General features: G+C 72.0%; 48 protein-coding genes (2 of these 48 only partly in view). 24 read left to right on the top strand and 24 right to left on the bottom strand.

Translation table 11 applies throughout. The annotated features are described in order from the left end of the window. Positions 1-307, bottom strand: the start of a protein-coding gene (locus ACIO1C_RS16135) for a S1 family peptidase (RefSeq protein ID WP_401863514.1). The gene continues 602 nt to the left of window position 1, outside the view; 307 of the gene's 909 nt are visible here — the first part of the coding sequence; it begins with the start codon at positions 305-307; the stop codon falls past the left edge of the window. 827 nt (positions 308-1,134) lie between these two features. On the opposite strand from ACIO1C_RS16135, the gene wrbA reads away from it, so the two are divergent. Continuing rightward, positions 1,135-1,752, top strand: coding sequence for an NAD(P)H:quinone oxidoreductase (wrbA, locus tag ACIO1C_RS16130; RefSeq protein WP_401863512.1), 618 nt, complete (start codon positions 1,135-1,137; stop codon positions 1,750-1,752). Between the two features lie 129 nt (positions 1,753-1,881). Here wrbA and ACIO1C_RS16125 read toward each other — a convergent pair whose 3' ends face one another. Continuing rightward, positions 1,882-2,346, bottom strand: a complete 465-nt coding sequence (locus tag ACIO1C_RS16125) for a MarR family winged helix-turn-helix transcriptional regulator (protein WP_401863509.1) — start codon at positions 2,344-2,346, stop codon at positions 1,882-1,884. Between the two features lie 112 nt (positions 2,347-2,458). On the opposite strand from ACIO1C_RS16125, the gene ACIO1C_RS16120 reads away from it, so the two are divergent. Next, positions 2,459-2,785: a DUF1232 domain-containing protein gene (locus ACIO1C_RS16120; RefSeq protein ID WP_401864133.1), complete on the top strand. Its 327-nt coding sequence runs from the start codon at positions 2,459-2,461 to the stop codon at positions 2,783-2,785. 194 nt (positions 2,786-2,979) lie between these two features. Continuing rightward, positions 2,980-4,710 carry a glycoside hydrolase family 13 protein gene (locus tag ACIO1C_RS16115; protein ID WP_401863507.1) on the top strand — a complete coding sequence of 577 codons (1,731 nt, stop codon included), beginning with the start codon at positions 2,980-2,982 and terminating at the stop codon, positions 4,708-4,710. Positions 4,711-4,800: 90 nt separating this feature from the next. Here ACIO1C_RS16115 and ACIO1C_RS16110 read toward each other — a convergent pair whose 3' ends face one another. Then, entirely contained in the window at positions 4,801-6,858 is a 2,058-nt protein-coding gene (locus ACIO1C_RS16110) for a phosphocholine-specific phospholipase C (protein WP_401863504.1), read from the bottom strand. Positions 6,859-7,263: 405 nt separating this feature from the next. Here ACIO1C_RS16110 and rsgA point away from each other — a divergent pair, with 405 nt between their 5' ends. Beyond that, positions 7,264-8,421, top strand: coding sequence for a ribosome small subunit-dependent GTPase A (rsgA, locus tag ACIO1C_RS16105; protein WP_401863502.1), 1,158 nt, complete (start codon positions 7,264-7,266; stop codon positions 8,419-8,421). Between the two features lie 80 nt (positions 8,422-8,501). Here the strand turns inward: rsgA and ACIO1C_RS16100 are convergent, their stop codons facing one another. From ACIO1C_RS16100 to ACIO1C_RS16090, 3 genes are all read right to left on the bottom strand, one after another. Further along, a complete protein-coding gene (locus tag ACIO1C_RS16100) occupies positions 8,502-8,867 on the bottom strand; it encodes a PPOX class F420-dependent oxidoreductase (protein WP_401863499.1) in 366 nt (121 codons plus the stop codon). Between the two features lie 29 nt (positions 8,868-8,896). Then, positions 8,897-9,379 (bottom strand): DUF456 domain-containing protein, encoded by a 483-nt coding sequence (locus ACIO1C_RS16095; RefSeq protein ID WP_401863498.1) that lies wholly within the window; start codon positions 9,377-9,379, stop codon positions 8,897-8,899. 103 nt (positions 9,380-9,482) lie between these two features. After that, a complete protein-coding gene (locus tag ACIO1C_RS16090) occupies positions 9,483-10,478 on the bottom strand; it encodes a helix-turn-helix domain-containing protein (protein WP_401863496.1) in 996 nt (331 codons plus the stop codon). Between the two features lie 1,602 nt (positions 10,479-12,080). Between ACIO1C_RS16090 and ACIO1C_RS16085 the strand changes: the two genes are divergently transcribed. The 3 genes from ACIO1C_RS16085 to ACIO1C_RS16075 all read left to right on the top strand — a co-directional run bounded on the left by ACIO1C_RS16085 (position 12,081) and on the right by ACIO1C_RS16075 (position 16,019). Beyond that, positions 12,081-13,673 carry a protein phosphatase 2C domain-containing protein gene (locus tag ACIO1C_RS16085; RefSeq protein WP_401864131.1) on the top strand — a complete coding sequence of 531 codons (1,593 nt, stop codon included), beginning with the start codon at positions 12,081-12,083 and terminating at the stop codon, positions 13,671-13,673. A gap of 92 nt (positions 13,674-13,765) precedes the next feature. Beyond that, positions 13,766-15,508, top strand: a complete 1,743-nt coding sequence (locus ACIO1C_RS16080) for a pyruvate dehydrogenase (protein ID WP_401863493.1) — start codon at positions 13,766-13,768, stop codon at positions 15,506-15,508. Between the two features lie 115 nt (positions 15,509-15,623). Then, positions 15,624-16,019 (top strand): ATP-binding protein, encoded by a 396-nt coding sequence (locus tag ACIO1C_RS16075; protein ID WP_327233765.1) that lies wholly within the window; start codon positions 15,624-15,626, stop codon positions 16,017-16,019. 162 nt (positions 16,020-16,181) lie between these two features. Here ACIO1C_RS16075 and ACIO1C_RS16070 read toward each other — a convergent pair whose 3' ends face one another. Beyond that, positions 16,182-17,240, bottom strand: coding sequence for a DUF2637 domain-containing protein (locus ACIO1C_RS16070; RefSeq protein WP_401863490.1), 1,059 nt, complete (start codon positions 17,238-17,240; stop codon positions 16,182-16,184). 249 nt (positions 17,241-17,489) lie between these two features. After that, a complete protein-coding gene (locus ACIO1C_RS16065) occupies positions 17,490-18,338 on the bottom strand; it encodes a (2Fe-2S)-binding protein (protein WP_401863488.1) in 849 nt (282 codons plus the stop codon). A gap of 130 nt (positions 18,339-18,468) precedes the next feature. Between ACIO1C_RS16065 and ACIO1C_RS16060 the strand changes: the two genes are divergently transcribed. Then, positions 18,469-19,227: a GntR family transcriptional regulator gene (locus ACIO1C_RS16060; RefSeq protein ID WP_401864129.1), complete on the top strand. Its 759-nt coding sequence runs from the start codon at positions 18,469-18,471 to the stop codon at positions 19,225-19,227. Positions 19,228-19,263: 36 nt separating this feature from the next. Here the strand turns inward: ACIO1C_RS16060 and ACIO1C_RS16055 are convergent, their stop codons facing one another. From ACIO1C_RS16055 to ACIO1C_RS16025, 7 genes are all read right to left on the bottom strand, one after another. Continuing rightward, on the bottom strand, positions 19,264-20,025 hold the full coding sequence (locus ACIO1C_RS16055; RefSeq protein WP_401864126.1) for an enoyl-CoA hydratase/isomerase family protein: 762 nt from the start codon (positions 20,023-20,025) through the stop codon (positions 19,264-19,266). A 9-nt stretch (positions 20,026-20,034) separates the two neighbouring features. Then, positions 20,035-21,324 carry a cytochrome P450 gene (locus tag ACIO1C_RS16050; protein WP_401863486.1) on the bottom strand — a complete coding sequence of 430 codons (1,290 nt, stop codon included), beginning with the start codon at positions 21,322-21,324 and terminating at the stop codon, positions 20,035-20,037. Positions 21,325-21,409: 85 nt separating this feature from the next. Then, positions 21,410-22,780: a cytochrome P450 gene (locus ACIO1C_RS16045; protein WP_401863483.1), complete on the bottom strand. Its 1,371-nt coding sequence runs from the start codon at positions 22,778-22,780 to the stop codon at positions 21,410-21,412. Between the two features lie 10 nt (positions 22,781-22,790). Continuing rightward, positions 22,791-23,384 carry a GTP-binding protein gene (locus tag ACIO1C_RS16040; protein ID WP_401863480.1) on the bottom strand — a complete coding sequence of 198 codons (594 nt, stop codon included), beginning with the start codon at positions 23,382-23,384 and terminating at the stop codon, positions 22,791-22,793. Beyond that, positions 23,359-23,739, bottom strand: a complete 381-nt coding sequence (locus tag ACIO1C_RS16035; protein WP_401863477.1) for a DUF742 domain-containing protein — start codon at positions 23,737-23,739, stop codon at positions 23,359-23,361. The genes ACIO1C_RS16040 and ACIO1C_RS16035 overlap by 26 nt, the downstream gene beginning before the upstream one ends. Next, positions 23,736-24,137 carry a roadblock/LC7 domain-containing protein gene (locus ACIO1C_RS16030; protein WP_161312193.1) on the bottom strand — a complete coding sequence of 134 codons (402 nt, stop codon included), beginning with the start codon at positions 24,135-24,137 and terminating at the stop codon, positions 23,736-23,738. Before ACIO1C_RS16030 ends, ACIO1C_RS16035 begins: the two co-directional genes overlap by 4 nt. After that, positions 24,134-25,291, bottom strand: coding sequence for an ATP-binding protein (locus ACIO1C_RS16025; protein WP_401864123.1), 1,158 nt, complete (start codon positions 25,289-25,291; stop codon positions 24,134-24,136). Before ACIO1C_RS16025 ends, ACIO1C_RS16030 begins: the two co-directional genes overlap by 4 nt. Positions 25,292-25,618: 327 nt before the next feature. Between ACIO1C_RS16025 and ACIO1C_RS16020 the strand changes: the two genes are divergently transcribed. Beyond that, entirely contained in the window at positions 25,619-27,316 is a 1,698-nt protein-coding gene (locus ACIO1C_RS16020) for an ABC transporter transmembrane domain-containing protein (protein ID WP_401863474.1), read from the top strand. 53 nt (positions 27,317-27,369) lie between these two features. Beyond that, positions 27,370-29,172: an ABC transporter ATP-binding protein gene (locus ACIO1C_RS16015; RefSeq protein ID WP_401863467.1), complete on the top strand. Its 1,803-nt coding sequence runs from the start codon at positions 27,370-27,372 to the stop codon at positions 29,170-29,172. Positions 29,173-29,312: 140 nt separating this feature from the next. Here ACIO1C_RS16015 and ACIO1C_RS16010 read toward each other — a convergent pair whose 3' ends face one another. Continuing rightward, positions 29,313-30,089: a hypothetical protein gene (locus ACIO1C_RS16010; protein WP_327233756.1), complete on the bottom strand. Its 777-nt coding sequence runs from the start codon at positions 30,087-30,089 to the stop codon at positions 29,313-29,315. Positions 30,090-30,528: 439 nt separating this feature from the next. Next, positions 30,529-32,400 (bottom strand): PucR family transcriptional regulator, encoded by a 1,872-nt coding sequence (locus tag ACIO1C_RS16005; RefSeq protein WP_401863464.1) that lies wholly within the window; start codon positions 32,398-32,400, stop codon positions 30,529-30,531. Positions 32,401-32,639: 239 nt separating this feature from the next. Between ACIO1C_RS16005 and ACIO1C_RS16000 the strand changes: the two genes are divergently transcribed. The 6 genes from ACIO1C_RS16000 to ACIO1C_RS15975 all read left to right on the top strand — a co-directional run bounded on the left by ACIO1C_RS16000 (position 32,640) and on the right by ACIO1C_RS15975 (position 41,926). After that, complete coding sequence (locus tag ACIO1C_RS16000) at positions 32,640-33,530, top strand: FAD binding domain-containing protein (RefSeq protein WP_401863462.1); 891 nt, start codon at positions 32,640-32,642, stop codon at positions 33,528-33,530. Between the two features lie 2 nt (positions 33,531-33,532). Further along, the gene (locus tag ACIO1C_RS15995; protein WP_401863460.1) at positions 33,533-34,081 is read left to right on the top strand and encodes a (2Fe-2S)-binding protein; all 549 of its coding nucleotides are present in this window, start codon (positions 33,533-33,535) and stop codon (positions 34,079-34,081) included. Between the two features lie 2 nt (positions 34,082-34,083). Beyond that, positions 34,084-36,549 (top strand): xanthine dehydrogenase family protein molybdopterin-binding subunit, encoded by a 2,466-nt coding sequence (locus tag ACIO1C_RS15990; protein ID WP_401863457.1) that lies wholly within the window; start codon positions 34,084-34,086, stop codon positions 36,547-36,549. A 102-nt stretch (positions 36,550-36,651) separates the two neighbouring features. Then, positions 36,652-38,112, top strand: a complete 1,461-nt coding sequence (locus ACIO1C_RS15985; protein WP_401863455.1) for an NCS2 family permease — start codon at positions 36,652-36,654, stop codon at positions 38,110-38,112. 56 nt (positions 38,113-38,168) lie between these two features. After that, the gene (locus ACIO1C_RS15980; protein ID WP_401863452.1) at positions 38,169-39,332 is read left to right on the top strand and encodes an XdhC family protein; all 1,164 of its coding nucleotides are present in this window, start codon (positions 38,169-38,171) and stop codon (positions 39,330-39,332) included. A gap of 620 nt (positions 39,333-39,952) precedes the next feature. Further along, the gene (locus ACIO1C_RS15975) at positions 39,953-41,926 is read left to right on the top strand and encodes a glycoside hydrolase family 9 protein (RefSeq protein ID WP_401863449.1); all 1,974 of its coding nucleotides are present in this window, start codon (positions 39,953-39,955) and stop codon (positions 41,924-41,926) included. Here ACIO1C_RS15975 and ACIO1C_RS15970 read toward each other — a convergent pair. Beyond that, entirely contained in the window at positions 41,889-43,145 is a 1,257-nt protein-coding gene (locus ACIO1C_RS15970) for a lactonase family protein (protein WP_401863446.1), read from the bottom strand. The two genes, ACIO1C_RS15975 and ACIO1C_RS15970, sit on opposite strands and share 38 nt — an antisense overlap. A gap of 236 nt (positions 43,146-43,381) precedes the next feature. Between ACIO1C_RS15970 and ACIO1C_RS15965 the strand changes: the two genes are divergently transcribed. From ACIO1C_RS15965 to ACIO1C_RS15955, 3 genes are all read left to right on the top strand, one after another. After that, positions 43,382-44,650, top strand: coding sequence for a VWA domain-containing protein (locus ACIO1C_RS15965; protein WP_401863443.1), 1,269 nt, complete (start codon positions 43,382-43,384; stop codon positions 44,648-44,650). Continuing rightward, positions 44,650-45,510, top strand: coding sequence for a hypothetical protein (locus ACIO1C_RS15960; protein ID WP_401863441.1), 861 nt, complete (start codon positions 44,650-44,652; stop codon positions 45,508-45,510). The genes ACIO1C_RS15965 and ACIO1C_RS15960 overlap by 1 nt, the downstream gene beginning before the upstream one ends. 186 nt (positions 45,511-45,696) lie before the next feature. Further along, on the top strand, positions 45,697-46,905 hold the full coding sequence (locus ACIO1C_RS15955; protein ID WP_401863438.1) for a winged helix DNA-binding domain-containing protein: 1,209 nt from the start codon (positions 45,697-45,699) through the stop codon (positions 46,903-46,905). Here ACIO1C_RS15955 and lysA read toward each other — a convergent pair. Together lysA and ACIO1C_RS15945 are read right to left on the bottom strand one after the other, a co-directional pair. Continuing rightward, positions 46,884-48,215, bottom strand: coding sequence for a diaminopimelate decarboxylase (gene lysA / locus ACIO1C_RS15950; protein ID WP_401863435.1), 1,332 nt, complete (start codon positions 48,213-48,215; stop codon positions 46,884-46,886). The two genes, ACIO1C_RS15955 and lysA, sit on opposite strands and share 22 nt — an antisense overlap. A gap of 197 nt (positions 48,216-48,412) precedes the next feature. Continuing rightward, positions 48,413-49,246, bottom strand: coding sequence for a response regulator transcription factor (locus ACIO1C_RS15945; RefSeq protein WP_401863432.1), 834 nt, complete (start codon positions 49,244-49,246; stop codon positions 48,413-48,415). A 111-nt stretch (positions 49,247-49,357) separates the two neighbouring features. Between ACIO1C_RS15945 and ACIO1C_RS15940 the strand changes: the two genes are divergently transcribed. Then, a complete protein-coding gene (locus ACIO1C_RS15940; RefSeq protein WP_401863429.1) occupies positions 49,358-51,070 on the top strand; it encodes an AMP-binding protein in 1,713 nt (570 codons plus the stop codon). Beyond that, complete coding sequence (locus ACIO1C_RS15935) at positions 51,067-52,710, top strand: AMP-binding protein (RefSeq protein WP_401863427.1); 1,644 nt, start codon at positions 51,067-51,069, stop codon at positions 52,708-52,710. Before ACIO1C_RS15940 ends, ACIO1C_RS15935 begins: the two co-directional genes overlap by 4 nt. Positions 52,711-52,800: 90 nt before the next feature. Here the strand turns inward: ACIO1C_RS15935 and ACIO1C_RS15930 are convergent, their stop codons facing one another. After that, positions 52,801-53,361, bottom strand: a complete 561-nt coding sequence (locus ACIO1C_RS15930; RefSeq protein ID WP_401863424.1) for a TetR/AcrR family transcriptional regulator — start codon at positions 53,359-53,361, stop codon at positions 52,801-52,803. A 133-nt stretch (positions 53,362-53,494) separates the two neighbouring features. On the opposite strand from ACIO1C_RS15930, the gene ACIO1C_RS15925 reads away from it, so the two are divergent. Next, positions 53,495-54,409 (top strand): NmrA family NAD(P)-binding protein, encoded by a 915-nt coding sequence (locus ACIO1C_RS15925; RefSeq protein WP_401863422.1) that lies wholly within the window; start codon positions 53,495-53,497, stop codon positions 54,407-54,409. A 64-nt stretch (positions 54,410-54,473) separates the two neighbouring features. Here ACIO1C_RS15925 and ACIO1C_RS15920 read toward each other — a convergent pair whose 3' ends face one another. Next, positions 54,474-54,674, bottom strand: coding sequence for a DUF397 domain-containing protein (locus ACIO1C_RS15920; RefSeq protein WP_401863420.1), 201 nt, complete (start codon positions 54,672-54,674; stop codon positions 54,474-54,476). Further along, positions 54,671-55,522 (bottom strand): helix-turn-helix domain-containing protein, encoded by an 852-nt coding sequence (locus tag ACIO1C_RS15915; protein WP_401766469.1) that lies wholly within the window; start codon positions 55,520-55,522, stop codon positions 54,671-54,673. Before ACIO1C_RS15915 ends, ACIO1C_RS15920 begins: the two co-directional genes overlap by 4 nt. Before the next feature lie 250 nt (positions 55,523-55,772). On the opposite strand from ACIO1C_RS15915, the gene ACIO1C_RS15910 reads away from it, so the two are divergent. Together ACIO1C_RS15910 and ACIO1C_RS15905 are read left to right on the top strand one after the other, a co-directional pair. Further along, positions 55,773-55,952: a hypothetical protein gene (locus ACIO1C_RS15910; protein WP_401863418.1), complete on the top strand. Its 180-nt coding sequence runs from the start codon at positions 55,773-55,775 to the stop codon at positions 55,950-55,952. Next, a complete protein-coding gene (locus ACIO1C_RS15905) occupies positions 55,949-56,158 on the top strand; it encodes a hypothetical protein (RefSeq protein ID WP_401863416.1) in 210 nt (69 codons plus the stop codon). Before ACIO1C_RS15910 ends, ACIO1C_RS15905 begins: the two co-directional genes overlap by 4 nt. A 138-nt stretch (positions 56,159-56,296) precedes the next feature. On the opposite strand, the gene ACIO1C_RS15900 is transcribed toward ACIO1C_RS15905, so the two are convergent. Next, a protein-coding gene (locus ACIO1C_RS15900; protein WP_401863414.1) for a hypothetical protein crosses the window boundary here: on the bottom strand, positions 56,297-56,872 show its 3' portion. 417 nt of this gene lie beyond the right edge of the window; the window shows 576 of its 993 coding nt (coding positions 418-993); its start codon lies off the right edge, out of view; the stop codon is at positions 56,297-56,299.

Raw genomic sequence — 56,872 nt, 5'->3', positions numbered from 1 at the left:
TGAGCTTGGAGTCGTCCGGGACGGAGCCCTTGATCTCCGATATCTCGGCGGCGGAGACCGTGCTGTCCACGGTGACGACGACCTTGCCGGAGGCGGCGTCGGTGTACCAGGCGGAACCGACGACGGCGGCGCTGCGGACACCGGCGTCGGCGGCGGCGAGCTGGGTCGCCTGGGAGGCGACGGGGGCGGGCTGGGCGATGGCAGTCGGGGCCGCAAGCGCGGCGACGGTCACCAGACCGGAGGCGACCGCGAGAACACGGACGCGTCTGGAGATCGAGCCGAGGGGGGAAAGGCGCTTGAAGGTCACAACATCCTCCATTGATGGGGGAAACGCGCGGCCCGTCGGGTAAGCGGACCGCTGGCGTGCGACTGTCCACCGCCATTCGGTTTTGGCCGTGAACCTGTCAATCGCACGGAGTGAATAGTTGACTCCAGTTCCCTTTCTGGACAAGGCCCACTTCTGGACCGCCGGGGCGCGCCGCCGGGTGAGCGGGGGCGGTACGGCCCGGGGCGGGCGGCGGCGGCCGGAAAGATCACGGCCCGGCGGCCGGGAGCGGCGTACACGGGAGGGGCGGACGGGGCGGGAGCGCATTCGTGTCGTGGCCGGGAACGAACCGGGTGCCCGCAGCACGTACCCCCGCCGAGCACCGCAGTTGTCCGGTGACGTCATCCGGCCGTGCGCCGGACCGCCGCGCGGGCGCGTGCCGCGCCGGACGTGACGCGCGTAGCGTCCGGCGGACCCGCCAGGCCTCCTGGGAGGCGGCCGAATGTGAGATCAACTGCCCGGACTCGGGCGCCCGTTGTGACCTGTATCACCGTTATGCCCGCACGGTGATCTTGGCCGGATCTGATCGTATGCGGCCTCCTGGCCCGCCGAACGGCCCCAAGCGGCCCGTGGATTCGACCGGAGGCGCCCTCTTGCGTGCGGGGTGATGCGTGTGCCGTCGGTGGCATGAGTGGCCGGAGTGGGGATGGGCGGGCGGTCGGGGCCGGAGGGGTGTGGCCGCCGTCACAGGGTGGACGCTTGCTTTGTGGTTGAGCATTAAACCAACATGTTGATACGTCACCGACAATGTTGACGCATCACAAAAGCGCCACGGACGCGACGCGTCACCGAGAGAAAAGGGCTCCGCCATGACCGACCCCGTCAAGCTCGCCGTCGTCTACTACTCCGCCACCGGTACGAACACCGAGGTCGCGAAGACGCTGGCCGAAGCGGCCGAGAAGGCCGGCGCCGAGGTGCGCCTGCGGCGCGTCGCCGAGCTGGCTCCCCAGGCGGCCATCGACTCCAATCCGGCGTGGGCGGCCCACCACGCGGCCACCGCTGACCTCGCCGTGGCGACCCCGGACGACATCGAGTGGGCGGACGCCGTGATCTTCGGCGGCCCGACCCGCTTCGGCAATGTCGCCTCGCAGCTCAAGCAGTTCATCGACACGCTCGGCGGCCTCTGGGCCCAGGGCAAGCTCGCCGACAAGGTCTACAGCGGCTTCGTCTCCTCCGCCACGCGCCACGGCGGCCAGGAGTCCACGCTGCTCGCGCTCTACAACTCGGTGCACCACTTCGGCGGCATCGTCGTGGCCCCGGGCTACACCGACCCGTCGAAGTTCGCCGACGGCAACCCGTACGGCACCTCGCACATCGACGCGCAGGGCAACAACCCGGTGGGCGACGAGACGCGCACGGCGGCGCGGGTCCAGGCCGAGCGTGTGGTGCGCATAGCGCGGACGCTCAAGGCCGGCGCCGCGGTCTGATCCTGTGGGTACGGCGGGATCCTGTCGGCAGGGCGGGATGCCGTCCGGTACGGCGGGTGTACGGAGGCGGCGGGCGCCCCGGGGGTCAGGACCCGGGACGCCCGCCCGCGCCCCCGCCGCCCCGTTCGCTCAGCCCCGGTCCTGCGGCAGCCCGTCCAGCACCCGGCGCAACAGGGTGTCCAGCAGCTCGATCTCCTCGCGCGAGAGCGCGTCGAAGAAGTACGTCCGCACCGCCGCGACATGGGCCGGCGCCGCCGCCTCGATGGCGGCCCGGCCCGACGCGGTCAGCCGGACCATCGCGCCACGCGCGTCCGTAGGACACTCCTCGCGGACCACCAGCCCCCGCTTCTCCATCCGGGTGATCTGGTGCGACAGCCGGCTCCGCTCCCAGTCGGCCTTCACGCTCAACTCCCGCGCCCGCAACAGCCCGTCCGGCGCCTCGGAGAGCGGGACGAGCAGTGCGTAGTCCGCCTCCGTCAGCCCGGAGTCCCGGGTCAGCCGGCGGGAGAGCGTCCCGGACAGGTCCCGCCGCACGTCGAGGTAGGCCCGCCACACGCGGGCCTCGGTCTCATCGAGCCACCGCGGTTCCGTCATGGCCGGAATCCTAACGTTCACCGAAGTCCGGTGGGACGGCCCTTCGCGGGGTAACGGTAGGGGAGACTTGCCCAGGACCCCGGCGGAGGAGACCGCAGTGAGCACGGAACTCATGATCCTCGTCGCCGTCGGCGTCGTGCTGGCGCTGATCACCCTCGGCGCCGCGCTCACCCTCGCCGTCCGTCTCGTACGGGCCCGGCGCGCGCTGCGTGCCGCGGGGGTGCCGGAGCGGCGCAAGTGGATGTTCTGGGCCGCGATCGGTTACCTGATCCTCCCCACCGACCTGGTGCCCGACCCGGTGTACCTCGACGACATCGGCGTCCTGCTGCTGGCGCTGCGCTCCCTCCGCTCGGCCGAGGCGAAGGCGCCGTACGCGGTCCAGGCCGCCCGCGCCGCCGCGCGGCTCGGCCGCGCCAAGGACGTACGTACTCCTCGCTGACGCCCCACCACCCCGTGCCGACGCCTCGGCCCCTGCCAACACCACCACCGGCCCGCCGTCCCCGGCCCACCGTCCCCGTGCCGCCGGGCCACGCGCCCGGCTCCCGCGCCGTCCTGCTCTCCTCTTGCGCTCCTGGGGGATGATCGCACCGCACGCCACCCGGGCGTCCCCCGAGCACGGCACGAGAGGTTTCAGTGACACAGCACGCGATCCCGGACGTCAGCGCCGACGGCCAAGACCGCACCGGCTCCGGCCACGCCCCGGCCCGGCGGCCCGCCCCCGGCGGGCCCCGTCCCGACTGGTGGCGCGAGTCCGTCGTCTACCAGGTGTACGTCCCCAGCTTCGCCGACGCCGACGGTGACGGCATGGGCGACCTCCGGGGCATCACCGACCGCCTCGGGCATGTGGCGGACCTGGGCGCGGACGCCGTCTGGCTCACGCCGTTCTACCCCTCCCCGCTGGCCGACGGCGGCTACGACGTCGCCGACTACCGGGGCGTCGACCCCCGCCACGGCACCCTGGACGACTTCCGCGCGCTCCTGGCCGGAGCACGCGAACTGGGCCTCCGCACCATCGTCGACATCGTCCCCAACCACTGCTCCGACCAGCACCCCTGGTTCGCCGAGGCACTGGCGGCCGGGCCGGGCTCGGCCGCCCGCGACCGGTTCATCTTCCGCGAGGGCACCGGCCCCGACGGCGCCGGGCCGCCCGCCGACTGGCAGTCCAAGTTCGGCGGCCCCGCCTGGACCCGCGTCCCGGACGGCCAGTGGTACATGCACATCTTCGCCTCCGAGCAGCCCGACCTGAACTGGGACAACCCGGAGGTCGCCGCCGACTTCGAGGACACCCTGCGCTTCTGGCTCGACCTCGGGGTCGACGGGTTCCGCATCGACGTCGCGCACGGCCTGCGCAAGGACCTCGCCCCGCCCCTGCGCGACACCCACGGCAGCGACACCGCACCCCTCAACTCGCCGCCCGCGGGCCTGAACCACCCCTTCTGGGACCGCGACGAGGTCCACGACATATACCGCGTCTGGCGGAAGATCACCGACGGATACACACCGCCCAGGATCATGGTCGCCGAGGCGGGGGTCAGCGCCGCGAGGCTGCCGCTCTACACCCGGCCCGACGAACTCCACCAGGCCTTCAACTTCTTCCACCTGCGCTGCCCGTGGGAGTCCGGCGCCTTCCGGGAGGTCATCGAGACGTCGCTCGCGGACGCGGCGACCACCGGCTCCCTGCCGACGTGGGTGCTCTCCAACCACGACGTCGTACGCCACCGCACCCGCTACGGCCTGCCCGAGGCCACCGACCTGCGGGCCTGGGTGACCGGCGACGGCCACGAACCGGCCGTCGACGACACCCGTGGCAGGCGGCGCGCGCGGGCCGCCGCGCTGCTGACCCTCGCGCTGCCCGGGACCACGTACCTCTACCAGGGCGAGGAACTGGGCCTGCCCGAGGTGGCCGACCTGCCGGCGGAGGCGCTGCGCGACCCGATGTGGGAGCGCACGGGCCACGGCCAGAAGGGACGCGACGGTTGCCGGGTGCCGCTGCCGTGGACCAGGGAGGGTTCCTCGTACGGCTTCGGCGCGGGCGGCAGCTGGCTGCCGCAGCCCGAGGGGTGGGGCGAGCGGTCCGTCGAGGCCCAGACCGGCCGGGACGGCTCGTTCCTGGAGCTGTACCGTACGGCGCTGGCCCTGCGGCGGGACTTCCTCGGCGACGAGACCTTCACGTGGCTGCCGTCGTCCCCCGGCGAACTGGCCTTCCGGAAGGGCGCGGGCCTGGTGTGCCGGGTCAACCTCTCGGACGAGCCGGTGCCTCTGTCCCCGCCGGACGGGACGCGGCTCCTCCTGGCGAGCGACCCGCTGACGGCCGGCCGGCTTCCCCCGGACACGGCGGTGTGGCTGCGGAGCGAGGCGGGGTAGTTCCCCCGGCCGCCGGGCGGGGGCGATGCGCCCGCCCGACGGCTCCTGGAGGGCTGTCAGCCCGTGATGATCGCCGGGTCGCTCACGCGGTCAACCGGTGATGATCGCCGGGTCGCTCACCCCCGGCTCGCCGGTCTCCACATGGCCGGCGAGGCGCCGCAGGAACGCCGGGTCGGTGTCGGCCGTCACGGACACGTCGTACCACCGCTTGCCGTGCCGTGTGTCGACCGTGTGCACCACGTGCCCGCCCGCGCGCACCTTCACCGTCTCGCTCTTCCCGCCGTACGCGTCGGTGAGCGTCAGCCGGCAGTCGTGCCTGCCCGCGTTCCGCAGGGTCAGTTCGACCCGGCCCCGGCGGTCGTCGTGCCGGGCCGTCACCTCGGGGCCCGCCACCGTGCCCGAGCCCTTGAAGGTGCGCAGGAACCCGTTCGGCCCGAAGACGGACAGGTCGTACGTGCCCTTCGAATACGCCGTGTTCCAGGTGTCGGAGAGCCGCTGGTCCGCGCCGGCCGTGTAGGTCCACGGCCCGTCCGTACGGTTCGCCGACGTGACCGTGAAGGCCGCCCCCGCCTCCTCCCCGCCGCTGAAGGTCAGCGTGAACCGCCCGGTCCCCGGCGTCGCGGAGCCGTCCGCGAACGGGGCGTACGGCAGCGGGCGCGTCGGCCTCGACCCCTTCTCCTGCTTGGGCAGGACGGGACGGTCCGGCGGCACCGGTACGTAACTGGGGTGCCGGTCCTGGTCCGGCGGCTCGTACCCGTCCGTGCCGGGCAGGCGCGCGGGCCGCGTGTTCCTGAGCGAGAAGTCGAAGGCGGACGTCAGGTCGCCGCAGATCGCCCGCCGCCACGGCGAGATGTTCGGCTCGGAGACCCCGAAGCGGCGCTCCATGAACCGGATGACCGATGTGTGGTCGAAGACCTCCGAGCACACGTACCCGCCGGTGCTCCACGGCGACACGACCAGCATCGGCACCCGCTGCCCGAGACCGTAGGGACCGGCGGCGTGGCGGCTGTCGCCCGGGAAGTGGTCGAGCGTGGTGTCGACCGTCGACAGGCCCTGCGCGGCCGAGGCGGGCGGGAACGGCGGGAGGGCGTGGTCGAAGTAGCCGTCGTTCTCGTCGTACGTGATGAAGAGCGCGGTCTTGCTCCACACCTCCGGGTTGGAGGTGAGCGCGTCCAGCACCTGGGAGATGTACCAGGCCCCGTAGTTGGCGGGCCAGTTGGGGTGTTCGGAGAACGCCTCGGGCGCCGCTATCCAGGAGACGCGCGGCAGCCGGTCCGCCTTGACGTCGGCCCGGAGGACGTCGAAGAACCCGTCGCCGGCCTTCGCGTTTGTCCCCGTACGCGCCTTGTCGTACAGCGGGTCGCCGGGCTTGGCGTCGCGGTACTGGTTGAAGTACAGGAGGGAGTTGTCGCCATAGTTGCCCCGGTAGGCGTCGTCGATCCAGCCCCAGCTCCCGGCCGCGTCCAGCCCGTCACCGATGTCCTGGTAGATCTTCCAGGAGATCTTGGCCTTCTCCAGCCGCTCGGGGTACGTCGTCCAGTCGTAGCCCAGCTCGTCGTTGCCGAGCACGGGCCCGCCGCCCTTGCCGTCGTTGCCGACGTGGCCGGTCCACATGTAGTACCGGTTGGGGTCGGTGGCCCCGATGAACGAGCAGTGGTACGCGTCGCAGACCGTGAACGCGTCGGCGAGCCCGTAGTGGAACGGGATGTCCTCACGGGTCAGGTGCGCCATCGTGCCCGGGGACTTGGCGGGGATCCACCGGTCGTACCGGCCCTGGTTCCAGGCCTGGTGACCGCCCGCCCAGTCGTGGTCGAGCCCCTCGATGAACTGCATGCCGAGGTCCTCGGCGTCCGGGTGGTACGGCAGGACCTCCTTCGTTCCGTCGGACTGGTGCCAGACGGACTTCCCGCCGACGGGGGTGACGGGGCGGGGGTCACCGAAGCCGCGGACGCCGCGCAGCGAGCCGAAGTAGTGGTCGAACGAACGGTTCTCCTGCATCAGTACGACGATGTGCTCGACATCCTCGATGGTGCCGGAGCGACGGCTGGCGGGGATGGCCGCGGCCCGGTCGATGCTGTTCGACAGGCCGGAGAAGCCCGCGGTCGCGCCGGCGACCTGGAGGAAGCGACGCCGATTGAGTTCAGGCATGTGTTCAGGGACCTCGTGGGGTGTCTTGGGGGGTGTGGGGCGAACCGGGCGGGGAGAGCGTCTCCAGGCCAGCGAGTCAAAGGGACGGGCCGGTGTCGCCCGTGTGTCCTCGCGATGCGCACCTGGGGAACAAGGCGCCTGGGGGGTGCGGGGGAGCAGCGCGAAAACACTTGGCGCCGCTCCGGGCGCGAGCGTTACGGTGTGTCCGTTCGTTCCCCGAGCCGTGTGTGATCCAGGAGGTGTGACCGATGGCTGTTGTCGCGACGGGCGCTGCCCGCATTCAGCGGAAGTTTGTCACTGACACTCCTGTGGTCCCCGGCTGACCTGTCTCTGCGTCCCTTTGTCCGATCCAGAGCTGCCGCGCCCGAGGCGCGTGCCGGGGTCACCCTTGTGAAGGGTTTCCCCTTGTCTTTCTCCTTTGCCTCTTCCGAGGCCTCTTCGTCGCACCCGCTCGCCCCCTACGGCTGGGACGCGGGCTGGGAGGCGGAGTTCACCCCGTACGCCGAGCGGGGCCTGGTGCCCGGCCGGGTCGTGCGGGTCGACCGCGGCATGTGTGACGTGGTGACGCCGGCCGGCCCGGTCCGGGCGGACACCGAGTACGTCGTACCGCGCGATCCGATGCGCATCGTGTGCACCGGCGACTGGGTCGCCCTCGACGCGGACGGCGACCCCCGGTTCGTACGGACGCTGCTGCCCCGGCGGACCGCGTTCGTACGATCGACCTCGTCGAAGCGTTCCGAGGGCCAGGTCCTCGCCACCAACGTCGACCACATCGTCATCTGTGTGTCGCTCGCGGTGGAGGTGGACCTCGGGCGCGTCGAGCGGTTCCTCGCCCTCGCGATGTCCAGCTCGACCGGCGCGGCGCTGCTGCGGCAGTCCGCGCCCTCCCGGGAGGGCGAGGCCGTGCCGCTGATCGTCCTGACGAAGGCCGATCTGGTGGCGGACCCCGCCGTACTCGCCCATCTCGTCCAGGACGTCGAGTCCGCCGCGCCCGGTGTGCAGGTGCTCGCGGTGAGCGCGGAGACGGGGGAGGGGGTGGAGGTGCTCTCCGCCGTCGTGTCGGACGGTACGAGTGTGCTGCTCGGCGTCTCCGGCGCTGGGAAGTCCACCCTCGCCAACGCGCTCTTCGGCGGCCCGCTGATGGAGGTCCAGGCCATCCGTGACGTCGACGGGAAGGGCCGGCACACCACCACGACCCGCAACCTCATCGTGCTGCCCGCGGGCGGCGTGCTGATCGACACCCCCGGGCTGCGGGGGGTCGGGCTGTGGGACGCGGAGAGCGGGGTCGGGCAGGTGTTCTCGGAGATCGAGTCGCTGGCCGCCGACTGCCGCTTCCACAACTGCGCGCACGGCGCGGAGCCGGGGTGCGCGGTGCTCGCCGCCGTGGAGGACGGTTCGCTCTCCGACCGCCGGCTGGAGAGCTACCGCAAGCTGCTGCGGGAGAACCAGCGGATCGTCGCCAAGACGGACGCGCGGCTCCGGGCCGAGATCCGCCGTGACTGGAAGCGCATGGGCGCGGAGGGGCGGGCGGCGATGGAGGTGAAGCGGGGGAGGTTGCGGTAGGCGGGTGGGGGTGAGGGGGCGCGGCGGTACGCCGGGCCCCCTCACCCCCTGCGGGCCTCAGCCGAGGTCCGGGGGGCGGCTCACTCCAGGCCCCAGCTGTGGATCTTCCGGGGATGGATACGGATCAGCTCCTCGCTGAAGTGCGGCCCGAGGTCGTGCGGTCCGGTCAGCAGCTCGGCCTCACCCCGGATGTCCACCCCGCGCACCTTCCACGGCGTGACGCTCACGATGTCGTCGACGACCAGCGCGACCTTGGGGTTGGTCAGGAGGTTCCGCCACTTCTTGGTGGTGCCGAGGGCGTACCCGCCGATGAGGATCGTCCCGTCGTCCTGCGGGTAGAAGCCGACCGGGTTGGCCTGCGGCTGCCCCTTGGGGTCGACGGTGGCCATGCGCCCCAGCCGCTGGGTCCTGAGGTACGCGCGCTCGGCCTCGTTGAATTCGGTCATGCCCCCAGCCTCACACGCGTGCGGCGTGCTCACTCCCAGATCAGGGCGCCCAGCCAGGCGCCCACCACCAGCAGGCACGCGAACAACTCCACCAGGAGGGGGTATCCGGCGGTACGCATGACCGTACGGGTGGAGGCCCAGCCGTCCCGGTGGCTGCCGAGCCGGATCCGCTCGGCGCCGTAGATGCCCCCCACAAAGCCCAGGATCCCGCCCACGACGGGTACGACGAAGAACGCGACGATCGCGGTGGTGCCGCCCATGAGCAGGGTGCGCCGGGGCGCGCCCGTCCTGGTTCTCCGGCGGGACGGCAGCAGCGGTCTGAGCGCCTGGTTGAGCAGCAGCAGGACGGTGGCGCCGATCAGGACGACCCAGGCCGCGTCGGACGTGTCCGCCAGCGCCCACCACAGGACGGCGGCCCAGACGATGGCCTGGCCCGGTACACCCGGGACCAGCACGCCGAACAGGCCGAGGACCATGACAAGGCCCACCAGCACCAGCTGCCACACGTCCATCTGCCCAGCGTGCCGGAAGGGGGACGGTCCCGCAGGTCGCGGAGGGGGTGTGGCCCGGCGTGATCGCATGGTGCGTCCCTCCAAGGCAACGCACCCGCCCCGCTCAGTCCCGCGCCACCCAGCCCTTCTCGTACGCGTGCCAGCCGAGCTGCAACCGGGTGGTCACCCCGCTCAGCTCCATCAGCCCCTTCACCCGGCGCTGTACGGTCCGCAGCCCGAGGTCCAGCTGTTTCGCGACGCTCGCGTCGGTCATCCCGGCGAGCAGCAGCGACAGCACCTCCAGGTCGGTGGAGTCCGGTCCTGGCAGCGCGTCCTCCAGGATCTCGGCGCCGGCGCCGTCGCCGGACCCGAGCCGCAGGGGCAGGGCATCGCGCCACACCGCCTCGAACAGGCCCAGCAGCGACTCCAGCAGTCCACTCGCGTGGACGACCAGGGCGGCGGGTTCCGCGCCCCGGCCGGTGAGCGGCACCATAGCCAGGTTGCGGTCGGCGACCACGAGCTTGGTGGGGACACGTTCGACGACGCGGACCTGCTCGTCCCTGCCGAGGGCGGCGGAGAGTTCGGTGATGCCGGCGGGCAGGGCCAGCACCTCGCGCTCGATGACGACGCGGTAGGCGACGCCGCGTGTGGCGGCGCGTTCCTCGGCCTCGTTGTCCATGCCCGCCACGGCGACGGGCTTGCCGGTGACCAGGGCGCAGACCTCCGTGGTCGCGCCGAGCTGCAACTGCACGAACCGGTGGGCGACGGCGCTCGCGCCCGTCACGACCTCCACGAGGTCGTGCACGGCGGGCTCCCTGGCCTCGGCGCGGTATTCCTCGGCGAGGATCACGGCGGCCAGCTCGGCCTGTTCCAGCTCGTGGCGGTGCTGGGTGAGGAGCGCTCCCAGCGCGACGGCGGGAGGAGCGGCGACCCAGCGTCCCGTACGGGCGGAGGACTGCGCGGCCAGGCCCTGGCGCTCCAGGCGGCGCAGGGCCCGTTCGGTGTCCGCCTCGGGCAGCGCGAGACGGTGGGCCAGGTCCGACACGTCCGCGGCGCCGATGGCCACGAGTGCGCGGTACGCGGACTCCTGTCTCTCGTCGAGACCTATCGCTCCCAGCACCCTGCACCGTCCCTCACCGCACACCGCCGTACCCCTGGGAACCCCGGGGGATCAACCGCCGGGAGCGTCCTGTTTCCGCCGCGAACCGTGGCGGAAACCAGCCACGGCGTAAACCCGCCGCCCCCATCATCCCCTTTCGGCCGCCCGCTCTGCGAAGGTGGCGCCATCACAGCAGCAACAGACCCCGGTCATATGCCCCTTGGGTAGCCTGACCTGGATTTGCTCGGGGAGGGTGATGCCCCCGGTCTCCGCGCCGGCGCATCTGCCCCGCGCTGACACTGTGAACGTCTGCCGGGCGTCCTTCCCGTGGGGGGTGGGGCCGCCCGGCGGACTTAATTTTTCCGGTCGCCCCGTTTTCTCCTCCCTGTCGCGGTCGAAGATAGGGGCATGAGCGAGCAGGGGGAGCGGCCGGACGCCGACGACTGGTGGAACCGTCTGTACGACGAGTCCGCGCAGGACATGGGCACGGGGGACGCACTCGACGACCACTTCGCCTCGGCGGTGGACGCGGTGGCGTCCCCGGAGACGCAGCGGCCACGGGCGTGGTGGGAGCAACAACCCCCGCCGTACGCCCCGACGGACGCCAGACCCCTCCCACGACCCGCACCCCCGGACCACCGAGCCGCCACCTCACCGGAGCCGGGAGCCCCCTGGCCGTCAGCCCCGGAGGATCCGGACGCGGTTCCGGCAGCACCTGGGCGGTCCAGGCCGTCATCCCCGGAGCCTCCGGACGCGATCCGGCCCGAGTCCGAACCTCTCAGGGCCCCGGCGCAGCGGGGAGAGCCTGGACTGCCTTGGGCCTCGCCCGCGGCGCGGCCCGACGCGGGCCGTGCAGAGTCTGAACCGCCTCGGGCCCCGGCTCCAGGACGGCCGGACGTGGTGGGGGCGGAGCCCGAACCTCCTGGGGCCTCGGCCCCGGCGCAGCCGGGAGAGCCCGGCCTGGCTTGGGCCCCGCCCGCGGCGCGGAGCGATACGGGCCGGGCAGAGCCCGAACCCCCCGGGCCCTCGGCCCGGGAATGGTCCGACGTGGCCCCGGCGGAGCCAGGGCCGGCTCGTGCCTCGGCTCCGGAACGTCCGGGCACCGTTCGGGCGGAGCCCGGGGAACCTTGGGCCTCGTCCCCGGAGCGTTCGGACACCGTTCCGGTGGGGCCGGGCCTGTCCGGGGCCTCGGCCCGGGAGTGGTCGGACGCGGTTCCGGCGGAGCACGGGTCGCCCGAGGCGTCGGCCCCGGAGCGCCGGGACGGGGCCCAGGCGAATCCGGCCTCGCCCGGGGTATCGGCTCCGAAGCCGCCCGGTTCGGCTCCTGCGGAGCCTGGATCTTCTGGGGGCTCGATCCCGGTTGAGCCGGAGGGACCCGGGCTTTCCTGGGCCTCGGCTTCCGAACGGCCGGATGTGGTTCCGGCTGGGCCCGAGCCGTCGCCGGCCGCCGCCGCCGACTCCTCGGACGGGGCGCCTTCCGTGCCTCCGGGCCATCGGCCCGGCGCCGTGGCGGAGTCGGGGGCGCCGACCTCCTTCGGGCCGGTCGGTGCGGATGCGGACACGTCGGACGGTGCGGACCGGGCCGGGCAGGGCCCGGGTGCGGGAGCGTGGGCGTCCGGTGGCCTGCCGTCCGGCAGGAACCCCCAGGCTGTGCCGGGGGCTGCCTGGGGGCCGGCCGCTCCGGCCAGGGAGTCCTTCGGCGACGCCGAAGGCGCGAGTCCGCCCCCACGGCCCTCGGACCCGCCCGTGGCCGACCGTGGGCCCCAGGGGCCGTCCGCGCCGCCGTCGGTTCACCCTGCGTCCCAGGAGCTGCCCGCGCCGCGCGCGACCGGACCCGCGCCCCAGGAACTGCCCGCGCCGCCCGCGACCGGACCCGCGTCCCAGGGACCGCCCGCGCCCTCGGCGCCGCCCGCCCCGCCGTTGGTTCAGCCCGCGCCCTCGGCGCCGCCCGCCCCGCCGTTGGTTCAGCCCGCGCCCTCGGAGCCGCCCGCGCCGCCCGCGCCGCCCGCGATCGGACCCGCGCCCCCGGCCCCGCCCGCGACGACGCCGATCGGGTCCGTGCCCCCCGGGCCCCCCGCCAACGACCCCCGCCTGCCCGCCCTCGACGGGCCCGGGGCGCCCGTGCAGGCCGTCGGGTGGGGGGTCGGGGAGGCCCGTGCCGAAGACGGGCGGTCCGTTGTGGCTCTCGCCGCCGCCGGGCGGGACAGCGCCGAGGACTTTCCCGCCAGTGAGCGACCCGGCGTCGGGCATCTCGGCGGGGGGCCGCCCACCTACGACCCCGAGCCCACCGCCCTGCCCCCCGCCCACGCCGACCGCCTCGGCGAGCTGGTCGCCGACACCGTGCTCGACGGCGCCCGCTACGGGACGTACACCCTGCGCGCCGCGTCCGTACGGGGCGACTCAGGCCGCTACCGGGGCGAGCCCCGCCGCGACACGCTGCTCACCGCGCGCTTCGGGGAAGGCGACGCCGCGCTCATCCTCGTCGCCGTCGCCACCGGCGTCCGCGCCACCGAGGGCGCCCACCTCGCCGCCGCCGACGCCTGTCACTGGATCGGCGGTGCCGTCGGCCGCAGTCACAGCCGGCTCTCCGACGACATAAGAGCCGGCCGCAGGGGCGACCTCAAGGCCGGACTGCAACGGCTCACCGACCGTGGCTACGGCAAGCTCCGCGCCCGCGCCACCGAGCTGGGCCTCGCGTCCGACGCGTACACCGCGAGCCTGCGCTGTCTCCTGCTCTCCGCCGACCCCGACTGCCGTACCCGCGTCTTCTTCGGAGCCGGCGGCGGTGGCGGCCTCTTCCGCCTCAGGGACGGCGCCTGGCGGGACCTGGAACCCTCCGCCCCCGACCCCGCAGCCCTCACCGGCGAACCGGTCGTCGGCTTCGGCTCCCGGCCCGCCGAGACCCCCCGCCGCGACCGGCTGACCGTGGACCTCGGCATCCCGACACCCCCCGCCCCGTACGTCGAGGAGCCGGTGCCGCCGCAGGCCGAACCGTTCCGCTTCCGGGCCTCCGTCGCCCTCCCGGGCGACACCCTCCTCCTGTGCAGCCCCGGCCTCGCCGAACCGCTGCGCGGTGTCCCGGCCCTCGCGGCGGAGCTGGCCGACCGCTGGGGTTCCGCCGAACCGCCAGGTTTGGCCTCCTATCTCGCGGACACCCAACTCAGGGTCAAGGGGTACGCGGACGACCGCACGGCCGTCGCGGTCTGGGAGGCGTAACCGCGCCCGGCATGGGTTGATGGACCCGGGCCCGGTCGCGGGACCGCGCCCGACCCCGCCGGCGACCGGAGATCCAGAGAGGGCACCTTCCCATGGCCAAGCAGAACGTGGCGGAGCAGTTCGTCGACATCCTCGCCAAGGCAGGCGTCCAGCGGCTGTACGGAGTCGTCGGCGACAGCCTCAACCCCGTCGTCGACGCCATCCGCCGCAACTCCGCCATCGAATGGGTGCAGGTCAGGCACGAGGAGACCGCCGCCTTCGCGGCCGGCGCCGAGGCTCAGATCACCGGCAAGCTCGCCGCCTGCGCCGGCTCCTGCGGCCCCGGCAACCTGCACCTCATCAACGGCCTGTACGACGCCCACCGCTCCATGGCCCCCGTCCTCGCCCTCGCCTCGCACATCCCCTCCAGCGAGATCGGCCTCGGCTACTTCCAGGAGACGCACCCCGACCAGCTGTTCCGGGAGTGCAGTCACTACAGCGAAATGATCTCCAACCCGAAGCAGATGCCCCGCCTCCTCCAGACCGCGATCCAGCACGCGATCGGCCAGGGCGGGGTCAGCGTCGTCACCCTCCCGGGCGACATCGCCGACGCGCCCGCCCCCGAACGGGCGGTCGAGCACGCGCTGGTCACCTCCCGCCCCTCCGTACGCCCCGGTGACGCCGAGATCGAGAAGTTCGCCCGCATGATCGACGAGGCGCAGCGCGTCACACTCTTCTGCGGCAGTGGCACGGCCGGCGCCCACGCCGAGGTCATGGAGTTCGCCGAACGCGTCAAGTCCCCGGTCGGCCACGCCCTGCGGGGCAAGGAGTGGATCCAGTACGACAACCCGTACGACGTGGGGATGAGCGGCCTCCTCGGCTACGGCGCCGCCTACGAGGCCACCCACGAGTGCGATCTGCTGATCCTGCTCGGCACGGACTTCCCGTACAACGCCTTCCTCCCCGACGACGTCAAGATCGTCCAGGTCGACGTGCGGCCGGAGCGCCTCGGCCGCCGCTCCAAGCTGGACCTCGCGGTGTGGGGCGACGTGCGGGAGACGCTCAGGTGCCTGACCCCCCGGGTGAAGGCGAAGACGGACCGCAAGTTCCTCGACAAGATGCTGAAGAAGCACTCGGACGCCCTCGAGGGCGTGGTCAAGGCCTACACCCGCAACGTGCAGAAGCACACTCCGATCCACCCCGAGTACGTCGCGTCCGTCCTGGACGAACTCGCCGATGACGACGCCGTCTTCACCGTCGACACCGGTATGAACAACGTGTGGGCCGCCCGCTACCTCACTCCCAACGGCCGCCGCCGTGTGATCGGTTCGTTCAGCCACGGCTCGATGGCCAACGCCCTGCCGCAGGCGATCGGCGCGCAGTTCACCGACCGGGGGCGCCAGGTCGTCGCGATGTCGGGCGACGGCGGATTCTCCATGCTGATGGGCGACTTCCTCACCCTCGTCCAGTACGACCTGCCGGTGAAGATCGTCCTGTTCAACAACTCGGCCCTCGGCATGGTGGAGTTGGAGATGATGGTGGCGGGACTGCCGTCGTACGGCACCACCAACCACAACCCCGACTTCGCGGCGATCGCGCGGGCGGCCGGTGCCTTCGGTGTACGGGTCGAGAAGCCCCGGCAGCTCGGCAGCGCGCTCAAGGAAGCCTTCAAGCACAAGGGGCCCGCGCTGGTCGACGTGGTGACCGACCCGAACGCGCTCTCCATCCCGCCCAAGATCAAGGCGGACATGGTCGCGGGCTTCGCGCTCTCGGCGAGCAAGGTCGTCCTGGACGGCGGAGTGGGGCGCATGGTCCAGATGGCGCGCTCCAACCTCCGTAACGTGCCCCGTCCCTGATTCCGTGCGCCCCCGCGATGCGGACCGGAATGCGTGAGCGGTCCCGTGTCGGGCATGCATCTCCTGTAGATATCGAGACAGGAGTAGAAGCCGGTACGAGCGGGGGGACAGAAGGATGGCTGGACTGCGGCGCCGAATGGGGGGCGCCGATCTCGCGGCCGTCCCGGAGGTGCGTCACGCCTTACGGGAGTTGCTGAGACATTGGCAGGAGAGAGACTGCGCGGAGGTGGCGGAGCTGCTCATCAGTGAGCTGGTCACCAACGCGCTGGTGCACACGGAGAGGGGCGCGGTGGTCACGGCGACCGTCGCGGACTCACGACTGCGCGTGGAGGTACGGGACTTCGCCGCGCCGCCCGCCGGGCCACCCCTGGCGCCGGTGCGGGCCGCCGACGACGCCACGCACGGCAGGGGACTCGCATTGGTGCGCAGTCTCGCGGACGACTGGGGGATACGGACGAGGCCACTGGGAAAGGTGGTCTGGTTCGAGATGAACGGCGAGGCCGCCGCCTGAGCCTGCGGGGGGCGCGGGCGCACCGAGCCGTACAGGAAGCGGAAGCAGTTTGGCCGCAAACGCCGGACCGGCGTGACGGTTGTTCCGCCACACCGGTCCGATGGGTGCGAATCTCCCGCGCGAGCCGCGCGTGGTGAGCCGCGAGTCACGCTCACGGGGACCTCAGCCGAACTGCTGCTCCAGGTCCTTGAGCTTGCGCTCCAGGGAGTCGAGCCGTGGCAATGCCTGGGTGTCGTCCTCGGCGGTGAGGTCGACGGTACGGGAAGCTTCACTGCCCGTCGCGGGCTGAAGGGAGAGCCGGGAGCGATAGGGCAGTTGTCCCGGCTCGGGTATGGCAGGCTCCGCGGCGGCCTCGACGGCCGGCACGGACCCTCCTGGCGCGGACCCGGCGGGCAGCGGAATCTGGCGGCCGCCGCCGCGTCCCCGGCCCCAGGCGCGGTGCTGCCGGTTGAGCGCCTTGATCTGCGCCCGGTCCAGCTTCTGCTGCTCCCGCCTGCGGTGCCGGTTCTGCTCCTTCGTCCGCTTGTCCTCACGGACCTCCTCGACCGCCTCGTCCAGGGTGCGGACGCCTTCGAGCAGCATCAGCGACCAGGCGCCGAAGGTCTCGCGGGGCGCGCGCAGCCACCGTACGATCCGGATCTGCGGCAGCGGGCGGGGCACCAGGCCCTGCTCGCGGAGCGCCGCCCGGCGGGTCTGCTTCAGCGCGCGGTCGAAGAGCACCGCGGCCGAGAGGGACATGCCGGCGAAGAACTGCGGCGCGCCCGCGTGGCCGAAGCCCCGGGGCGCGTGGACCCAGTTGAACCACGCGGCGGCGCCGGCGAACAGCCACACCAGCAGCCGTGAACCGAGAGCCGCGTCGCCGTGGCTGGCCTCGCGCACGGCGAGCACGGAGCAGAACATCGCCGCGCCGTCGAGGCCGAACGGGACGAGGTACTCCCAGCCGCCGGTCAGGCTGAGGTTCTCCTGGCCGAAGCCGACCAGGCCGTGGAAGGAGAGCGCCGCGGCGACCGCGGCGCAGCAGAAGAGCAGGGCGTACGAAGCGGTTCCGTAGATCGCTTCCTTGCGCCTGCGGCGCTCCTCGGTGCGTTCCCAGGAGTCCTCGGTCGCGGTTTTCTCACCGGCGCGCTTGCCGCGCGCGAGGATCGCCACCGCCACCAGGATTCCGACGAGCAGCACGCCGCCGGGGAGCAGCCAGTCCAGCGATATGTCGGTCAGTCGCATGCGGTGTTCCTTGCATCGCAGTAGGGCGTATCGGGCGCCATATTGGCGGAAGTGCGGTGTCGCTCAGGGGGTTTTGGGCCAAGACAACGCCAACGAGGCGGAGAGGCGCACAAATAGGCACGCTCGGCTCGAACTGCCGTGCGCAAAGCGGCTGTCATGTCCGATTAATATCACCCCTGCGGGTGGCGTGGAGCCGCCGGGTGACGGGCAGTCAGGCGCGGACGACCGGAGTGCGAGGTCAGAGCCGGATCAGACGTTCGCGGTCAATTTACCGACACGGTCGGCATCACACGTACGCGGGCAGGTGACACACGTGTCGTCGGGACGCAGTGTGTAGTAGAGGCAGCAGCTCGCCCGGTCGCGGGTTGCGAGGGCCGCGCCGTCGGGTCCTGTCAGCTCGCGGAAGCCCGCGGCGCCCACGTACGGCCCCGTCGTGCCCGGCAGCAGCAGCTCCAGCTCGGCCATCGCCCGGTGCTCCTCGCCCAGCAGGTGGGCGACGTACCAGAGGCCCTCGACGATCTCGTCGGTCGCCATGCCCCACAGCGCCCGCCGGCCCCGCCGCATCCGGGGCGCGAAGCCCTCCAGCACCGGCCCGAGGTGCTCCGCGACGGCCGCGCGCACCTCGCCGCGCAGCGCCTCCTCGTCCGGCACGACCCGGGCGTCCGGGTGACCGGCGGCGGGGTCGTCCGGCAGGCAGGCGAAGGACCCGGTCCGTACGGCCATCCTCCCCAGCACCCGCTGGAAGGCGACGTCCGCCACGGGCACGCGCGGCACCCGGCGGTGCAGGAACCACGGCAGGGTGACCAGCAGGCAGGCGGGCCACGCGTAGCGGTGCAGCGCGAAGCTCGCCACCACGTCGGGGCGGGCCGGCCGCCCGTAGTCCCGCAGGATCTGCGCCTCGTCCCAGCCGAGGAACGTGTCGAGGGCCGGGCCCCCGGCGGCGAGGCCGGCGGCGCGCACCCAGCCACCGTCGTGCGGCAGCGCCCCGCCGGCCGCGACCTCGTCGACGCGCAGCGCGGGGAAGACCTCGGTCAGCCGGGCGTAGGCGTCCGTGACCGGCGAGGCCGGGAAGCGGGGCAGCAGGGCGGGAAGGGTCATGCAGGGGACCACCGAATCGCGATCGTTTGCAGGTAAGCCTTACCTTACCCGACACTTTCGCTCTTTGAACTGCGGCCCCGCCCGCCTATCGTGCAGGGAGGAGCGGAGGTGGAACCGGGTGGAGCGAAGTCTGGAACAGGACGGCGGGTGGGAGAGGACCGAGCCCCCGCCGTACGCCTCCGCGCGCCCCGACCGGGTGCCGAAGCAGGCGCGTACGTCACCGGATCACCGGGAACACACCTACAGCGGTCCTGAGCCGTCCGTGCCCCGGCCGGTACGGCGCCATTCCGTACGCGGCCAGATCCTCGACGCCCTGCGCTCCGCGCTCGTCAGCGGCGATCTGGTCCCCGGCGAGGTCTACTCGGCCCCCGCCCTCGGCGAGCGGTACGGCGTGTCCGCGACCCCCGTCCGCGAGGCCATGCAGCAGCTGGCGCGGGAGGGCGCGGTCGAGGTCGTCCTGAACCGCGGCTTCCGGGTCGCCGAGCGCGGCGCCGCCGAACTCGCCGAACTGGCCGAGGTACGGGCCCTGATCGAGGTGCCGGTGATGCTCCGGCTGGCCCGTACCGTACCGGCCGAGCGCTGGGCCGAGCTGCGGTCCCTGGCCGAGGCGACGGGTGCGGCCGCCGCCGTCGGCGACCGCGCCGCCTACGCGGACCGCGACCGCGCCTTCCACCGGGCGGTGCTCTCCCTCTCGGGCAACCAGCAGCTGGTGGCGGTCGCGGACGACCTGCACCGCCGCTCCCAGTGGCCCCTGGTCAGCGCCCCGGAGGTGCGCCGCGCCGACCTCGTCGCCGACGCGGCGGAACACACCGCGCTCCTCGACGCCCTGAGCGCCAGGGACCTGACCGTGGTGCAGTCACTCGTACGGGAACACTTCAGGGGCGCGTAGAGGGCGCGCTCCTCACCGGCACCACACCTCGACCACTCAACGCCGCCCCGCCCGCCCCGCCGCCACCGAGGCGGTCAGCAGCTCCGCGTCGAACAGCGAGGCGTCCGCGAGCCGGCTGGCGGACGCGTACGCGTTCATCATGACCTTGGTGGTCCGCAGCGCCGTCGCGGACCTGCGCACCAGCGGCTTGGTCCACGCGCTGATGGCGTCGTCCAGCCCCTCCTCGGGAACGACCTTGTGGAGCAGGGACAGTTCGGCGGCCCTGGCGGCGTCGAAGTTCTGGCCGGTCATGATGAGTTCACGGATCCGGGCGGCGCCGGACTCCTGGATGAGCCGGGGCAGCGAGCCGCCCCACGCGGGGGGCATGCCGAGTGCCAGCTCGGGCAGCCGGAAACGGCAGTTGTCCGCGCCGGCCCGCAGATCGCAGAACACCGCGAGCGCCACCCCCGCGCCGATCACCGAGCCGTGCAGCCGGGCGACGGTGACCGCGTCGGACGTCGCGAGGGCGTCGCAGACCTGGCGGGCCTTGGTGCCGAGCGCGCGGAGCCGGCCGCCCGTGGCGTCGGTCGCGCTGATGTGGGCGAACTCCGCGCGGTCGGCGCCCAGGCAGAAATGGTCCCCGGCGCCGGAGAGGATCAGTACCCGGACATCGGGCCGGTCCGGCAACGCGCCCAGGACGGCGAGCAGTTCGTCGAGCATCGGTCCCGATACCGCGTTACCGGTTTCCGGACTGTTCAACTCCACTCTCAGCACGGGCCCTTCATGGAGGACACGAAGGGTCTTGAAGTCATTCATCAGGATCAACTCTCATGACTCGACCACGTGCAGGGCGGTGAGCCGCCGGAATGCCACCCGGGGCGCCCACTCCGGCTCCCGGCTGACGCGCAGATGCGGAATGCGCCTGAGCAGACCCGTCAGCAGGGCGGTGGCCTCCAGCCGGGCCAGGGGCGCGCCGAGGCAGTAGTGGATTCCGCCGCTGAAACTGAGGTGGGTGGCCTTGCGGCGGATGTCGAAGATATCGGGGTCCGCGTGCTGGGCGGGGTCGTGGTTGGCCGCGCCGACCATGAGGTGGACCATCTCGTCCTTGGCGACCGGCACCCCCGCGAGGGTGAGATCCTCGCCGGCGATCCTGCTCACCACATGGGTCGGAGAGTCGTAGCGCAGCACCTCCTCGACGGCCCCCGTGACGTGCTGGGGGTGCGCGCGCAGCCACTCCATCTGGAGTGGGTGCTCGGAGAGGAGCCACACCATGGTGGACAGCAGGCTGGAGGTGGTCTCCAGCGCGGCCAGGACCACGAAGAGGGCGAGGAAGTAGACGGCCTCGTCGGCGGCCTCGCGGTCGGGCTCCAGGGCGTCCCAGGTCCGGATCCAGCCGGAGACCGGGTCGTCGCCGGGACTCTCACGGCGCCGCTTCACGAGCGCCACGAAGTACTCCCGCAGCCCGGCGGTCGCGGCGTCGGAGAGCGCGAGCTGGCTGGCCGAGGGAAGCAATTCCTGCGCGAACACCTGGTCGTGGGTGAATTCCCGCAGCAGTGCGAAGTCGCCGGGCGGAATGCCCAGCCACCCGCCGATCGTCATGACGGGAAGTTCTTCACTCACCAGCGCGCTGAAATCGGCCTCGCCGCCGTTCCGCAATTCACGCGAGAGACGGTCGAGCAGTTCATCGGTGGCCTGCTCGACCATCACCTTGATGGATTCCATGGACTTCCGGTCGAACATGTTGCCCGCCGACCGTCGCACCTTTGTGTGGTGCGGGGGATTGAGCCCCGGAAGGGTCTTGCTCATTTCACGGGAGGATGCCGCGTTCCAGCGGGTCCCGGCCCCCTGCCGGGCCCGCCAGTCGCCGTCGGGCACCAGCCAGGCCCTATTGCGCAACACCTGGTCGCAGAGTTCGTAGGAGGTCAGAAGTTGCCCGCCCCAGGGCGCCGGAATGATGTTTCCCATCGACCGGAGTTCCGCATATAGAGGTAGGGGGTTGGATTGTCCCCCCGGTTTACGCAATCGTGAGAAGAGCGAAACAACGGAACGCCGGTCGAAGGGCGGGCTAACGGCGCGCGGGGCAGCCACAGCTGGCTCCACAATGACTCCTGCTTTCATCAGGTCAGGGGAGAATCGCCAGTCCTGTCTACCCGTGTCGCCGAACGTTTATACGAACCTAAAACTATGCTGATTGTTGTCAATGTCACACCTTCCACCAACCGAGGAACCCGCTCCACCAGCTACCCTTCTCCGGCCCGTGATGAGGGGGACGAGGCGGGGCGTTTCCGGCCGAACGGCCCACCGGCGCGGCCGGAGCCGTGGGCCTCTTCTTCTCGGTCCGTACGGGCGTGAAGCGGGCGGGGAGCGAGCTGAGCGCGCGGTGGAAGGGGCCGGGACGCCAGGTGAGGTGATCGGCCGGCACGGACAGATCGATGTCCGGCAGGGTGTTGAGGAGCTTCTCGATCGCCAGGACGGCGATCAGCAGCGCCGGGTCCTTGGCCGGGCAGGCGTGCGGCCCGGCTCCCCACGCGAGGTGGGCCCGCTTGCTGAGCGTCTGGCGGCTCATGGACAGGTTCGGGTCGGTGTTGGCGGCCGCGAAGCTGATGAGCACCGGGCTGCCGGCGTCCAGGGCGCTCCCGGAGAGGTCCACGTCGTACACGGGGTAGTGCACGGCGTAGTTGGCCAGCGGCGGCCCGTTCCACAGGACGTCGTTGATGGCGTCCTCGACCAGCATGCCGGCGGCGTGCTGGTCGCCCGAGTACTTCGCGTCGGACAGCATCAGGCGCAGCGCGCTCGCGATGACGTTCTGCATCGGCTGCGTGCCGGCGGCGATGAGGGTGACCAGCTGGTGGATCATCTCCTCGTCGGTGAGGTTCGCCTGATGCTGCATCATCCACGACGTGACGTCGTCGCCCGGGGTGGTCCGCTTGAGGGTGACCAGCTCGATCAGAGCCTCCGTCAGCACCTCGTTCGCGTTCTCGGCGTCGACACCGTCGAATATCCCGGAGGTGCCGAAGACGAGGCGGTCGCCGATCTCGGCGGGGCAGCCGAACAGGTCGTTGATGACCAGCAGCGGCAGCATCTGCGCGTAGTCACTGACCAGGTCGACCCGGCCGCGGGCGCTGAACTGGTCGATGAGGTACGTCGCCACCCGCTCGGTGTGGCGGCTCAGCCGGTGGGTGTCCACCCGCGCCATGCTGTGGGTGACCGCCTGACGGAGCCTCAGGTGGTCGGCGCCGTCCGAGAACAGGCAGTTGGGCCGGTACGCCATCATCGGCACGACCGGGCTGTCCGCGGGGACCAGTCCCTCGTTGAGGGCGCGCCAGCGGCGCGAGTCGCGCGCGAACACGTCCGGGTTCTGGAGGACGTGGAGGGCGGCGGCGTAGTCCGTGACGAGTGTGGCCTCCACCCCGGGGGCCAACTCGACCGGGGCGGCCGGTCCGAACTGCCGCAGATAGTTGTAGAAGCCGTCCGGGTCCGCGGCGAACTCCGGCCCGTGCAGCGGCACGCTCTTGCCGCTGTTGTGCGCCGGGCAGCCGGGCGGCGGAGCAAGGAATTCCGAATGAGATTGCATGCCTGGACTCCTAGTTGAGGCGCGACTGGAGATAACGGACCAGTACGATGAGGGAATTGGCGGACGACCGCTGGTCGCGCGCGTCGCAGGTGACGAGCGGGGTCTCCGGGAGCAGGTCGAGCGCCTCCCGGATCTCGTCGTCGGAGTGGCCCGGCGTGCCGTCGTCGAACCGGTTGACGGCGATGGCGTACGGAATTCCGTACTTTTCGACCAGGTCCATCACCGGGAAGGACTCCTCGAGCCGGTTCGGGTCGACCAGGACCAGGGCGCCGAGGGCGCCGCGCGACATGTCCTCCCAGACCTGGACGAACCGCTGCTGTCCGGGGGTGCCGAACAGGTACAGCACCAGCTTCTCGCTGAGCGTGAGCCGGCCGAAGTCCATGGCCACGGTCGTCGTGGTCTTGCCCGGCGTGCCCTTGAGGTCGTCGATCCCCTCGCCGGCCTGCGTCATGACCTCTTCGGTCCGCAGCGGCGGGATCTCGGACATGGTCCCGATGAAGGTCGTCTTTCCCACCGCGAAATGACCCACTACCAGGATCTTGGCCGCGGTCTGCACCGAATCGCGCAGGTAGACGCCGTCATCCAAAGCGAGCTTGGAGCCCATTCAGCACCTCCTCGAGGATTTGCCTGTCGACGCGTTTTGCCGGAGGTATGGGCGCACGGGTGTAGAGATAGCCGTCCGCCGTGAGATCGTGCAGGAGGATTTTGACGACACCCACGGGCAGGTGGGTGTGCCCGGCTATCTCGGCGACCGAGAGAAAGCCGCCGGAACACAGCTCCATGAGACGCCGCTTTTCGGGATCGAGAAACCCGTTCAGTGGGGCGTTCTCGGACACCGTGATCAGTGTGATCAGCGAGAAATCGTTGTCGTCGAGCAGCTCGCGACCGTTTGTGATCACATACGGTCGCACTAATGGAGTGGTTTCTTGTTCCAGCTCGGGCTCGTCCGGTGTTGTCATGCTTTCACATCCTCCCGAGGGGGACTGGTGAGCGCCTTGCCGAGCTGGCCGACCAGCTGCTGCATACGGAAGGTGATCTCAGCCATGTCGACTTCGGGCGAGGCGGAGACGGCGAGATAGGCGCCCTCTCCGGCCGATATCAGAAAGACCCAGCCGTGGTCGAACTCGACGAGAGTCTGACGCCACTGGGGCCGCTGATCGGGGCCGCCGCAGAAATCGGCGACCGTACGGCTGAGCGACTGCATTCCGCTCATCGCGGCGGCGACGGTGTCGGCGTGGTCCTTTCCGACATCCTTGGAACGGGCCATGAGAAGGCCGTCCGCGGAGACCAGAATGGCATGGCGTGCTTCGGGCACTTCCAGAGCACTGTCAAGCATCCACGAGAGATCGTAGTTCACTGCGCCTCATGCCCTTCACTGCTTGTGTTGGTGGAACGACGGCCCGATTGCGTGCCCCGCTGGAACGCGCCCATGACGGACGCGGCCTTCTCGCTGTCGCGGGCCGGCGCCTCCGCCGACTCGCCCGCCGTCGGCACGATGGAGATCGCGCCGCGCCGGCGGCGCTTGGGCAGCCCGCCGAACGTGGTGGAGGGAGCCGGGGCGGCCGCGGGGGAACTCACGTCGCCCGTCGCGTCCTCGTCGGACGGCAGCGGGGAGGAGGTGGCCACGGCTGGAATCTCCTCGGGCTCGGGCATGGACGTGAGCAGGTCGTCGGGCAGCAGCACCACCGCGCGCACCCCGCCGTACGGGGACGTGGAGTCGACGGAGACACTGAAGCCGTACCGGGCGGCGAGCACACCGATCACCGTGAAGCCGAACTGCGGCGGGTTGCCGAGTCCGGAGACACCGGGCGCGCGGTCGCTCGACAAGAGCTTGGCGGCCCTCGCCTTCTCCTCCTCGTTCATGCCGACACCGGCGTCGTCGACGACGATGCAGACGCCCTTGGGAACGGGCCGGATATTGATCTCGATCATCGTTTCCGGCGCCGAATAACTGGTCGCGTTGTCCAGCAGTTCGGCCAGGGTGAGCGCGACCGGTTCGACGGCGCGGCTGACGATGGCGAAATTACTCTGGGCCCGGATTTCCACACGGGTGAAGTGGCGGATACGCCCCTTCGCGCTGCGGACCACGTCGTACAGGGACGCCGCGGCGCGCTGCCGACCGAGCCATCCGTCGCAGAGCACGGCGATCGACTGGGCACGCCGGGCGAACTGCGAATTCATGTGGTCGATGTCGAGGAGATCCTGAAGAATCTGGAGTTCGCCGTACTTGTCCTGAATCTTCGTGATCGCGAGCTGCTGCTCGCTCGCCAGACCCTGAAGGGTCCGCATGGCAGACTTGAGAGCCGTTTTGGTGGCTTCCTCCGCGCGGTCCTTGGCCTCTTCCACGGCTTCTGCGTAGTGCTCCTCCAGATTCGCGTAGTGCCGCTTGAGTTCTTCCTTCTCTTTCCGCAGCTCAAGGACTGACTTGCGTCCGCGAATGATCGCGGTCGCGGCCACGGGGGTTCCAGCGATAAGTCCCCAAAGCGCTGGATCCTGAAAGTATTGCGTCATAGGGCTCTCTTCGGGCGAATGGGCAACCAGGTGCGGACATGAATGCACGGTCGGCCGCGCGTGCTCGCCTGCCGGACAGCCGTGAAAGGCCCGGCTAATGGCATAGGTCTCCCCCGGATGTGGCGGATTTCTGGGCCGGTGCGCGGAATATCTTTTATGCCTTAGCAGGTTTTCCTACCGCTTGGCAAGCGTGGCGATCTTAGCACCACGTCAGGGCAGGTCGTCCATGGCGTTCTGTGCCCCCTTTTACCCATCTGACGGATTTTCAGCAACGGTCCGCATTTGCGGCCATTGGGCTCCTGGGTGGCGGCGGTTAGGGTGCTGCACATGCCTGACACGCCCATGGATCCCGGCTCCCCCGACCGGCGCGGTCCGGTCCGCTATCTGTGGTGGCTGGTGCGCGCCCAGCCCTGGCGCGCCGTCGCGGGCGCCTCGTACGGGACGCTCTGGATGCTGTGCCTGGCCCTGTCGCCCTACCTCCTCTCCCGCGCCGTCGACGACGGACTGCGGGCGGGCGACCGGACGGCGCTCGCCGGCTGGACCGGCGCGCTGTTCGCCCTGGGCGCGGCCAACGCCTGGGTGGGCATGATGCGGCACCGGACCATGACGCGGGTCCGGATGGACGCCACGTTCCGTACCGTACGGGTCGTCGTGGCGCAGGCCACCCGGCTCGGCGCCGCACTGCCCCGCCGGGTGACGGCGGGGGAGGTCGTCACCATCGGGATCGGTGATGTCGCGGCGATCTCCTGGGCGTTGACCGTCACCGGACCGGGGGTGGGCGCGGTCCTCGCGTACGTCACCGTGGCCGGGCTCCTCCTCGCCGTCTCCCCGCTCCTCGCCCTGGTCGTCCTCCTCGGGGTGCCGCTGCTCGCGGTCGCCGTGGGCCCGCTGCTGGGACGGTTGCAGAGCGCGGAGAGCGTGTACCGCGAACAACAGGGCGCCCTGGCCGGGCGGTTCGTCGACATCGTCGGCGGGCTGCGGGTCCTGAGCGGGCTGGGCGGCAAGGACGTCCACGCCGACCGCTACCGGCGCGACTCCGGCCGGCTGCGGGAGGAGGGCTACCGGGTCGGGGCGGTCACCAGCTGGATCGACGCCCTCGGACCCGGCCTGCCGGCCCTCTTCCTCGCCGCCGTGACCTGGCTCGCGGCGAGGATGGCCGCACAAGGGACCATCTCCGTGGGGGAGTTGGTGGCGGTGTACGGGTATGTCGCCGTCCTGGCCGTGCCGGTGGCGTTCTTCGTCGAAGGCGGCTATCAGGTCACCCGGGGTGTGGTGGCCGCCCGTCGCGTCATACGGTTCCTCGGCCTGGAGCGCGACATCGTGGACGCGACGGCGGCCGTGGACGCGCCCCCGGCGCCCGCCGTGCTCCACGATCCCGCCTCGGGGGTCGAGGTGGCGCCCGGCACCCTGACCGTCCTGGCGGGCGCCCGCCCCGAGGACTGCGCCGCCGTGGTCGACCGGCTGGGCCGCTTCGCCACCTCGGCGGCCACCTGGGACGGCACCCGGCTGGACGCCACGTCACTGCCGCGGATCCGCGAACGGATCCTCGTCGCGGACAACGAGGCCGACCTCTTCGCCGGGACCCTGCGCGACGTCCTCGCGGGCCGCGAACAACGCGACGAACAGGCCCTCACCCGGGCGCTGTTCGCCGCCGCCGCGCAGGACGTCGTCCGCGGGCTGCCGGACGGCGCGGACTCGGTGATCGACGCCGGGGGCCGTAACCTCTCGGGCGGCCAGCGCCAACGCCTGCGGCTGGCCCGCGCGTTGCTCGCCGACCCCGAGGTCCTGCTCGCCGTCGAACCGACCTCGGCCGTCGACACCCACACCGAGGCCGCCGTCGCCGCCCGGCTGCGCGCCGCCAGGGAGGGGCGTACGACCCTGGTCACCAGCACCTCACCCCTGCTGCTCGCCCAGGCCGACACCGTCTGCTTCCTGACCGACGGCCGGGTGGCCGCCGTCGGCACCCACGAGGAACTGCTGCGCGGCGACAGCGGATACCGCGACGTCGTCTCCCGGGGCTCGTAGGGAGTGCACCGCGCGCACCCGCCCCAGGACGAGCCCGTCGAGAGGAACATCCCGTGACCACCCGGCAGCTGCCCGTCGCCTCGCCCCGCCAAGTCCGGCGCGCGGCGGCCGGGTTGATCCGCCAGGACGCACTCGCCTTCACCACCCTCATCGTCCTCAACGCGCTCGCGGCGGCGGCCGGGCTCGTCAGCCCGTGGCTGCTCGGCCGCATCGTCAACGCCGTCGGGGCGGGGGAGGGGACGCGGACCGTCGACCGCTACGCACTGGTCATCGTGGTCTGCGCGCTCGCGCAGTTCCTCCTCACTCGCCAGGCCCGGTTCGTCGGCCACCGCTTCGGCGAACGCACCTCCGCCAGGATCCGGGAGCAACTGGTCGACCGGGCGCTCACCCTGCCCGCCTCGGCGGTCGAGCGCGCGGGCACCGGAGACCTGGCGGCACGCGGCACGGCCGACGTCCCCGCGGTCAGCACGACCCTGCGGGACGCCGGACCCGACGTGTTCATCGCGAGCGTCCAGATCGTGTTTGTCCTCGGCGCCGTCTTCGCCCTCGACGTACGGCTCGGCCTGTGCGGGGTGCTCGGCCTGACCGGCATCGGGTTCGCCACCCGCTGGTACCTGCGCCGCGCCCACGGGGACTACCTCACCGAGGGCGCCGCCAACTCCGCGATGGCCGAGGTGCTGTCCGCGACCGCCTCCGGCGCCCGTACGGTCGAGGCGTTCGGCCTCCAGGAGCGGCGGATCGCGGCCTGCGACGAGGCCGTCGAGCACTGCCGGCGCACCCGCACCCGCACGCTCTTCCTGCGCAGTGTGCTCTTCCCGGCCGTGGACCTCTCGTACGTCGTGCCGGTCGTCGCCGTCCTGCTGGTCGGCGGGGCGCTGATCGACCGGGGCGCCGTCTCCCTCGGTACGGTCGTCGCCTGCGCCCTGTATCTGCGCCAGTTGGACACCCCGCTGGACTCGATCCTGCGGTGGATGGACCAACTCCAAAGCAGCGGGGCCTCGTTCGCCAGGGTCGAGGGACTGGGCCAGGAACCACCGGCGGACCCGGCGCCGGGACGCGCTCCCGCCGGCGACCTGATCGAGGTGACCGGAGCGCGGTACGCGTACGACGGCGGACGCGACGTCCTGCACGGCGTCGACCTGACCGTCCGGCCCGGCGAACGGCTCGCCCTGGTCGGTCCGTCGGGCGCCGGCAAGTCCACCCTCGGCCGGCTGCTGGCGGGCATCGACCGGCCGCACACCGGCGCCGTGACGGTCGGCGGGGTGCCGATCGCCGCCCTCGGCCCGGACGAACTGCGCCGTCAGGTCGTCCTCGTCACCCAGGAGCACCACGTCTTCGCCGACACGGTCAGGGACAACCTGCGGATCGCCGCCCCGGCCGCCACCGACGACGAGCTGCGCGCGGCGCTCGCGGCCGTCGGCGCGGAGTGGGTGGACGAGCTGCCCGAGGGCCTCGACACCGAGCTGGGCGGGGGTGCGGGCGCGACGCGCGCCGACGGCGCGCGATCCCAGCAGTTGGCCCTGGCCCGGGTTGTCCTGGCCGACCCGCACACCCTGATCCTGGACGAGGCGACCGCGCTGCTGGACCCGGCCACCGCGCGTCACACCGAACGCGCGCTGGCCGCCGTCCTGGAAGGCCGTACGGTCATCGCCATCGCGCACCGGCTGCACACGGCCCGCGACGCGGACCGGGTGGCGGTGCTGGACGACGGCCGGCTGACCGAACTGGGCACGCACGACGAGCTGGTGGCGCGAGGCGGGGCGTACGCGGGCCTCTGGCGCTCGTGGCACGGCGGCGGAGCGCCGGCGCCGCATCCCCGGCGGCCGGGTGACCAGGCGGATTCGATCACTCTGTGATCACAAAGCGCCGGGTCACCTTGTGCCGGGTGTCGGCGGCCGTGTACGAAGATCATCAACGATGATCGTCTTCGAGCGGGAGAGAAGCACCACGTCGCGATGTCCGCAGCGCCGCCCCGGCCTCCCGCCCGCCCGCCCGCTCAGACCGGCGCCGGTGGCGTCAACTGGTCGGCCAGCCAGGTCGGTACGCCGCCCAGCAGACGGAAGAGACGCCCGGCCTCGGCGCGCAGCCTGGTCGCCTCCGGTTCCGGCTCGGCGTCGGCGAGCGCGGCGAGGGCCGGGGCCGTACCGACGAGATAGCCCAACTCCTCGCGGATCCGCAGCGACTCGCCGAAGCCATGTCTCGCCTCCGCCAACTCGCCCTCGCGCAGGGCGAGTCCGGCGAGGTGGCGCCAGGTGAAGGAGAGCAGCAGGGTCTCCTCGTGCGCCGTGGCGGCGGCATGGGCCCTGCGGTACGCGGCTCGGGCGGACTGGGGGGAGTCGGCGACGTGTTCGGCGAACAGCCCGCGCCGGAAGTCGAGCAGGGCGCGGCCCGGGGCGCTGGGGTGGATCAGCGCCGCCGCGCGGCTGAGCGCGGCGCGCGCCTCGTCGGCGCGGTCGCGCACGTGGAGGACGGTCGAGGCGTAGGCGAGATGGCCGCGTTCACAGGCGGCGGCGCCGCGCTCGTCGTCCTCGCGGGCCGTGGCCTCGGCGACCCGCAGCGCGTCCTCGGCCTCCGCCCAGCCCTTCGCGGTGAACAGACATCGCTCGACGAGCAGCGACGCGCGCTGGAGCGCGGGGGCCGGGTCGGCGGCGTGCGGTGCGAGCAGGGCCGCTGCGTCGGTCCAGCAACCGCGCGAGCGCAGCCGCCATACCGCGGTCTGGAGTGGATCGTCACCGGCAGTGGTTCCGGAACCAGACATGGCGGTATGCGCCACATTGCCCTCCCCGAGCGCGCCATTGTGCTGTTGGGTGTGGACGCATCTCAGCACGGATCGGCATGCTGGGCCAAGAGGACAGGTGAAAAAATTCACAATGCCTTGGTCATCGACGGGTCCTGGGAGGCGCCTGAGACAAGGGCGTTACGGCGGTCGCGTCGAGGGCGCCGACACCCCACGCAAGGCTGTCACCTGGGCAGACGGCGGGGAAACGGCAGATGTCGGGCACTGTGGAACCCCCGCTTCCGTCCGTTCGCGTGAAGGAGTTGGATCTCCGGACGACCTTGACGACCGTGACGTCCTCGACGGGTGACGGCGGTCAACACGGCACACGGGGAGGCGTCACGTTTCCATTCTCGTTCTTCCCCACGCCGCTGAACGCCCCGGCCCGCGGCCGGCGGAGGCCTCCCGCGCGCCGGTCGCGTCCGCGTCCTCGCCGTCAGCTCATCCGCAGCGCGAGGAAGAAGTCCAGCTTGTCCTCCAGGCGGGACAGGTCGCGGCCGGTCAACTGCTCGATGCGGCCCACCCGGTAGCGCAGGGTGTTGACGTGCAGATGGAGCCTGGCCGCGCAGCGGGTCCAGGAGCCGTCGCAGTCGAGGAACGCCTCCAGGGTGGGGATCAGCTCCGCGCGGTGGCGCTTGTCGTACTCCCGCAGCGGGTCCAGCAGCCGGGCCGTGAACGCCCGCCGGACGTCGTCGGGGACGAAGGGCAGCAGCAGGACGTGCGAGGCCAGTTCGTGGTGCCCGGCCGCGCAGACCCGCCCGGGCCGCGCCGCCGCGACACGACGGGCGTGCCGGGCCTCTTCCAGGGCCCCGCGCAACCCCTCGGCGGAGTGCACGACGGCACTCACCCCGAGCGTCAGCCGCCCGTCCTCCGCGAGCCCGGCGCTCAACGTCCCCCGCACGGCGTCCAACAGGGCGTCGGCATGCAGCCCCTGACCGGGCGTACCAGTCCCGCCGCCGGTGCCGGCCCCGCTCCCGGCCTGACCTCCGGCGTCCGCCGCGGTCCCGGCGCCGGGGCCGGGGTGGAGTCCGGGCACGTTGCCGGCCGCCGGGCCGGGGTCAGTGCCGGCCGCACCCCCGGCCCCGCTTCTAGCACCGGCCCCCGCCCCGTCGGTGGCCTCCGGGCCGGGCTCGTCCGCCGGCGTCGCCTCCAAGGCGACCGGTACCAGTGCGATCGCCTCGCCGTCCGCGTGTGCCACCGCGATGCGGTCCGACAGGTCCGTTCCCGGTGCGGCGTGGGCGGCCAGGACCTCCTCCAGGGCCGCCCGGGCCGCAGGGCCCACCGTCGTCGCCCTACCCGCGCCGTCGGCCGACCATTCCAGTCGCGCCACCACCACCTGCCAGTGCGGCGCCGCGCCCACCCCGGGGAGCAGCACCGGCGCGGCCACCCGCAGTCGCGCCGCGATGTCCGCCGGGGGTGCCCCCTCCTGGACCAGGTCCACGACCTCCTGGGCGAGCCGGCGCCGTACCGTACGTGACGCGTCCCGCCGGTCCCGTTCCACCGAGATCAGCTGGGTCACCCCCTGGAGCAGGTCCAGCCGCGCCGCCGGCCACTCGCCCGCGTCCGCCTCGACCGCCAGGAGCCAGTCCGAGAGCACTGTCTCCCGTACGTCCCGTACCGCGCCGGGTGCCGTACCGCGCCCCGGCTCGTGAATCGGGAACAGGGAGTACGCCGTCCCCGCGACCGTCACCCGAAAGGGCGACCTCCGTCCCGAACGAGTGGCCGCCAGATGCTCCGTCGCCAGCGCCGCCGCCCGGGACGCCGGCAGTCGCCCGCCGCCGCCCGCGATCTGCCGGCCGGTGGGCGTGAGCACCCACGCCCGCAGGTCGAGGTCGGAGGTGAGCAGGTCCAGCACCACCTCGGGGCCCCCGCCCGCCGGACCCGACGTCATCAGCCTGCGGTGCCGGTCCACCACGGCCGCCAGATCCCCGGCCCGCTCCCCGGACACCTGCCGGACGACGTGCTCGGTGATCGTCGCGAACGCCACGTCCTCCCGCACCGCGAACAGCGGCAGCCGGTGCCGGACGCACGCCGTGACCAGGTCCTCCGGGATGTGCCCCAGCTCCGCCTCACCCGCCGCGAGCCCCGCGACCCCGGCCGCGTTGAGGATCCGTACGAACGGTTCCGAGTCCTCGGCGGAGTGCCGCCACGCGAGGCCCGTCAGTACCAGTTCGCCGCCCGAGAGATAGCGGCTCGGGTCCCGCAGATCGGTGGTCATCACGCCACGGACACCGCGGTCCAGTTCCCCCGCCCCGCCCAGCAGCCGCAGGCCCAGCGCGTCGGTCTCCAGCAGTGCGCGCAGCCGCATCTCTTCGCCGCCGATCTTTCTCGTCGATTCCGGGGTGGAGGAAGCGAGGCTCGCTTTTGTTCGAATCTACAAGACACCGCGCACGCCCCGCCCACGCCTTCATGCTTTCCGTGACTGCCCCGGGCGGCGCACTCCTTGTGTACTTGTGTCACACCGCGTGAACAGTTCATGACGAGGGCCGGCCGTCCCCGCCCGATCACGGAACGCCCGACGGCGAAAGATCGAGAGGAGAGCCATTCATGGACTTCCTTCGCCCCGCCACCTGGCAGGACGCGCTCGCCGCCAAGGCCGAGCACCCCTCCGCCGTCCCCATCGCGGGCGGTACGGACGTCATGGTCGAGATCAACTTCGACCACCGCCGCCCCGAGCACCTGCTGGACCTGAACCGCATCGGCGAGCTGACCACCTGGACGGTCTCCGACGACCACGTCCGGCTCGGCGCCTCCGTCCCGTACACCGCCATCATGAGGAACCTGCGGACCGAGCTGCCCGGCCTCGCGCTCGCCTCCCACACCGTCGCCTCGCCCCAGATCCGCAACCGCGGTGGCGTCGGCGGCAACCTCGGCACCGCCTCCCCGGCCGGCGACGCGCACCCCGCGCTCCTCGCCGCGGGCGCCGAGGTGGAGGCGGAGTCGGTGCGCGGCACCCGCCTCATCCCCATCGACGCGTTCTACACCGGCGTGAAGCGCAACGCCCTCGCGCCCGACGAGCTGATCAGGGCCGTACGCGTCAAGAAGGCGGAAGGACCGCAGCAGTACTCGAAGGTCGGCACTCGCAACGCGATGGTCATCGCCGTCTGCGCGTTCGGCCTGGCCCTGCACCCCCGCACCCGTACGGTACGGACCGGAATCGGCTCGGCCGCCCCCACACCCGTCCGGGCCAGGGCGGCGGAGGAATTCCTCGGCGCGGCGCTCGAGGAGGGCGGCTTCTGGGACAACGGAAAGATCATCACCCCGTCGGTCGCGAAGCGGTTCGCGGACCTCGCCGCCGGCGCCTGCAACCCCATCGACGACGTGCGCGGCACCGCGAGGTACCGCAGGCACGCGGTCGGCGTCATGGCTCGCCGCCAGCTCGGCTGGACGTGGGAGCAGTACCGCGGCACCGGCCGTACCCTCCGAGGAGCTGCCTGATCATGCGCGTGAACTTCACGGTCAACGGACGCCGGCAGGAAGCCGATGACGTCTGGGAGGGCGAGAGCCTTCTGTACGTCCTGCGGGAGCGGCTGGGCCTGCCCGGCTCCAAGAACGCCTGTGAGCAGGGCGAATGCGGTTCTTGTACGGTACGGCTCGACGGCGTGCCGGTCTGCGCGTGCCTGGTCGCGGCCGGGCAGGTGGAGGGCCGCGAGGTGCTGACGGTCGAGGGCCTGGCGGAGTACGCGGGACAGCGCGACCGCGACCGCGAGCGTGGCCGCGATCGGGCCGGGGAGGGCGTCCGGGAGGGCGTCCGCGAGGGCGAACTGTCCCACGTCCAGCAGGCGTTCATGGACGCCGGGGCCGTGCAGTGCGGTTTCTGCACCCCGGGGCTGCTGGTCGCCGCCGACGAGATGCTGGAGCGCAACCCGTCCCCGACCGACGCGGACATCCGCGAGGCGCTGTCCGGCAACCTCTGCCGCTGTACGGGATACGAGGCGATCCTCGACGCCGTACGGCTGGCGGCGGCGCGACAGGAAGAGGCGATCTGACGATGGCGTCCTCGACACCCCGTACCCCCGCGAGCCGTACCCCGGCCGCCCGCCCGCCCCGTACCCCGGCGAGCCCCACACCCCGTACCCCCAACGGCACCCCCACCAGCCTCACCCAGCGCTCCCGCACCAAAGGCGGCATCGGCGAGTCGACTCTCCGCCCGGACGGCACCCTCAAGGTCACCGGCGAGTTCGCCTACTCCTCCGACATGTGGCACGAGGACATGCTGTGGGGCCACACCCTCCGCTCCACCGTCGCCCACGCCGGGATCCGCTCGATCGACATCTCCGAGGCCCTCGCCGTCCCCGGCGTGTACGCCGTCCTGACTCACGACGACCTCCCCACCGCCGTGAAGCACTACGGCCTGGAGATCCAGGACACCCCCGTCCTTGCCCACGGCAAGGTCCGCCACCACGGCGAGCCCGTCGCGCTCGTCGCCGCCGACCACCCCGAGACCGCGCGCCGCGCCGCCGCCAAGATCCGGATCGAGTACGCCGAACTCCCCGTCGTCACCGACGAGTTGTCCGCCACCGCGCCCGGCGCGCCACTCGTCCACGAGGGCCGCGACGATCACCACGTCGGCCACGTCCCCCACCCGAACATCGTCCACCGCCAGCCCATCGTCCGCGGCGACACCGACGCGGCGGCGGCGCGCGCGGACGTGATCGTCACCGGCGACTACGTCTTCGGCATGCAGGACCAGGCCTTCCTCGGCCCCGAGTCGGGACTCGCCGTCCCCGCCGAGGACGGCGGCGTCGACCTGTACGTGGCCACCCAGTGGCTCCACTCCGACCTGCGCCAGATGGCCCCCGTGCTCGGCCTGCCCGAGAACAAGGTCCGGATGACCCTGTCCGGTGTCGGCGGTGCCTTCGGCGGGCGCGAGGACCTGTCGATGCAGATCCACGCCTGCCTGCTGGCCCTGCGCACCGGCAAACCGGTCAAGATGGTCTACAACCGCTTCGAGTCGTTCTTCGGCCATGTCCACCGCCACCCCGCGAAGTTGCACTACGAGCACGGCGCGACGCGCGACGGGAAGCTCACGCACATGCGGTGCCGGATCGTGCTCGACGGCGGTGCGTACGCCTCCGCGTCCCCGGCCGTCGTCGGCAACGCCGCCTCCCTCTCCGTCGGCCCGTACGTCGTCGAGGACGTCGACATCGAGGCGATCGCGCTCTACACCAACAACCCGCCCTGCGGGGCGATGCGCGGCTTCGGCGCCGTCCAGGCGTGTTTCGCGTACGAGGCGCAGATGGACAAGCTGGCCGCCGAACTGGGCCTGGATCCCGTGGAGTTCCGGCAGCTCAACGCCATGGAACAGGGCACGCTCCTGCCGACGGGACAGCGGGTCGACTCGCCCGCGCCCGTCGCCGAGCTGCTCCGCCGCGTCAAGGCCAGGCCGCTGCCGCCCGAGCGGCAGTGGCTCACGGCGGGCGAGGCGGCGGACGTACGGGCCCTGCCGGGCGGCCTGTCCAACACCACCCACGGCGAAGGGGTCGTACGGGGTGTCGGGTACGCGGTCGGCATCAAGAACGTCGGCTTCTCCGAGGGCTTCGACGACTACTCCACCGCCCGGGTCCGCCTGGAGGTCATCGCGGGGGAGCCGGTCGCCGTCGTGCACACCGCGATGGCCGAGGTCGGCCAGGGCGGGGTGACCGTCCACGCGCAGATCGCCCGCAGCGAACTGGGCGTCACCCAAGTCACCATCCAGCCCGCCGACACCCGGGTCGGCTCGGCGGGATCCACCTCCGCCTCCCGCCAGACCTATGTCACGGGCGGCGCGGTCAAGAACGCCTGCGAGCATGTGCGCGAGCGGGTGCTGGAGCTGGGGCGGCGCAAGTTCGGTACGTACCATCCCGCTTGGGCCACCGCCGAACTGCTCCTCGAAAGCGGCAAGGTCGTCACGGACGGCGGCGAGGTGCTCGCCAACCTCGCGGACGTACTGGAGGACGAGGTGGTGGACCTGGAGCTGGAGTGGCGCCACCGCCCGACCGAGGCCTTCGACCTCCGTACGGGACAGGGCAACGGCCATGTCCAGTACTCGTTCGCCGCCCACCGCGCGGTGGTCGAGGTCGACACGGAACTGGGTCTCGTCAAGGTCATCGAACTGGCCGTGGCGCAGGACGTCGGCAAGGCGCTCAACCCGCTCTCCGTCGTCGGCCAGATCCAGGGCGGCAGCCTCCAGGGCCTCGGGGTGGCCGTGATGGAGGAGATTCTCGTCGACCCCGTGACCGCGAAGGTACGCAACCCGTCCTTCACGGACTACCTGATCCCCACCCTCCTCGACACCCCGGCGATCCCCGTCGACATGCTCGAACTCGCCGACGAGCACGCGCCGTACGGGCTGCGGGGCGTCGGCGAGGCACCGACCCTGTCGTCCACGCCCGCGATCCTGGCGGCCATCAGGAACGCGACGGGGCTGGAGCTGAACAGGACGCCCGTACGACCGGAACACCTGACGGGCATGTGAGGCCCGCGCACCACCCCTCCACCACACCAACTCTTCGTCCGTCTCGGGCCGTCCCCCGGGTCGTGCAGCCCACGCATCCATCCCCCATCCGGAGCAGGCAACATGACCCAGTCGTCAGTGGAACCCAGGACCACCACCGCCGAGGACGCCGGCACCGACGCGCGTCCTCCGGGCGGACGGTCCCGGCTCGACCGGTACTTCGAGATCTCCCACCGGGGATCGACCCTCGCCCGCGAGATCCGGGGCGGCGTCACGACCTTCATGGCCATGGCGTACATCCTCCTGCTCAACCCCCTCATCCTGTCCGGCGAGGACATCGCGGGCGACACCCTCGCCCGGTCCGCCCTGATCACCGCGACCGCCCTCGCCGCCGCGCTCACCACCCTCCTGATGGGCTTCGTCGGGAAGGTGCCGCTGGCCCTCGCCGCCGGGCTCTCCGTCTCGGGGGTGCTCGCCGGCCAGGTCGTGCCCGTGATGACCTGGCCGCAGGCCATGGCGATGTGCGTGCTGTACGGGGTGGTGATCTGCCTCCTGGTCGTCACCGGCCTCCGCGAGATGATCATGAACGCGATCCCGCTCGCCCTGAAACACGCGATCACCATCGGTATCGGCATGTTCGTCGCCCTGATCGGCCTGGTGAAGGCCGGGTTCGTCCACGCCTCGCAGGGCGGCGGCCCGGTCACCCTCGGCCCGGCCGGCCAGCTCGCCGGGTGGCCCGTCCTGCTCTTCTGCGTGACCCTGCTGCTGATCCTCATGCTCCAGGCGCGCGAGGTGCCGGGCGCGATCCTGATCGGCATCGTCCTCGGCTCGGTCGTCGCGGCGGTCCTCAACAACACGGGTGTCATAGGCGTCGGGGCGTGGGGCAGCGGCCCGCCCGAACTGGCGGGGAGCGCCGTCTCGTTGCCCGACTTCTCGCTCTTCGGGAAGGTCGACTTCGGCGGCTGGGGGGACGTCGGCGCGATGACGGTCGGGATGATCGTCTTCACTCTGGTGCTGGCGGGCTTCTTCGACGCGATGGCCACCATCATCGGGGTCGGTACGGAGGCCGAACTCGCCGACGACCGGGGCCGGATGCCGGGCCTCTCCAAGGCGCTGTTCATCGACGGCGCCGGTGGTGCCGTCGGCGGGGTGGCGGGCGGCTCGGGCCAGACCGTCTTCGTCGAGTCCGCGACGGGCGTCGGCGAAGGGGCACGTACCGGCCTGGCCTCCGTCGTCACCGGCCTGCTCTTCGCGGCGTGCCTCTTCTTCACCCCGCTCACCCGGCTCGTACCGGGCGAGGTGGCCGCCGCGGCCCTGGTGGTGATCGGCGCGATGATGGCGCAGAACGCCCGGCACGTGGACTGGGGCGACCGCGCCGTCGCGGTCCCGGTCTTCCTGACCGTGGTCCTGATGCCGTTCACGTACTCCATCACCGCCGGGGTCGCGGCGGGGGTCATCTCGTACACGGCCCTCAGGGTGGCGCAGGGCAAGGCCCGCGAGATCGGGGCCTTCATGTGGGGACTCACGGCGGTCTTCGTCCTTTTCTACGCCCTCCACCCGATCGAATCCTGGCTGGGCGTCTGATTCCCGACTCACCACCAACACCACCCCCTCCCCCTCCGAGACGCGAGGAGATCCGAATGCTGGACATCGCGGAAGAACTGGCCCGATGGGTCGAGCAGGGACGGGACTTCGCCGTGGCCACCGTCGTGGCGGTCGGCGGCAGCGCGCCCCGGCTGCCGGGAGCCGCGCTCGCCGTCGACAGCGAGGGCACGGCGATCGGCTCGGTCTCCGGCGGCTGCGTGGAGGGGGCGGTGTACGAACTCTGCGCCCAGGCGCTCCTGGACGGCGTCACCGTCCTGGAGCGGTTCGGCTACGACGACGAGGACGCGTTCGCCGTCGGGCTGACCTGTGGCGGAGTCATCGACATTCTGGTGACGCCGGTACGGGCCACCTCCGCCGGGCGGCGGGTGTACGCGGCCGCCCTGGCCGCCGCCGCGCGGGGGGAGGCGACGGCCCTCGCGCGTGTCACGGAGGGGCCGGCGGAACTGCTGGGACGGGCCCTGCTGGTACGCCCCGACGGTTCGTACGAGGGCGGCCTCGGCGGCCACCCGGAGCTGGACCGTACGGCGGCGGGCGAGGCGCGCGCCCTGCTGGACGCGGGCCGTACCGCCACGCTGGTGGTCGGCGAGGGCGGCTCCCGGTGCGGCCGGCCCGTGACGGTCCTGGTGGAGTCGAGTGTGCCGCCGCCGCGCATGATCGTCTTCGGTGCGATCGACTTCGCGTCGGCGCTGGTGAGGGTGGGCAAGTTCCTGGGCTACCACGTGACGGTGTGCGACGCGCGCCCCGTCTTCGCCACGGCCGCGCGCTTTCCCGACGCGGACGAGGTGGTGGTCGCGTGGCCCCACCGCTACCTGGAGTCGGCGGAGGTCGACCCGCGGACGGTCCTCTGCGTCCTCACGCATGACGCGAAGTTCGATGTCCCCCTGCTGGAACGGGCGTTGCGGCTGCCGGTCGCCTTCGTCGGCGCGATGGGCTCACGCCGTACGCACGAGGACCGTAACGCGCGGCTGCGCGAGGTGGGCGTCTCGGAGCTCGAACTGGCCCGCCTCCATTCCCCGATCGGCCTCGACCTCGGCGCGCGTACCCCCGAGGAGACGGCGCTGTCGATCATGGCGGAGGTGGTGGCGACGCGGCGCGGCGGCTCGGGCGTCTCCCTGACGGGCGCGCACACCCCCATCCACCATGACGTCCCAACGGACGGCCACGGAACGTCGACACGACGGATCGGCTCGGTGGCTTGACCGTTGTCCGTTGCGCTTACTGCTTGTCCTCAATCGTCGGACGGGCTTGGTTTGTCGTGGTGGCGGGGGGTGGGGCCTCCGGAGGCAGGGGTGTCCGGACTGCTATCCTCACCGCGCTTCGCGCGAGCTGCGACGCTTTACGTCCGGACACCCCTGCCTCCTCCGACCCCACCCCCCTCACGCCGCCGGGAACGTGAACGACCCCCCGCACCGGGGTGGGCCGGGTTGTGACGCGGGCCTGGGAGGGGGACGGGCAGGGGTCGTGTCCGGAACGTAGAGCGTGTTTTGTGTCGCGTGGCGATCGTCACGTAATTCGGAGTTGCTGAACGCGACGTAAAACATGCAGTGCAGGACACGACCCCTGACCGGCCCCCGGCCACAACCCGCACCGGGCCACCGGCCGGCAGCGGCAAAATCAAGCCCGTCCGGCGATTGAGGACAACACGAACCGCAACCCGGTCACCGAGAACGCGCGGCCCCCCGGCCCCAGACCGCCCGTCCGGCGATTGAGGACAATCAGTAACCGCACCCGCCCACGAGGACACCGTGTCGGTTCTCGGGACATGTGATCGTTTTGTTCTACTATGTGCCCTCGCCGGTCCGTACGAGGGAGCCGCCGCATGCCGTCCCCGTCCCGCCTCCGCACCGCCTTGGCCGCGCCCGCCGCGCTCGGCGCCCTCGCGGTCGCCGCCGTGCTGCCGCCCGCCCCGGCCCAGGGCCACGCCGGCGCCCAAGGCAATGCCGCCGCCCAAGGCAACGCCCACCCCGACCTCAGCCCCGTACGCGTCAATCAGATCGGCTACCTCGGAGGCGCCTACAAGATCGCCACCGTCGTGTCCGTCCACACCTCGCCGCTGGTCTGGCGGCTCACCGACACGACCAGTTCGAAGGCCGTGGCCACCGGCACCACCAAGATCCACGGTACGGACCGGGCCTCCGGCGACCACGTCCACCGGGCCGACTTCTCCGACGTGACCGCCCCGGGGACGTACCGCCTCACCGTCGGCGAACCCGTCGGCGACCCGGTCGGCGACCCGGTCGGGGACCCCGATGGCGACCCCGTCGGAGACACCGGCAGTGTCCCCTTCACCATCGGCGACACCCCCCTCTACCCGCACCTGGCCCGCGAGGCCATGCAGTACTTCTACTTCCACCGCCTCGGCACCCCCGTCTCCGCCCGCCACCTCCAGAGCCCCGCCCACGCCCACGACGCGCTGCACCCCGGTGACAGCTCCGTCCCCTGCTACCAGGACTGGTGCGGGAAGGAGCGGCTGAACGTCGCCCAATCCTGGGCCGACGCGGGGGACTTCGGGATCTACCCCGTCAACCACGCCATCGCCGCGTGGACCCTGATGAACCTCTACGAGCGCCGGCCCGCCGTCCACGGCGACTCCACCCTCCGGATCCCCGAACGGGGCAACGGCCGCCCCGACCTCCTCGACGAGGTGGAGTACGGTTCACGCTTCCTGTCCGGGATGCTGCCCGCGTCCGGGCTCGCCTCGCACAAGGTGCACAATCACCGGTGGAGCGCCTTTCCCGTCGAGGACGTCGCCGCCGAGAACGCCCTGCCCCGCTCGGCGATGGGCCCGTCCACGAACGCGACCTACGCCGTGGCCCGTACCAACGCCCAACTCGCCCGTGTGCTGAGGGCGTTCGACGCGGCACACGCCGACCGGCTGTGGTCCTCGGCCCAGGAGGCGTGGAAGCGTGCCGAGGCCGCCCCCGACGTCGACTACACCGACGCGGCCCCCGACGCCGAGGGCGGCGGCGACTACGCGGACACCGGGAACGACGACGACCGTTACGCGGCGGCGGCCGAACTGTTCCTCACCGCCCAGCGCCGAGCGGAAAGCGCGGAGCCGTACCGTACGGCCGTCACCGGCTCCCCGCACTACGGGCGCGTCACCGACTTCAGCTGGGCCGACGTCGCCACCCTCGGGACGCTCTCCCTGCTCGCGGCCGACAGCGACCTGCCCGCCGCCGACCTCTCGGCGATGCGCGGTCGCCTGCGGGCGTTCTGCGACGAGGTCATCGCGGTGCAGGACGCCGAGGGCTACCCGGCGCCGATCTCGGGGAGCGGACCGTACCCCTGGGGCTCCAACTCCTCCGTCGTCAACCGGATGTTGCTGCTCGGCACCGACTACGACCTCACCGCCGACCCGCGCGCGCTCAAGGCCATGCACCGCTCCATGGACTACCTGATGGGCGCCAACGCCATGCGCCTGTCGTACGTCACCGGATACGGCGCCTACCACGAGACCGATCTGCACGACCGGCTCGCCTGGGGGAGCTACCCCGCGACGCCGTACCCCCGGGGCTGGCTGTCCGGCGGCCCGAACAGCACGCTCATCAACGACACCGCGACCCCCACCGGCCGCCCTGCCGCCAAGTCGTACGCGGGTCCCGGCACCGCGCCAGCCGCCTGGGGGTCCAAGGAGAACACCGTCAACTGGAACGCGCCGCTGGTCTGGGCCGCCACCTATCTGGAGCTGACCACACCGGACCTGGCGGCGGGCCGGGTGCCACGGGCAACGGGGCCCGTGGCACCCGGACCGGTCACAGCGGCAGGACACACACCGCGACCGGCGCGGTGAACGGGGCGCCCGCGGACCGCAGTTCACCGGTCACCTGGTCGACGTCGAAGACCGTCACCGAGTTCGACCGCTGGTTCGCCGCGAACAGCAGCTCCCCGCCCGGCGAGAGGGCGATCTGCCGCGGATAGTCGCCGCCGACGGGCACGGTGTCCAGCAGCCGCAGCTCCGCGCCGTCGGCCTCGATCGCGTACCGGGCCAGGCTGTTGTGACCGCGGTTGGCGAGGTAAGCGAAGGCGCCGTTGTCCGTGACCGCCAACTCCGCCGGATAGCTCCGAGTGTTGCCGGTGGTGCCCGTCGACTGCGGCTCTCCGGGGGTGAGTTGACCCGTCGCCGGGTCGTACGCGCAGACGACCACGGTGTTGTCCAGCTCGTTGGCGAGGTAGGCGAAGGCGCCCGACGGGTGGAAGGTGAGATGCCGGGGGCCCGCGCCGGGCCGCAGCCGCGCGTACGAGACGCGGGTCAGCGCACCGGTCGCCACGTCGAGGCGGTACGTGTACACGGTGTCGTTGCCCAGGTCGACGGCGAGCACATGGCCGCCGTCCGGCGAGGTGACGATCTGGTGCGCGTGCGGCCCGCCCTGGCCCGGTCCTGGCGGCGGGGTGGAGTGCGTGACCAGCGCCGTACGCTCGCCCAGCGCACCCGACGCCTGGATGGGCAGCACGGCCACGCTGCCGGACGTGTAGTTGGCGGTCAGGAGCCACTGGCCGCTCGGGTGCACCGAGAGATGGGCGGGCCCGGCGCCCCCGGTGGAGCGGCTGCCGAGGACCGTGTGCCGGCCGTCGTCCGCCAGGCCGATCGCCGTGACCTTGCCGGCCTGCTGCTCGTCCACGGCGAACAGGGTCCGGCCGTCGGGGTGGATCGCGAGGTACGAGGGGTCGGCGACGCCCAAGAGGGTCCCGGTGCCCGTGATGGAACCGGTCGCCGAGTCGTAGGTCGCCAGGCCGACACCGGTGCCGCCGCCCGGGGACGAGGTGTACGTCCCGAGGAAGAGCCGGCGGGTGGCGGCGCGCAGGGCGGCGGGGGTGGGGGTGGGGGCCGGGGTGGCGACGGGGACGGAGGGCGCACCGGGGGAGGGGGCCGTGACCGGCGCGGCCGCTCCGGCCGTCGCGGGCACCACCGCCACCGCCGAGGTCGCGGCGAGCACACCGACGAAGCGGCGGCGGCTCAGGCCGCCCCCGCCTCCGGAGTCCGTTGCCGATCCCGTGCTTCTGCTGCTCATACCGGTCACCTCGGGTGTCAGGAGTGGGGGGATGTGGAGATGTGAGGTTGTGACGTCGGGTTGTGACGTCGGGTTGTGATGGGGGGATGTGACGTATGGGGCGTCTGTGACTCATACAGTGACCCGCTCGGGCCCCTGCGGCAAGAGAACCCTCCCCACATCGACGTCCGAGATGTCAATTGACGGGATGTCAGTTCCCGTTTGGCTCCCTGGGTTATTCTCACTATCATCCGGCGATGATCATAAGTAAACGGTCGGCAGCCGCCTTGTGCGGTCTGGTGGCCACCCTGGCCGTAGGGCTCTTCCCTCCCGCCGCCTCCGCGGACGAACCCAGTGGAAAACCGGCCCCCAAAGTCGACCTCGTCCTCGATGTGAGTGGCTCGATGCGGGCCCGGGACATCGACGGACAGTCCCGGATGGCGGCCGCGAAACAGGCCTTCAACGAAGTCCTGGACGCGGTGCCCCAGGAGGTCGAACTGGGCATCCGCACCCTCGGCGCCAACTATCCGGGGAAGGACAAGAAGGTCGGCTGCGAGGACACCGCGCAGCTCTACCCCGTCGGCCCGCTCGACCGCACCGAGGCGAAGACCGCGGTCGCCACCCTCGCCCCCACCGGCTGGACACCGATCGGCCCCGCCCTCCTCGGCGCGGCCAAGGATCTCGAAGGCGGTGACGCGACCCGCCGGATCGTCCTCATCACCGACGGCGAGGACACCTGCGCCCCCCTCGACCCCTGTGAGGTGGCCCGCGACATCGCCGCCAAGGGCATCCACCTCGTCATCGACACGCTGGGCCTGGTGCCCGACGCGAAGACCAGGCGGCAGCTCACCTGCATCGCCGAGGCCACCGGCGGTACGTACACCTCGGTGCAGCACACCGACGAACTCTCCGGCCGCGTCACGCAGTTGGTGGACCGTGCCGCCGACCCCGTGGTCACCCCCGTGGCCACCGACGGCGCCGCGCGCTGCGCCGACGCGCCGGTCCTGAAGGCGGGTCTCTACAGCGACCGCGAGAAGTTCTCCGAGCACCGCTGGTACCGCGTGAACGTCCTGCCCGGACAGGAGCTGCGCGCCTCGGTGAGTGTCGCCGCCGACCGCGCCGTCGACCGGGACTACGGCGTGCTCCTGCGCGCGGTGACCGTCCACGGCAGGGAGATCGTCCGCGGCTCCGAGGCGGGGGACGGCCGTACGGACGTGATCTCGACCGGGCTGCGGTACCCCAAGCCGGAGGCCGACGACGATGACGCCTCCGCCGCCGAGGAGGGCGTCTGCCTCCAGGTCAGCAACTCCTTCTCGGCGCCCGACTCCGTGAAGACCACGCCGGGCCTGCCCGTCGAACTGACCATCCAGGTCGTGGACTCGCCCGACGAGCCGTCCGACGTCGCCGCGTTCGGTCTCGGCCGCGGCTGGTGGCTGCTCGGCCTGCTCGTGCTCACCGGACTGGTGGCCGGGCTGCTGTGGGGCTGGGTCTCGCGCTGGCGTGTCGCCGTATGGAGGACCAACTGATGCGAAGCACGATGCGTAGCACCCGCAAGACGTCCGCGCGCGCCGGATCACTGCTGGCCGGTTCGCTGCTGGGGGCGGTGGCGCTGCTCACCACCGCGGGGCCGGCCCTCGCCGACGACACGCCCAGCCCGTCCCCGTCGTCCTCGGACGGCTCGGGAGACGGCCCTACGGAGGCCGGTACGTCGTTCCGTACCGCCACCGCGTTCCGGCCCGGCCAGGAGGCCACCGCCGACGCCTCCACGGGCGACTACCTCTACTGGGTCTTCCCGGTCGACACGGGACAGCGCGCCACCGTCACCGCGAAGGTCACGTTGCCCGAGTCGGCCGCCAGGAAGGGCTCCGCGACCTGGCAGGTCGATGTGTACGACGGGCTGCGCCGCCACCAGCCGTGCGTCTACGGCGCCAGGACCCGGGCGGTCGCGGCCGACGCGGACACGCTGGAGCTGCGCTGCACCCTGCGGACGGTACGGGCCTGGGCGGAGCCGTGGGCCAACGATCCGCTGCCGGGGAGCTACTACGTACGCCTGACCGTCGTGAACGCGCAGGAGGAGGACCTGGGGCTGCCGGTACGGGCCTCGGTCGGCGCGGCCCTGTCGGACAAGGGCGGGTCTGCGGCCGTGGGCGGCGGGCTCGCCGTGCCGCTGACCGCGAGTGCGGTGCTCGCTGACGCGGACGGGGACGGGTCGGACGACGAGCCGTCGTCGGCGGCGGTCGCGAGTGAGCCGGAGGACGGGTGGTCCTCGGGCTGGTGGTCGGACCGCTGGATCTGGACGGCGGCCGGGGGTGTGCTGGGGGCGCTGGCGGGTATCGGGGGTTATTCGCTGACGCGGCCGTCGCGGGTGTCGCGGCGGGTGAGCTAGGGGCGGTGGCCTGCGCGGGTCGTGACCGTCGCGGTCACTGTTGTCCTCAATCGCCGGACGGGCTTGGTTTGTGCGCCCGGTGGGCCCGCGCGGGCCGTGACCCGTGCGGGTCACCGATGTCCCAATCGCCGGACGGGCTGGTATCGCGGACCGGAATCGTCCGCAAGGGTCGGTAGCTTGGCGGGCATGGCTCTGAAGGCGAACCACCCCCTGCTCGGCACCCGCGCGCTCAATCGCGCCACCCTGGAGCGGCAGTTCCTGCTTCGGCGTGCCACCGGGGTGTCCGCCAAGGACGCCGTCGGGCACCTCCTCGGGCTTCAGGCCCAGAACGTCAAGCCGCCCTACTTCCAGCTCGCCGCCCGGCTCGCGGACTTCGGGCCCGAGGACCTGTCCGCCCTCATGGCGTCCCGCGAGGTCGCCCGGCTGGTCACGATGCGTTCGACCATCCACACCCACACCGCCGACGACTGCCTGACCCTGCGCCCGCTCCTCCAGGACGCGCGCGAGAAGGAGCTGCGGCTGTTCCGCGCCGGGCTGGCCGGAGTGGACCTGGACGTGCTCACCGCCTTCAGCCGCGACCTGGTCGAGGAGCGGCCACGGCCCGTGAAGGAGCTGCGGGACGCACTGGCCGCGCGCTGGCCCGACGCCGACCCGTTCGCCCTGGCCGTCGCCGCGCGCGGGCTGCTGCCGCTGGTGCAGACCACCCCGCGCGGGCTGTGGGGCCGCGCCGGGCAGGTCACGCTGACCACCGCCGAGAAGTGGTTCGGCCGGCCCTCGGAGCCCGCGCCGGCGCTCGACGACACCGTCCTGCGCTATCTCGGCGCCTTCGGCCCTGCCTCCGTCAAGGACATGCAGGTCTGGTCGGGCCTCACCCGGCTCAGGGACGTCTTCGAGCGGCTGCGGCCCCGCCTGCTCACCTTCCAGGACGAGTACGGCGCCGAGCTGTTCGACCTGCCCGACGCCCCGAGGCCCGCCGGGGACACCCCGGCGCCGCCGCGCTTCCTGCCCGAGTTCGACAACCTGCTGTTGTCGCACGCGGACCGGAGACGGGTTGTCCCGCCCGCGTACAAGGGGCGCGCCTCGCACGGGAACACCGCCCACCGGGCGCTGCTGATGGACGGATTCCTCGCCGGGATCTGGCGGGTGGAGGAAAGGGGCGCGGCGGGTACGTCAAGGACGTCCGCGTCCCGTACGACACTCACCGTCCAGCTCTTCGCGCGCCCCACCCGCCGGCAGCGCGCCGAGGTGGCCGAGGAGGGGGAGCGGCTGCTCACCACGATGGCCCCCGCCGACACGTACGACGTCCGATTCGCCGACCTCACGGACGCACCGGCGACGGACACACTGACGACGGACGCACCGGCCACGACGGCTCAGAGCCCCACGTCCCGCTGACGCAGATCCTCGAAGGTCTCCCGGCGCACCAGCAGCCGCGACCGCCCCGAGGACACCGCGATCACCGGAGGCCGGCCGGTCATGTTGTAGCCCGACGCCATCGACACCTGGTACGCCCCCGAGGCCGGGACCGCCAGGACGTCCCCCGCGCGGATGTCCTCCGGCAGCTCCACCGCCTCCGCGAGCACGTCACCCGCCTCGCAGTGCCGGCCCACGACCGTCGCCGTACGCATCGGGGCCGCCGAGGCGCGCCCCACCCTGCGGACCGTGTAGCGCGCGCCGTACAGCGCGGGCCGGGGGTTGTCGCTCATCCCGCCGTCCACCGCCACGAACACCCGGCCACCGGTGCGTTTGACCGCCAGGACCCGGTAGAGCGCGACCCCGGCCTGCGCCATGATCGAGCGGCCGGGCTCGACGGTCAGGCGGGGGACCGGCAGACCGTACCGGGCGCAGGCCTCCGCCAGCGTGTCGGTGATCAACCGCCCGTACACGCCGGGCGCGGGGGCCGGATCACCCGGCAGGTACGCGACCGCGAAACCGCCGCCCAGGTCCAGCTCGGGCAGGGTCACGCCGTGCCGGTCCCTGAGGTCGGCGAGGAAGGCCACGACCCGCCGTACCGCCTCCGCGTACGGCTCAGGCTCGGTGATCTGGGAGCCCAGGTGGCAGTGCAGGCCGGCCAGTTCGAGGGAGGACTGGCCGAGGATACGGGCGACCGCGTCGGCGGCGTCACCGTCGGCGATGGACAGGCCGAACTTCTGCCCCTCGGCTCCCGTACGGACCTTCGGGTGCGCGCCCGCCTCGATGCCGGGCAGCACCCGGACCAGCACCCGCTGCGGACCGGGGCCCGGCACCCGCGCGGCGATCCTGGCGATCTCGCAGGCCGAGTCCACGACGATACGGCCGACGCCCAGGCGCAGCGCCGTCCGCAGGTCCTGCGGGGACTTGGCGTTGCCGTGCAGGACGATCCGGTCGGCCGGGAAGCCCCGGGTGGCGGCCAGCTCCAGCTCACCGGCGGAGCAGACGTCGAGCCCGAGGCCCTCCTCCTCGATCCAGTCCACGACGGCCCGGCAGAGGAAGGCCTTGGCGGCGTAGACGACCTCGGCGCCCGGCAGGGCCCGGCGCCAGGCTCCGGCCCGGGCGCGCACCTCGTCCTCGTCCAGGACGTAGGTGGGGGTGCCGTAGCGCTCGGCCAGCTCCGCGAGGGAGACCCCGGCGACGGCGATGTCACCGCCGGGGGCGACGACGGCGGACGCGGGCCACACCGTGGCCGCGCTCAACTCGCTGATGCCCAAGAGGGGTTCGGTGGTCATCGCGACCTCGCCCCGGCCGCGTCGCCCACTGCTGTGGCCTGCTCCATGGTGTGCCTCCCGGACGGTCCGATCACTCCGACACCTGGAAGGTAGATCCGGCGGAACCGGAGGGGGTACGGCCCTGACGCGGCATTGACCGGTGGCGCCGGAATCTTGACGCTTCCCTGGCGGTCGGCCCCGGGGGCCCAAGCCACCCCCTACGGCAGCAGCCCCTCCCGCCGTGCCGCCACCACCGCCTCCAGCCGGGTGTGCGCCCCCAGCTTCCGCATCGAGGAGCGCAGATAGCCCTTCACGGTCTCCGGCCGCAGCCCGAGCAGCTCCGCCGCCGCCGCGTTCGTCGCGCCGGAGGCGACGCACGTCAGGACGTCCAGCTCGCGCGGGGCGAGGCTCACCGGCAGGTTCCGTTCGGCGGGCGGCGCGCCCGTCGCGCCCGCCAGCCGGGCGCACACCGCCAGCAGATGCTCACGCGTCTCCGCGTCGGCGATCCGGGGCGCGAGGGCCCGCAACTCGCCGTGCGCGGCCCGGACCTCCTCCCAGGCGGCGGGTCCGGTCGCCCGCTCCCGGGTCACCGCCAGCAGCCGGCGCACCTCGTCCCGTACGACCAAGGCCTGTTCCACGTCCCGCGCGGCGGACGCCGCCGCGTCGAACGTACGGTCACCTATGGGCAGCGCGGTGCGCAGCGCGCCGTACAGCACGCCCCGCACCCGGCGCTGGACGACGACGGGCACCGCGAGCACGGACCGCAGCCCCTCCGCCGCGACCGCCGCGTCGTACTCATGGCTGATGTGCCGCGCCTGGCGGTAGTCGGTCACCGCGAACGGCCGGGCCAGGGCGATGGACTTGCCGCCCAGACCGTTGCCCGACGAGATCGCCAGGCCGCGCAGCGCGCCGGTCGCCGTGCCGGTCAGTTCCGCGATCCGCAGCCGGCCCGTTTCGTGCAGCAGCCCGCCGAACGCCACCGGCAGACCGGTCGTCCGGCGCAGCCGCAGCAGCGCCGCGCGCAACTCCACCGACTCCACCACTTCGGTCACGTCGCCGCCCTTCCGTCGCCGGCCGCACCCCCACCACCCCCGTCCGGGGGTGGTGAGACCCACGTCACTGATTACACGATGTCATTGAACGGTCCGCAATGAGGAGGACATATGACGGCAGGGACGCCGAACAGTCCGGCCGGCCCGAACGGCAGGCTCACCCCGACGGAGGAATTCCGGTCGGCCCGGGACTTCCTCCTGGCGCACCGGGAGGACTACCGGACGGCGTACGCGGGGTTCGAGTGGCCGCGCCCCGAGCGGTTCAACTGGGCGCTGGACTGGTTCGACCGGATCGCGGAGGGCAACCACCGCGAGGCCCTGCACATCGTCGAGGAGGACGGCAGCCGTACCCGTGTCACCTTCGCGGAGATGTCCGCGCGCTCCGACCGGGTCGCGAACTGGCTGCGCGCGCGGGGGGTACGGCCCGAGCAGCGCGTCGTGGTCATGCTCGGCAACCAGGTCGAGCTGTGGGAGATCGCGCTCGCCGCGATGAAACTGCGTGCTGTCGTCATCCCCGCCACCCCCCTCCTCGGCCCCGACGACCTGCGCGACCGTGTCGAGCGCGGCCGGGCGTCCCATGTGATCGTCCGCTCGGACGGCACCGCGAAGTTCGACGGGATCCCGGGGCGGTTCACCCGGATCGCGGTGGGCGCCGAGGTGCCGGGCTGGCTGTCGTACGGCGACGCGGACGACGCGCCCGCGCGCTTCGAGCCCGACGGGCCCACCCACGCCGACGACCCGCTGATGCTCTACTTCACCTCAGGCACGACCGCCCGCCCCAAGCTGGTGGAGCACACCCATGCCTCGTACCCGATCGGGCACTTGGCCACGATGTACTGGATCGGGCTGCGGCCCGGCGACGTCCACCTCAACATCGCCTCGCCCGGCTGGGCCAAGCACGCGTGGTCGAACCTCTTCGCGCCCTGGAACGCCGAGGCGACCGTCTTCATCCACAACTACACCCGCTTCGACGCGGGCCGGCTGATGGCCGAGATGGACGGCGCGGGGGTCACCAGCTTCTGCGCGCCGCCGACCGTGTGGCGGATGCTGATCCAGTCCGACCTGTCGAAGCTGCGCACCCCGCCGCGTGAGGCCGTCGCGGCCGGTGAACCGCTCAATCCGGAGGTGATCGAGAAGGTCCGCTGCGCGTGGGGGGTGACGGTCCGCGACGGCTTCGGCCAGACCGAGACCGCCGTCCAGGTCGCCAACTCGCCGGGCCAACTGCTCAAGGCCGGCTCCATGGGCCGGCCGACCCCCGGCTTCAAAGTCGAGCTGCTCGATCCGGTGAGCGGGGCGCCCGGGGTGGACGAGGGAGAGATCGCGTTGGTTCTCAGCGCGCACCCGGTCGGCCTGATGACCGGCTACCACGGGGCTCCGGATCTCACCACCGCCGCGATGGCGGGGGGTTACTACCGCACCGGCGACATCGGCGCGCGTGACGCCGACGGTTACATCACGTACATCGGCAGGTCCGACGACGTCTTCAAGGCCTCCGACTACAAGATCTCGCCGTTCGAGCTGGAGAGCGCGCTGCTGGAGCACGAGGCGGTGGCGGAGGCGGCGGTCGTCCCGGCGCCCGATCCGGTGCGCCTGGCCGTCCCCAAGGCGTACATCGTGCTCGCCGAGGGCTGGGAGCCTGGGCCGGACACCGCGAAGGTGCTCTTCGCGCACTCGCGTTCGGTGCTCGCCCCGTACCAGCGGATCCGCCGCCTCGAATTCGGGGAGCTGCCCAAGACGGTGTCCGGGAAGATCCGCAGGATCGAGTTGCGTGAGCGTACGGCCGAGGGCTCCACCGCCGAGTACGACGAGGGGGATCTGCGATGACCACGCTGACCACCCGTTCCGGCCCGGTGGCGGCCCCGGCCGCCTCGTACCTCCACGGCACGGCCACGGTCCCGCTGCTCGGCGACACGGTGGGCGGGAACCTCGACCGGGCGATCGCCGCCCACCCGGACCGGGAGGCGCTGGTCGACGTACCGTCAGGAAGGCGCTGGACGTACGGCGAATTCGGTTCCTCGGTCGACGAGTTGGCGCGGGCGCTGCTCGGGCTCGGGGTGGCGAAGGGCGACCGGGTCGGGATCTGGGCGGTCAACTGCCCCGAGTGGATGCTGGCGCAGTACGCCACGGCCCGCATCGGCGCGATCATGGTGAACATCAACCCGGCCTACCGGGCGCACGAGCTGGAGTTCGTGCTCAACCAGTCCGGGGTCGCCGTCCTGCTCGCCTCCCTCGGCCACCGGACCAGCGACTACCGCGCGCTGGTGGACGAGGTGCGGGGCCGCTGTCCCGACCTGCGGGCCGTGCACTACATCGGCGACCCGAGCTGGGCCGAACTGCTCACGTACGGGCGGGAGGTGACGGCGGATCAGATAGCGGCGCGCGAGGCCGAGTTGTCCTGCGACGACCCGATCAACATCCAGTACACCTCAGGAACCACCGGCTTCCCGAAGGGGGCCACGCTCTCCCACCACAACATCCTCAACAACGGTTACTTCGTGGGGGAGACGGTCGCGTACACGGAACACGACAGGATCTGTGTCCCCGTGCCCTTTTACCACTGCTTCGGCATGGTGATGGGCAATCTCGCCGCCACCTCGCACGGCGCGTGTGTGGTCATCCCCGCGCCCTCGTTCGACGCAGGGGCGACCCTGCGTGCCGTCGAGCAGGAGCGCTGTACGTCGCTGTACGGCGTCCCCACCATGTTCATTGCCGAGTTGGACCTCCCCGGCTTCGCGTCGTACGACCTCTCCTCCCTGCGCACCGGCATCATGGCGGGTTCGCCCTGCCCGGCCGAGGTGATGAAGCGGGTCGTCGCCGAGATGAACATGGCCGAGGTGTCGATCTGTTACGGCATGACCGAGACCTCGCCGGTCTCGACGCAGACCCGACGCGACGACAACCTGGAGCGCCGCACCGGCACGGTCGGCCGGGCGCTGCCGCACATCGAGGTCAAGGTCGTGGACCCGGTCACCGGTGTCACGCTGCCGCGCGGGGTGGCGGGCGAACTGTGCACCCGGGGCTACAGCGTGATGCTCGGCTACTGGAACGAACCGGAACGCACCGCCGAGGTCATCGACCCCGGGCGCTGGATGCACACCGGCGATCTCGCCGTGATCCGCGAGGACGGCTACGCGCAGATCGTCGGCCGGATCAAGGACATGATCATCAGGGGCGGCGAGAACATCTATCCCCGGGAGATAGAGGAGTTCCTGTACGGCCACCCGAAGGTCGCCGACGTCCAGGTGATAGGCGTGCCCGACGCGCGGTACGGCGAGGAGATCGTGGCGTGCGTGATCCCGCGCGACCCGGCGGACCCGCCGTCGGCGGACGAGGTGGCCGCGTACTGCCGTGAACGGCTGGCGCACTACAAGGTGCCGCGCCGGGTGGAGATCGTGGACGCGTTCCCGATGACGGTGAGCGGCAAGGTCAGGAAGATCGAACTGCGCGAGCGCTTCGCGGCGTAGCGCTGCGGCGAGGGCGGGGCGGTGTACGGGTTGCCACCTGTACGGGCGGCTCCTGTACGGGCCGGTCCGCGCACTTAGGCGTACCCGCCGCTACGCGCGCGGGCTGATGCCCGCCACAGCGAGGGTGAGCAGCCGGTCCGTCCGCGCCGCCGCGTCCGGGTCGTGTTCCGTGGCCAGGGCGATGCCCGAGATCAGCGTGACGAGGTCGGCTGTGGTCACGTCGGGGGCCACCGCGCCCGCCCGGGCGGCGCGTTCCAGCAGTGGGTCGTACGCGTCGGAGAGCTTCGCCGCGCAGGCGTTCACGTGCTCGTGGCCGGCGCCCCCGTCCTGGGTCAGCGCGGTGGCCAGCCCCCGCGCGGAGGTGGCGTACGCGGCGAGCGCGTGCAGCGACTCCAGCAGCGCGGCCCGCGCGTCCGGCGCGTCGGCCAGCTCGCGGGCGCGGGCGCACAGGACCTCGATCCGCTCGTGGAAGACCGCCTCCAGCAGGGCGCGGCGACCGGGGAAGTGGCGGCGCACGGTGGCGGATCCGACCCCCGCCGTGCGGGCGATCTGCTCCAGGGAGGCGTCGGCGCCGTGCGCGGCGACCTCCTTCTCGGCCTCGGCGAGGATCCGCTCGTAGTTGCGGCGGGCGTCAGCGCGCTGAACGGCCATGGCGTCTCCTTCCTTGGGTTGCCCCGGTGGTCCCGGTTGCCTCGGTTGCTAAGTGGCGAGGCCCTCCGTATCGTACCGACCCAGAAACGGCGGGGCCCGCCGTTTAGTCGCCACCCCCTGCCCGAGGAGTCCCATGCCCACCTCTCCCGCACCTGTCCTGGTCACCGGCGCCACCGGAAAGCAGGGCGGTGCGACCGCACGTGCCCTGCTCGCGGCGGGTGTTCCGGTACGGGCCCTGGTCCGCGACCCGTCGACCGACCGGGCCCAGGCGGTCGAGGCGCGCGGCGCCGAGCTGGTCACGGGCGACCTCAACGACCTCGACTCCGTGCGGCGGGCCGCCGAGGGCGTCAGGGCCGTCTTCTCGATCCAGATGCCCGACATGAACGACCTCCAGGGCGACTCCGAGTGGGTCCAGGGGCGCAACCTGATCGACGGCGCGCGGGACGCGGGGGTGGCGCAGTTCGTGCACACGTCCGTCTCCGGAGCCGGGCAGCACCGCACCGAGCCCGGCTGGGCGGAGGGCCGGTGGGCGTCGATGGAGCACTACTACGAGACCAAGTCCGGGCTCCAGGACCGGGTCCGCGAGGCGGGCTTCGCGCACTGGACGCTTATCAAGCCGGCCTTCTTCATGGAGAACTTCCTCCCGCCGTCCTTCCTGTTCCCGAACGGCACGAAGGGCGGTCTGGTGACCGTCATCAAGCCCGCGACCCAGCTCTCCCTCGTCGCGGTCACCGACATCGGCGTGGCCGCGGCGGCGGCCTTCGCCGACCCGGAGCGGTTCCACGGCGTGGAGCTGGAACTGGCCAGTGACCGGATGCCGATGACCCGGATCGCGGAGATCCTCTCCGACGGGCTGGGCCTGGAGCTGACGGCCCCGTCGATGACGGCGGAGGAGGCGCTGGCGGCGGGCGGGCCGGCGTTCGGCGCGAGCCACGAGCGCATGAACGTGGTGGGCCACCCGGCCCGCCCCGAGTTCGCCCAAGCCCTGGGCATCCCGCTCACCAGCTTCACCGACTGGGCGGCCGAACACCTGCGTCCGGGCATCTGAACGAAGAACTGCCGCGAGCCCCCGCCGACTTGCCGACGGGGGCTCCTTGCGTGGCGTATCGCCGTCAGGCGAGGTCGCCGGTCTTCAGGCCGGTGATGAACGCGGTCCAGGCGGGGGCGGGTACGGCGAGTGCGGGGCCGGTGGGGCGCTTGGAGTCGCGTACGGGCATGGTGTTGAGGAGCCCGTGGGCCACCTCCACGCAGTCGCTGTTGCCCCCGCTGTAGGAGGACTTGGTCCAGATCGGATCAGGTGTGGTGTCGGTCATGTGAGTGAGTCCTTCGTTCTGGCGATGAGGTCGGCTGAATCGGCGAACGGAAGTGCCGCTGCACGAAGTCTCTCGAATGCGGCGCTGTAGCTCGACACTTCTGCGGGCTCCTCGATGTAGAGCGCGCTGGTCAGCGACTCCACGTGGACGACGTCGAGGTCCGCCGTCTCGGGGAAACCCACCAGGGCGAAGCTGCCGGCCAGGCCCGGATGGGGCGGGGCGTCCAGCGGAAGGACCTGGATGGACACGTGTGGAAGCTCGGCGAGGTCGATCAGCCGTTGAAGCTGGTCCCGCATAACCTGGACGGGCGCGATCCGTGGCCGCAGCGCGGCCTCATGAATGATGGCCCAGAACTCCAGCGGCTCCGGGCGGGTGAGGACCGACTGCCGAGCCACCCGCACCTCCACCAGTGCGTTGACGCGGTCCTGCGGCGAGGTCATGTTGATGGCGTCGATCGTGGCGCGGGCGTAGGCAGCAGTCTGGAGCAGCCCAGGGATCAACGTCGTCTGATACGAGCGCATGTTGCGGGCGTCGGCCTCCAACGAGATCAGGTCGGCGTACGCAGGGGAGATCGCGTCGCGATACGTCTGCCACCAGCCCCGCTTGCCGCCGTCCTTGGCCAGGCCGTGCAGCGCCGCGCGCTTCGCCTCGTCCTCAAGGCCGTAGAGGTCCAGGAGGGCGGTCAGGTCGTCGGGTTTGACCCCGATGCGCGCGGTCTCGATACGACTTGTCTTCGCCGCGTTGAGGCTGGTGCGTTCTGCCACGTCGTCCAGCTTTAACCCGGCAGCCTCGCGCATGCGACGGAGTTCCGAGCCAAGTCGACGCTTGCGAACGGTCGGATCGCTCATGCGCCCCTCCTTCTAACAGATGACACGTCAGTTCGTTGCGCTTGTGGAGCGCGGGGCAACAGCTTTTCACAGCAGCGGCCCGTCACCCTTTCGTGTGTGCAATTTTGCAGATTCGTGCGATGGGCTTGCGCTCTACCCTTCGTGGTCGCCACACTGAGGGTGTCAGATCGAGCGCAGCGCGTGATCGCGTGCGGGGCATCGGAGGCGATGGGTCATGTCCTATGAACGGCTTACCGGCGGAGCGGGCGGCTTGGCCGAACTCGTGGAGACGGTTCAGCACTGGGGCTTCTGGCGCTTACCGTCCGGCTGGCCGGATCCGCCCGACCTGCCTGACCTGTCCAACTGGCCCGGCGTGCCTGCCAGTACGTACGCGCCCATGACAACCGACCTGCTGGAGCGGGTACTTCGCGGTCTGGAGGAGCTGTCATGACGGCGGGGAGCGAGGGGCGCAGGCGTCTGACCCGCCTGATGGACGCGTTCGGTTCGGACGGCACGCTGATCGTCCCTAAGTACGAGCCCGGAGCGGACGGCGCCGACCTGGTCCCCGGCTCGGCCCTCCGCTGGCCACCCTGCGCGTGCGGCGATCCGGTGCTGTGCCCCGACTACGTATCACCCGAATCATCTGCCGGGACGTGACAACGCCGTACCCACCGAACTCCCGCGCCGCCTACGCCGAGAGGCGGGCCGCGCGCGGGCAGGGCGGGTGGCGCCGAGGTCGGCACCTGGCGTCACCCGCTACGAAGTGACCGTGGATCGGGCCACCCACGCGCCGGATCACTGCATGTTCTGCACATGCGGATGGTCGTAGGAAGCCGTGCACACGTACAGCTGCAGGTTGTAGCCGCGGCCGATGGTGAGCTGCGTGGCATGGGCCGGGCCGAGAAAGTGCAGGCCGGTGTATCCGGCGTCCTCGAACGGCCGCCAGCTCTCGCTGCCGCCGTCCCACTCGCCGCTGTCGATGGTGAGCAGCGGCCGCACGTCGGAGCCGCACTCGGGGCAGGCCATCGGGAAGGGGTCGGAAAAGCTCCATGGAGCGTGTCCGCCCACTTTGCAGCCCGGCGCGACACTGAGGTCGTACTGGTAATCGCAGTCGTGCCGGTCCTCCCACGCCTCGATACGCTCGGCCAGATCCTTGGTCAGCTCGTGCGGGGCCGGGTACTCGGTGACCGTCTCGGGGTGCAGTACGCACGGGTCCGGCAAGTAGTCCGGCTCGCCGATCACCGACGGCTGCGGGGCGGCGGCGAGCGGGTCGGTGATGTCGGCGGCGGTGCGCCAGCGCACCTCGGTCCGGGGCAGGTAGTCCTCGTCGTGGTCGAACGGGCACCACAACAACTGGAACAGATCGGCGCC

This window comes from Streptomyces sp. NPDC087420 (genome assembly GCF_044744165.1).
Lineage (GTDB): Bacteria > Actinomycetota > Actinomycetes > Streptomycetales > Streptomycetaceae > Streptomyces.
Note: the sequence above shows the minus strand (reverse complement) of the source record. Positions and strands in the feature narration are given on the sequence as shown.

Excerpts from the sequence above, each read along its gene's own strand:
- ACIO1C_RS16065 (WP_401863488.1), bottom strand. The coding sequence starts at position 18,338 with ATGACCCTTCCCGCCCTGCTGCCCCGCTTCCCGGCCTCGCCGGTCACG.
- ACIO1C_RS16005 (WP_401863464.1), bottom strand. The coding sequence starts at position 32,400 with ATGCGGCTGCGCGCACTGCTGGAGACCGACGCGCTGGGCCTGCGGCTG.
- ACIO1C_RS15960 (WP_401863441.1), top strand. The coding sequence starts at position 44,650 with ATGCGAAGCACGATGCGTAGCACCCGCAAGACGTCCGCGCGCGCCGGA.
- ACIO1C_RS16040 (WP_401863480.1), bottom strand. The coding sequence starts at position 23,384 with ATGGGCTCCAAGCTCGCTTTGGATGACGGCGTCTACCTGCGCGATTCG.
- ACIO1C_RS15965 (WP_401863443.1), top strand. The coding sequence starts at position 43,382 with ATGATCATAAGTAAACGGTCGGCAGCCGCCTTGTGCGGTCTGGTGGCC.
- ACIO1C_RS15930 (WP_401863424.1), bottom strand. The coding sequence starts at position 53,361 with ATGGCCGTTCAGCGCGCTGACGCCCGCCGCAACTACGAGCGGATCCTC.
- ACIO1C_RS16100 (WP_401863499.1), bottom strand. The coding sequence starts at position 8,867 with ATGACCGAATTCAACGAGGCCGAGCGCGCGTACCTCAGGACCCAGCGG.
- ACIO1C_RS16070 (WP_401863490.1), bottom strand. The coding sequence starts at position 17,240 with ATGCGACTGACCGACATATCGCTGGACTGGCTGCTCCCCGGCGGCGTG.
- ACIO1C_RS15975 (WP_401863449.1), top strand. The coding sequence starts at position 39,953 with ATGCCGTCCCCGTCCCGCCTCCGCACCGCCTTGGCCGCGCCCGCCGCG.
- ACIO1C_RS16120 (WP_401864133.1), top strand. The coding sequence starts at position 2,459 with ATGATCCTCGTCGCCGTCGGCGTCGTGCTGGCGCTGATCACCCTCGGC.
- ACIO1C_RS15990 (WP_401863457.1), top strand. The coding sequence starts at position 34,084 with ATGGCGTCCTCGACACCCCGTACCCCCGCGAGCCGTACCCCGGCCGCC.
- ACIO1C_RS16025 (WP_401864123.1), bottom strand. The coding sequence starts at position 25,291 with ATGACGCAATACTTTCAGGATCCAGCGCTTTGGGGACTTATCGCTGGA.
- ACIO1C_RS15955 (WP_401863438.1), top strand. The coding sequence starts at position 45,697 with ATGGCTCTGAAGGCGAACCACCCCCTGCTCGGCACCCGCGCGCTCAAT.
- ACIO1C_RS15980 (WP_401863452.1), top strand. The coding sequence starts at position 38,169 with ATGCTGGACATCGCGGAAGAACTGGCCCGATGGGTCGAGCAGGGACGG.
- ACIO1C_RS16045 (WP_401863483.1), bottom strand. The coding sequence starts at position 22,780 with ATGCAATCTCATTCGGAATTCCTTGCTCCGCCGCCCGGCTGCCCGGCG.
- ACIO1C_RS16125 (WP_401863509.1), bottom strand. The coding sequence starts at position 2,346 with ATGACGGAACCGCGGTGGCTCGATGAGACCGAGGCCCGCGTGTGGCGG.
- ACIO1C_RS16095 (WP_401863498.1), bottom strand. The coding sequence starts at position 9,379 with ATGGACGTGTGGCAGCTGGTGCTGGTGGGCCTTGTCATGGTCCTCGGC.
- ACIO1C_RS16075 (WP_327233765.1), top strand. The coding sequence starts at position 15,624 with ATGGCTGGACTGCGGCGCCGAATGGGGGGCGCCGATCTCGCGGCCGTC.
- ACIO1C_RS16020 (WP_401863474.1), top strand. The coding sequence starts at position 25,619 with ATGCCTGACACGCCCATGGATCCCGGCTCCCCCGACCGGCGCGGTCCG.
- ACIO1C_RS15985 (WP_401863455.1), top strand. The coding sequence starts at position 36,652 with ATGACCCAGTCGTCAGTGGAACCCAGGACCACCACCGCCGAGGACGCC.
- ACIO1C_RS16080 (WP_401863493.1), top strand. The coding sequence starts at position 13,766 with ATGGCCAAGCAGAACGTGGCGGAGCAGTTCGTCGACATCCTCGCCAAG.
- ACIO1C_RS16000 (WP_401863462.1), top strand. The coding sequence starts at position 32,640 with ATGGACTTCCTTCGCCCCGCCACCTGGCAGGACGCGCTCGCCGCCAAG.
- wrbA (WP_401863512.1), top strand. The coding sequence starts at position 1,135 with ATGACCGACCCCGTCAAGCTCGCCGTCGTCTACTACTCCGCCACCGGT.
- ACIO1C_RS16035 (WP_401863477.1), bottom strand. The coding sequence starts at position 23,739 with ATGACAACACCGGACGAGCCCGAGCTGGAACAAGAAACCACTCCATTA.
- lysA (WP_401863435.1), bottom strand. The coding sequence starts at position 48,215 with ATGACCACCGAACCCCTCTTGGGCATCAGCGAGTTGAGCGCGGCCACG.
- ACIO1C_RS15920 (WP_401863420.1), bottom strand. The coding sequence starts at position 54,674 with ATGACCGACACCACACCTGATCCGATCTGGACCAAGTCCTCCTACAGC.
- ACIO1C_RS15995 (WP_401863460.1), top strand. The coding sequence starts at position 33,533 with ATGCGCGTGAACTTCACGGTCAACGGACGCCGGCAGGAAGCCGATGAC.
- ACIO1C_RS16050 (WP_401863486.1), bottom strand. The coding sequence starts at position 21,324 with ATGAAAGCAGGAGTCATTGTGGAGCCAGCTGTGGCTGCCCCGCGCGCC.
- ACIO1C_RS16110 (WP_401863504.1), bottom strand. The coding sequence starts at position 6,858 with ATGCCTGAACTCAATCGGCGTCGCTTCCTCCAGGTCGCCGGCGCGACC.
- ACIO1C_RS15970 (WP_401863446.1), bottom strand. The coding sequence starts at position 43,145 with ATGAGCAGCAGAAGCACGGGATCGGCAACGGACTCCGGAGGCGGGGGC.
- ACIO1C_RS15935 (WP_401863427.1), top strand. The coding sequence starts at position 51,067 with ATGACCACGCTGACCACCCGTTCCGGCCCGGTGGCGGCCCCGGCCGCC.
- ACIO1C_RS15915 (WP_401766469.1), bottom strand. The coding sequence starts at position 55,522 with ATGAGCGATCCGACCGTTCGCAAGCGTCGACTTGGCTCGGAACTCCGT.
- ACIO1C_RS15940 (WP_401863429.1), top strand. The coding sequence starts at position 49,358 with ATGACGGCAGGGACGCCGAACAGTCCGGCCGGCCCGAACGGCAGGCTC.
- ACIO1C_RS15905 (WP_401863416.1), top strand. The coding sequence starts at position 55,949 with ATGACGGCGGGGAGCGAGGGGCGCAGGCGTCTGACCCGCCTGATGGAC.
- ACIO1C_RS15925 (WP_401863422.1), top strand. The coding sequence starts at position 53,495 with ATGCCCACCTCTCCCGCACCTGTCCTGGTCACCGGCGCCACCGGAAAG.